Annotated in this window: 52 protein-coding genes, 3 pseudogenes and 1 riboswitch (2 of these 56 only partly in view); of the genes and pseudogenes, 32 read left to right on the forward strand and 23 right to left on the reverse strand. The window is 66.1% G+C overall.

All coding sequences use genetic code 11. The features are described 5' to 3' along the window. Nucleotides 1–188, forward strand: the final stretch of a protein-coding gene (locus RHOSA_RS0118175) for a mannose-1-phosphate guanylyltransferase/mannose-6-phosphate isomerase (RefSeq protein WP_027289791.1). It extends 1,258 nt beyond the left edge of the window; the window shows 188 of its 1,446 coding nt (coding positions 1,259–1,446); its start codon lies beyond the left edge, outside the window; it ends in the stop codon at nt 186–188. Between the two features lie 99 nt (nt 189–287). Here the strand turns inward: RHOSA_RS0118175 and cysN are convergent, their stop codons facing one another. The 4 genes from cysN to xylB form a co-directional block, all read right to left on the reverse strand. Beyond that, nucleotides 288–2,264 carry a sulfate adenylyltransferase subunit CysN gene (gene cysN / locus RHOSA_RS0118180; RefSeq protein WP_081728829.1) on the reverse strand — a complete coding sequence of 659 codons (1,977 nt, stop codon included), beginning with the start codon at nt 2,262–2,264 and terminating at the stop codon, nt 288–290. After that, nucleotides 2,264–3,205 carry a sulfate adenylyltransferase subunit CysD gene (gene cysD / locus RHOSA_RS0118185; protein WP_280513704.1) on the reverse strand — a complete coding sequence of 314 codons (942 nt, stop codon included), beginning with the start codon at nt 3,203–3,205 and terminating at the stop codon, nt 2,264–2,266. The genes cysN and cysD overlap by 1 nt, the downstream gene beginning before the upstream one ends. A 177-nt stretch (nt 3,206–3,382) precedes the next feature. Then, the gene (locus RHOSA_RS0118190; protein ID WP_027289794.1) at nt 3,383–4,402 is read right to left on the reverse strand and encodes a zinc-dependent alcohol dehydrogenase; all 1,020 of its coding nucleotides are present in this window, start codon (nt 4,400–4,402) and stop codon (nt 3,383–3,385) included. Between the two features lie 66 nt (nt 4,403–4,468). Continuing rightward, nucleotides 4,469–5,944, reverse strand: coding sequence for a xylulokinase (gene xylB, locus RHOSA_RS0118195; RefSeq protein ID WP_027289795.1), 1,476 nt, complete (start codon nt 5,942–5,944; stop codon nt 4,469–4,471). 190 nt (nt 5,945–6,134) lie between these two features. On the opposite strand from xylB, the gene RHOSA_RS23520 reads away from it, so the two are divergent. The 10 genes from RHOSA_RS23520 to RHOSA_RS0118245 all read left to right on the forward strand — a co-directional run bounded on the left by RHOSA_RS23520 (nt 6,135) and on the right by RHOSA_RS0118245 (nt 17,158). Beyond that, nucleotides 6,135–6,611: an RpiB/LacA/LacB family sugar-phosphate isomerase gene (locus RHOSA_RS23520; protein WP_037256620.1), complete on the forward strand. Its 477-nt coding sequence runs from the start codon at nt 6,135–6,137 to the stop codon at nt 6,609–6,611. Between the two features lie 40 nt (nt 6,612–6,651). Then, on the forward strand, nt 6,652–7,602 hold the full coding sequence (locus RHOSA_RS0118205; RefSeq protein ID WP_051432315.1) for a carbohydrate ABC transporter permease: 951 nt from the start codon (nt 6,652–6,654) through the stop codon (nt 7,600–7,602). Nucleotides 7,603–7,604: 2 nt separating this feature from the next. Further along, entirely contained in the window at nt 7,605–8,489 is an 885-nt protein-coding gene (locus tag RHOSA_RS0118210) for a carbohydrate ABC transporter permease (RefSeq protein ID WP_027289797.1), read from the forward strand. Between the two features lie 111 nt (nt 8,490–8,600). Continuing rightward, a complete protein-coding gene (locus tag RHOSA_RS0118215; protein ID WP_027289798.1) occupies nt 8,601–10,112 on the forward strand; it encodes an ABC transporter substrate-binding protein in 1,512 nt (503 codons plus the stop codon). Nucleotides 10,113–10,242: 130 nt separating this feature from the next. Beyond that, on the forward strand, nt 10,243–11,778 hold the full coding sequence (locus RHOSA_RS0118220) for a xylulokinase (protein ID WP_037256622.1): 1,536 nt from the start codon (nt 10,243–10,245) through the stop codon (nt 11,776–11,778). A gap of 3 nt (nt 11,779–11,781) precedes the next feature. Next, complete coding sequence (locus RHOSA_RS0118225; RefSeq protein ID WP_027289800.1) at nt 11,782–13,092, forward strand: sn-glycerol-1-phosphate dehydrogenase; 1,311 nt, start codon at nt 11,782–11,784, stop codon at nt 13,090–13,092. A gap of 73 nt (nt 13,093–13,165) precedes the next feature. Then, nucleotides 13,166–14,233 carry an ABC transporter ATP-binding protein gene (locus RHOSA_RS0118230; RefSeq protein ID WP_027289801.1) on the forward strand — a complete coding sequence of 356 codons (1,068 nt, stop codon included), beginning with the start codon at nt 13,166–13,168 and terminating at the stop codon, nt 14,231–14,233. A 47-nt stretch (nt 14,234–14,280) separates the two neighbouring features. Further along, nucleotides 14,281–15,336, forward strand: coding sequence for a hypothetical protein (locus RHOSA_RS0118235; RefSeq protein WP_051432316.1), 1,056 nt, complete (start codon nt 14,281–14,283; stop codon nt 15,334–15,336). Nucleotides 15,337–15,409: 73 nt separating this feature from the next. Continuing rightward, a complete protein-coding gene (locus RHOSA_RS23525) occupies nt 15,410–16,417 on the forward strand; it encodes a sugar-binding transcriptional regulator (RefSeq protein WP_156092814.1) in 1,008 nt (335 codons plus the stop codon). Nucleotides 16,418–16,567: 150 nt separating this feature from the next. Then, complete coding sequence (locus tag RHOSA_RS0118245) at nt 16,568–17,158, forward strand: exopolysaccharide biosynthesis protein (RefSeq protein ID WP_027289803.1); 591 nt, start codon at nt 16,568–16,570, stop codon at nt 17,156–17,158. Nucleotides 17,159–17,198: 40 nt separating this feature from the next. Here RHOSA_RS0118245 and RHOSA_RS0118250 read toward each other — a convergent pair whose 3' ends face one another. Continuing rightward, nucleotides 17,199–17,819 carry a LysE family translocator gene (locus tag RHOSA_RS0118250; protein WP_027289804.1) on the reverse strand — a complete coding sequence of 207 codons (621 nt, stop codon included), beginning with the start codon at nt 17,817–17,819 and terminating at the stop codon, nt 17,199–17,201. Between the two features lie 4 nt (nt 17,820–17,823). Further along, nucleotides 17,824–19,047, reverse strand: coding sequence for an MFS transporter (locus tag RHOSA_RS0118255; RefSeq protein ID WP_027289805.1), 1,224 nt, complete (start codon nt 19,045–19,047; stop codon nt 17,824–17,826). Nucleotides 19,048–19,190: 143 nt separating this feature from the next. On the opposite strand from RHOSA_RS0118255, the gene RHOSA_RS23530 reads away from it, so the two are divergent. The 3 genes from RHOSA_RS23530 (at nt 19,191) to thiD (ending at nt 21,548) form a co-directional block, all read left to right on the forward strand. Continuing rightward, nucleotides 19,191–20,090, forward strand: a complete 900-nt coding sequence (locus RHOSA_RS23530; RefSeq protein WP_037256624.1) for a LysR substrate-binding domain-containing protein — start codon at nt 19,191–19,193, stop codon at nt 20,088–20,090. A gap of 25 nt (nt 20,091–20,115) precedes the next feature. Continuing rightward, a riboswitch (TPP riboswitch) is annotated at nt 20,116–20,248 on the forward strand. A gap of 32 nt (nt 20,249–20,280) precedes the next feature. Further along, nucleotides 20,281–20,739: an NUDIX hydrolase gene (locus tag RHOSA_RS0118265; protein WP_027289806.1), complete on the forward strand. Its 459-nt coding sequence runs from the start codon at nt 20,281–20,283 to the stop codon at nt 20,737–20,739. Beyond that, the gene (gene thiD / locus RHOSA_RS0118270; RefSeq protein ID WP_027289807.1) at nt 20,736–21,548 is read left to right on the forward strand and encodes a bifunctional hydroxymethylpyrimidine kinase/phosphomethylpyrimidine kinase; all 813 of its coding nucleotides are present in this window, start codon (nt 20,736–20,738) and stop codon (nt 21,546–21,548) included. The genes RHOSA_RS0118265 and thiD overlap by 4 nt, the downstream gene beginning before the upstream one ends. 85 nt (nt 21,549–21,633) lie before the next feature. On the opposite strand, the gene RHOSA_RS0118275 is transcribed toward thiD, so the two are convergent. Continuing rightward, nucleotides 21,634–22,668: an AI-2E family transporter gene (locus tag RHOSA_RS0118275; protein WP_027289808.1), complete on the reverse strand. Its 1,035-nt coding sequence runs from the start codon at nt 22,666–22,668 to the stop codon at nt 21,634–21,636. Nucleotides 22,669–22,791: 123 nt separating this feature from the next. On the opposite strand from RHOSA_RS0118275, the gene RHOSA_RS0118280 reads away from it, so the two are divergent. Then, on the forward strand, nt 22,792–24,174 hold the full coding sequence (locus RHOSA_RS0118280; RefSeq protein WP_027289740.1) for an IS1380 family transposase: 1,383 nt from the start codon (nt 22,792–22,794) through the stop codon (nt 24,172–24,174). Nucleotides 24,175–24,717: 543 nt separating this feature from the next. Here the strand turns inward: RHOSA_RS0118280 and RHOSA_RS0118290 are convergent. Both RHOSA_RS0118290 and RHOSA_RS0118295 read right to left on the reverse strand, forming a co-directional pair. Then, nucleotides 24,718–24,897, reverse strand: coding sequence for a DUF1328 domain-containing protein (locus tag RHOSA_RS0118290; RefSeq protein ID WP_027289809.1), 180 nt, complete (start codon nt 24,895–24,897; stop codon nt 24,718–24,720). An 18-nt stretch (nt 24,898–24,915) separates the two neighbouring features. Further along, nucleotides 24,916–25,176: a hypothetical protein gene (locus tag RHOSA_RS0118295; RefSeq protein WP_027289810.1), complete on the reverse strand. Its 261-nt coding sequence runs from the start codon at nt 25,174–25,176 to the stop codon at nt 24,916–24,918. A gap of 263 nt (nt 25,177–25,439) precedes the next feature. Here RHOSA_RS0118295 and deoC point away from each other — a divergent pair, with 263 nt between their 5' ends. The 10 genes from deoC to RHOSA_RS0118345 all read left to right on the forward strand — a co-directional run bounded on the left by deoC (nt 25,440) and on the right by RHOSA_RS0118345 (nt 37,153). After that, a complete protein-coding gene (gene deoC / locus RHOSA_RS0118300; protein WP_051432318.1) occupies nt 25,440–26,429 on the forward strand; it encodes a deoxyribose-phosphate aldolase in 990 nt (329 codons plus the stop codon). 47 nt (nt 26,430–26,476) lie between these two features. Beyond that, the gene (locus RHOSA_RS0118305) at nt 26,477–28,873 is read left to right on the forward strand and encodes an aldehyde dehydrogenase family protein (protein WP_027289812.1); all 2,397 of its coding nucleotides are present in this window, start codon (nt 26,477–26,479) and stop codon (nt 28,871–28,873) included. Nucleotides 28,874–28,891: 18 nt separating this feature from the next. Beyond that, the gene (locus tag RHOSA_RS25450) at nt 28,892–30,133 is read left to right on the forward strand and encodes a carbohydrate kinase family protein (protein ID WP_051432319.1); all 1,242 of its coding nucleotides are present in this window, start codon (nt 28,892–28,894) and stop codon (nt 30,131–30,133) included. A gap of 3 nt (nt 30,134–30,136) precedes the next feature. Continuing rightward, nucleotides 30,137–30,943: an ATP-binding cassette domain-containing protein gene (locus RHOSA_RS23540; RefSeq protein WP_037256626.1), complete on the forward strand. Its 807-nt coding sequence runs from the start codon at nt 30,137–30,139 to the stop codon at nt 30,941–30,943. A gap of 90 nt (nt 30,944–31,033) precedes the next feature. Beyond that, nucleotides 31,034–32,020: an autoinducer 2 ABC transporter substrate-binding protein gene (locus tag RHOSA_RS0118320; protein ID WP_037256628.1), complete on the forward strand. Its 987-nt coding sequence runs from the start codon at nt 31,034–31,036 to the stop codon at nt 32,018–32,020. A 70-nt stretch (nt 32,021–32,090) separates the two neighbouring features. After that, entirely contained in the window at nt 32,091–33,071 is a 981-nt protein-coding gene (locus RHOSA_RS0118325) for an ABC transporter permease (RefSeq protein WP_051432320.1), read from the forward strand. Between the two features lie 2 nt (nt 33,072–33,073). Further along, the gene (locus RHOSA_RS0118330; protein ID WP_051432321.1) at nt 33,074–34,084 is read left to right on the forward strand and encodes an ABC transporter permease; all 1,011 of its coding nucleotides are present in this window, start codon (nt 33,074–33,076) and stop codon (nt 34,082–34,084) included. Further along, nucleotides 34,081–34,995, forward strand: a complete 915-nt coding sequence (locus tag RHOSA_RS0118335; RefSeq protein ID WP_027289816.1) for a carbohydrate kinase family protein — start codon at nt 34,081–34,083, stop codon at nt 34,993–34,995. The genes RHOSA_RS0118330 and RHOSA_RS0118335 overlap by 4 nt, the downstream gene beginning before the upstream one ends. 21 nt (nt 34,996–35,016) lie before the next feature. Then, the gene (locus RHOSA_RS0118340; RefSeq protein ID WP_027289817.1) at nt 35,017–36,030 is read left to right on the forward strand and encodes an eIF2B alpha/beta/delta subunit family protein; all 1,014 of its coding nucleotides are present in this window, start codon (nt 35,017–35,019) and stop codon (nt 36,028–36,030) included. A gap of 37 nt (nt 36,031–36,067) precedes the next feature. Then, entirely contained in the window at nt 36,068–37,153 is a 1,086-nt protein-coding gene (locus RHOSA_RS0118345; RefSeq protein WP_027289818.1) for an SIS domain-containing protein, read from the forward strand. A gap of 101 nt (nt 37,154–37,254) precedes the next feature. Here RHOSA_RS0118345 and RHOSA_RS0118350 read toward each other — a convergent pair whose 3' ends face one another. Together RHOSA_RS0118350 and RHOSA_RS0118355 are read right to left on the reverse strand one after the other, a co-directional pair. After that, nucleotides 37,255–38,688: an alkaline phosphatase D family protein gene (locus RHOSA_RS0118350; RefSeq protein ID WP_027289819.1), complete on the reverse strand. Its 1,434-nt coding sequence runs from the start codon at nt 38,686–38,688 to the stop codon at nt 37,255–37,257. Nucleotides 38,689–38,872: 184 nt separating this feature from the next. Then, nucleotides 38,873–40,018, reverse strand: a complete 1,146-nt coding sequence (locus tag RHOSA_RS0118355) for an HAD-IIIA family hydrolase (RefSeq protein WP_169816653.1) — start codon at nt 40,016–40,018, stop codon at nt 38,873–38,875. A gap of 266 nt (nt 40,019–40,284) precedes the next feature. On the opposite strand from RHOSA_RS0118355, the gene RHOSA_RS23545 reads away from it, so the two are divergent. Next, a complete protein-coding gene (locus tag RHOSA_RS23545; protein WP_037259086.1) occupies nt 40,285–41,253 on the forward strand; it encodes a GDP-L-fucose synthase family protein in 969 nt (322 codons plus the stop codon). Between the two features lie 345 nt (nt 41,254–41,598). Here RHOSA_RS23545 and RHOSA_RS26075 read toward each other — a convergent pair whose 3' ends face one another. From RHOSA_RS26075 to istA, 7 genes and pseudogenes are all read right to left on the reverse strand, one after another. Continuing rightward, nucleotides 41,599–41,874, reverse strand: coding sequence for an IS66 family transposase (locus tag RHOSA_RS26075; protein WP_027289821.1), 276 nt, complete (start codon nt 41,872–41,874; stop codon nt 41,599–41,601). A 277-nt stretch (nt 41,875–42,151) separates the two neighbouring features. Continuing rightward, complete coding sequence (locus RHOSA_RS26000) at nt 42,152–42,718, reverse strand: HipA domain-containing protein (protein ID WP_051432322.1); 567 nt, start codon at nt 42,716–42,718, stop codon at nt 42,152–42,154. A 22-nt stretch (nt 42,719–42,740) separates the two neighbouring features. Beyond that, a complete protein-coding gene (locus RHOSA_RS26005) occupies nt 42,741–43,400 on the reverse strand; it encodes a HipA N-terminal domain-containing protein (protein ID WP_051432323.1) in 660 nt (219 codons plus the stop codon). Continuing rightward, nucleotides 43,397–43,684 carry a helix-turn-helix domain-containing protein gene (locus RHOSA_RS0118375; protein ID WP_037256632.1) on the reverse strand — a complete coding sequence of 96 codons (288 nt, stop codon included), beginning with the start codon at nt 43,682–43,684 and terminating at the stop codon, nt 43,397–43,399. Before RHOSA_RS0118375 ends, RHOSA_RS26005 begins: the two co-directional genes overlap by 4 nt. Before the next feature lie 547 nt (nt 43,685–44,231). Beyond that, a pseudogene (locus RHOSA_RS26080) lies at nt 44,232–44,624 on the reverse strand (ATP-binding protein). Between the two features lie 122 nt (nt 44,625–44,746). Then, entirely contained in the window at nt 44,747–44,992 is a 246-nt protein-coding gene (locus RHOSA_RS26085; RefSeq protein ID WP_027289823.1) for an ATP-binding protein, read from the reverse strand. Continuing rightward, nucleotides 44,989–46,253: pseudogene (istA, locus tag RHOSA_RS23560) on the reverse strand (IS21 family transposase). The gene RHOSA_RS26085 and the pseudogene istA overlap by 4 nt, the downstream one beginning before the upstream one ends. 94 nt (nt 46,254–46,347) lie before the next feature. On the opposite strand from istA, the gene RHOSA_RS23565 reads away from it, so the two are divergent. Continuing rightward, entirely contained in the window at nt 46,348–46,641 is a 294-nt protein-coding gene (locus tag RHOSA_RS23565; protein WP_051432324.1) for an OB-fold nucleic acid binding domain-containing protein, read from the forward strand. Between the two features lie 423 nt (nt 46,642–47,064). Here the strand turns inward: RHOSA_RS23565 and RHOSA_RS0118400 are convergent, their stop codons facing one another. Both RHOSA_RS0118400 and RHOSA_RS0118405 read right to left on the reverse strand, forming a co-directional pair. Beyond that, the gene (locus RHOSA_RS0118400; RefSeq protein WP_027289824.1) at nt 47,065–47,979 is read right to left on the reverse strand and encodes a LysR family transcriptional regulator; all 915 of its coding nucleotides are present in this window, start codon (nt 47,977–47,979) and stop codon (nt 47,065–47,067) included. 7 nt (nt 47,980–47,986) lie between these two features. Then, nucleotides 47,987–48,931 (reverse strand): DMT family transporter, encoded by a 945-nt coding sequence (locus RHOSA_RS0118405; RefSeq protein WP_081728834.1) that lies wholly within the window; start codon nt 48,929–48,931, stop codon nt 47,987–47,989. 282 nt (nt 48,932–49,213) lie between these two features. Between RHOSA_RS0118405 and RHOSA_RS0118410 the strand changes: the two genes are divergently transcribed. After that, nucleotides 49,214–50,680, forward strand: a complete 1,467-nt coding sequence (locus RHOSA_RS0118410) for a zinc ribbon domain-containing protein (RefSeq protein WP_027289826.1) — start codon at nt 49,214–49,216, stop codon at nt 50,678–50,680. 49 nt (nt 50,681–50,729) lie between these two features. Here RHOSA_RS0118410 and RHOSA_RS23570 read toward each other — a convergent pair whose 3' ends face one another. Then, entirely contained in the window at nt 50,730–51,710 is a 981-nt protein-coding gene (locus RHOSA_RS23570; RefSeq protein WP_051432325.1) for a PLP-dependent cysteine synthase family protein, read from the reverse strand. A gap of 212 nt (nt 51,711–51,922) precedes the next feature. Between RHOSA_RS23570 and RHOSA_RS0118420 the strand changes: the two genes are divergently transcribed. The 4 genes from RHOSA_RS0118420 (at nt 51,923) to RHOSA_RS0118440 (ending at nt 55,660) form a co-directional block, all read left to right on the forward strand. Beyond that, entirely contained in the window at nt 51,923–52,885 is a 963-nt protein-coding gene (locus RHOSA_RS0118420; RefSeq protein ID WP_156092822.1) for a hypothetical protein, read from the forward strand. Nucleotides 52,886–52,939: 54 nt separating this feature from the next. Beyond that, nucleotides 52,940–53,950, forward strand: coding sequence for a 1-aminocyclopropane-1-carboxylate deaminase/D-cysteine desulfhydrase (locus RHOSA_RS0118425; RefSeq protein WP_027289828.1), 1,011 nt, complete (start codon nt 52,940–52,942; stop codon nt 53,948–53,950). A 1-nt stretch (nt 53,951) separates the two neighbouring features. After that, on the forward strand, nt 53,952–54,611 hold the full coding sequence (locus tag RHOSA_RS0118430; RefSeq protein ID WP_037256634.1) for a LysE family translocator: 660 nt from the start codon (nt 53,952–53,954) through the stop codon (nt 54,609–54,611). An 851-nt stretch (nt 54,612–55,462) separates the two neighbouring features. After that, nucleotides 55,463–55,660 (forward strand): hypothetical protein, encoded by a 198-nt coding sequence (locus tag RHOSA_RS0118440; RefSeq protein WP_027289831.1) that lies wholly within the window; start codon nt 55,463–55,465, stop codon nt 55,658–55,660. 227 nt (nt 55,661–55,887) lie between these two features. On the opposite strand, the pseudogene RHOSA_RS24900 reads toward RHOSA_RS0118440, so the two are convergent. Next, nucleotides 55,888–56,100, reverse strand: a pseudogene (locus tag RHOSA_RS24900) (IS3 family transposase); the annotation flags it as partial. Nucleotides 56,101–56,130: 30 nt separating this feature from the next. Further along, on the reverse strand, nt 56,131–56,511 hold the end of the coding sequence (locus tag RHOSA_RS0118445; protein ID WP_027289832.1) for a Y-family DNA polymerase. The gene runs 996 nt beyond the window's last position; 381 of the gene's 1,377 nt are visible here — the last part of the coding sequence; its start codon lies beyond the right edge, outside the window; it ends in the stop codon at nt 56,131–56,133.

Consider the following 56,511-nt stretch of genomic DNA (forward strand, 5'->3'; position numbering starts at 1 on the left):
CGGAGGTCACCTGCGACGACGCGGTTTTCCAGCTCTACCCCGACCAGTCGACCTACATCCCGCTGGGCGCGGTCCACCGGCTCGCCAACCCGGGCGACCAGCCGCTGCACGTGATCGAGGTGCAGTCCGGCGACTACCTGGGCGAGGACGATATCGAGCGCTACGAGGACATCTACGGACGCTCCTAAGCGTCCCATCCAGCGCCCAAAGCGTAGGGCCCGGCCATTGTGTAGCGGCCGGGCCCTTGTGGTGTCCGTCGGCTGGGTGGTGCTGCCGGGGGCGTCGGGTCAGAGCATGCCGCGGGCTTCGAGCAGGGCGATGACTTGCTGGGCGAGCGCGTCGGGGCTGGCCTGGTCGGAGCGCAGGTGCAGCTCCGGGGCCTCGGGCGGCTCGTAGCTGGAGCCGATGCCGGTGAAGTTCGGGATCTCCCCGGCCCGCGCCTTCTTGTACAGCCCCTTGGGATCGCGCTGCTCGCACACATCCAGCGGCGCGTCGACGAACACCTCCAGGAACTCGCCCTCGGGCAGCATCTCGCGCGCCATCCGCCGCTCGCTGCGGAACGGCGAGATGAACGACACCAGCGTNATCAGACCGGCNTCGGTCAGCAGCNNNGACACCTCCGCCACCCGGCGGATGTTCTCCACCCGGTCCTCGTCGGTAAAGCCCAGGTCCCGGTTCAGCCCGTGCCGGACGTTGTCGCCGTCCAGCATCATCGTGTGCTTGCCCATGCCCGCCAGGCGCTGCTCCACCAGGTCGGAGACCACCGACTTGCCCGCCCCCGACAGCCCGGTGAACCAGAGCACGCACGGCCGCTGCGCCTTCGCCTGCGCGCGCACCGCCTTGTCCACCTTGGTGTCGTGCCAGTGCACGTTGGTCGCCCGCCTGAGCGCGTAGTCGATCATCCCCGCGCCCACGGTGGCGTTGGTCATCCGGTCGATCACGATGAACGACCCGGTCGCCGGGTTCTCCGCGTACGGGTCGAACGGCACCGGCCGGTCGAACGCCAGGTCGACCACCGCCACGTCGTTCAGCGCCAGATGGCTGGCCGCCGTCTCCTCCAGCGTGTTGACGTTCACCGTGTGCTTGATCCGGCTGATCTGACCGCCGACGAAACTGGTCCCCAGATGGATCAGGTACGACCGCCCCGGCAGCATCTCCTGCTCGTCCATCCAGATCAGGTGGGCGTGCACCTGGTCGGTCACCGTCGGCCGCTCCTGCGCCGGCGCGATCACGTCGCCGCGCGAGATGTCGATCTCGTGCTCAAGCGTCAGCGTCACCGCCTGCCCGGCGTGCGCCACCTCCAGATCGCCGTCCATCGTCACGATCCGCTTGACCCGCGAGCCCTTGCCCGACGGCAGCACCGCGACCTCCTCGCCGACGCGCACCTGGCCGCCCTGCACCGTCCCGGCATAGCCCCGGAAGTCCAGGTTCGGCCGGTTGACCCACTGCACCGGCAACCGGAACGGACGCCCGCGCGCCGCGTCCTCGAGCTGCACCGTCTCCAGCTTCTCCAGCAGGCTCGGCCCCTGGAACCAGTCCATGCTCCNGGACCGCTTGGAGATGTTGTCGCCCTTCAGCGCCGAAACCGGAATGCAGGTCACCTGCTGGATCCCGACCTCGTGCGCAAAGGTCCGGTACTCCGCCGCGATCCGCTCGAAGGTCGCCTCGTCCCAGTCGACCAGGTCCATCTTGTTGACCGCCAGCACCACCTGGCGGATGCCCAAGAGCGAGACGATGTAGGAGTGCCGACGGGTCTGCGTCAGCACGCCGTGGCGCGCGTCCACCAGCAGCACCGCCAGCTCCGAGTGCGANGCCCCGGTCGCCATGTTGCGGGTGTACTGCTCGTGCCCCGGCGTGTCGGCGACCACGAACTTGCGCTTGTCCGTGGTAAAGAACCGGTAGGCGACGTCGATCGTGATCCCCTGCTCGCGCTCCGCCTGCAGGCCGTCCACCAACAGCGCCATGTCCGGCTCTTCCCCGGTGGTGCCGAACTTGCTGCTGTCGGCGTCCAGCTGCGCCAGCTGGTCCTCGAACAGCAGCTGGCAGTCGTACAGCAGCCGGCCGATCAGGGTCGACTTGCCGTCGTCCACCGAGCCGCAGGTGATGAACCGCAGCAGGTCCTTGTCCTGCTGGCTCTGCAGATACGCCGCAACCTCCGCCGGCGTCGCCTTGCCGGTCCCGCTTTCCGCCTCGGACACCGTCACCTCGCCCTGGGTCACATCGCCCTGGGCCACCTTGCCCAGCTCATGTTCGTTCGGGGCCATCAGAAGTAGCCCTCCTGCTTCTTGGCTTCCATCGAGGCGCCGGCGTCGCGGTCGATCACCCGCCCCTGGCGCTCGCTGGTCTTGGCCAGCAGCATCTCCCGGATCACCTCGGGCAGCGTGGTGGCGTCGCTCTCGATCCCGCCGGTCAGCGGATAGCAGCCCAGCGTGCGGAAGCGCACCTGGCGCATCTCCGGCGTCTCCCCGGGCTCCAGCGGCATCCGCGCGTCGTCGACCATGATCCAGGTGCCGTCACGCCACACCACCGGGCGCTGCTTGGCGAAATACAGCGGCACTACCGGGATCCCCTCCAGGTAGATGTATTGCCAGATGTCCAGCTCGGTCCAGTTCGACAGCGGAAACACCCGGATGCTCTCGCCCTTGTTGATCCGCCCGTTGTACAGGCTCCACAGCTCCGGGCGCTGGTTCTTCGGGTCCCAGCGGTGCGAGGACGTCCGGAACGAGAACACCCGCTCCTTGGCCCGGCTCTTCTCCTCGTCCCGCCGCGCCCCGCCGAACGCCGCGTCGAACTTGTAGCTGTCCAGCGCCTGCTTGAGCGCCTGGGTTTTCATCACCTCCGTGTGCACCGCAGACCCGTGGTCGAACGGGTTGATCCCCTGACGCACCCCCTCCGGGTTCTGGTGCACCAGCAGCTCCAGCCCCAGCTCCGCCGCCCGCCGGTCGCGGAACTGCGTCATCTCCTTGAACTTCCACGTCGTGTCCACGTGCAGCAACGGAAACGGCGGCTTCGACGGGTAAAACGCCTTCAGCGCCAGGTGCAGCAGCACACTCGAATCCTTGCCGATCGAATACAGCATCACAGGATTGCGAAACTGCGCCGCCACCTCCCGGAAGATGTGAAGACTCTCCGCCTCCAGACGCTCCAAATGCGTCATCTGCGCCGATGTCATCTCGGCGGCAGCGGAGCTGTCACCGCGTCCCATGCTCTCGGTCAAGAAGCGCTCCAACGATCCCGGGTGTGCAAACTTTCAACACCGGACAATACGGAGGTGACAGCCCGGTCATCAAGGCTGCTTACCAGATCACCGCCCAGCCTACGTGTAAAAACTGCCGCTGGGATATCGTGCCTGAGCGAGCCTCTCCCAAAGCTGCGCCCAGCCCTACCGGTTCGGCATCACCACCGCCTTGATCGCACCGTCCGCATGGTCCGCCATCAGGCGGAAGGCGTCGGCCGTCTCCTGCAGGGCGACCTCGTGCGTGACCATGCGGGTGACGTCCACGCGTCCCTCCGCCACGAGTTGGATGGCGCGGGGATAGACATGACCCATCCGCCGGGCGAACTTGATCTCCAGGCCTTTCCGACGCGCCGACGCCGCCGTCAGGTTGTATCGGTCTCCGTCCGGAATCCCGACCAGGAGGATACGCCCGCCGATCCGCGCGGCGTCCACCGCGTGCTGGGCACCATCCGGACTGTTGGTTGCTTCCAGTACCAGGTCGGTACCGCGTCCATCGGTCAGATCGGCGATCGCGTCGACGTGCGCGGCGACGGCATCGGCGCCATGCTGACGGGCCGCTTCCGCGCGGTAGTCGACCGGGTCGACCGCGTAAATTCGTCCGACGCCGGCATGCCGGGCCAGCTGCAGCAGCATCAGCCCGATCGGTCCGCACCCGACGACCGTCACCGTCTCCAGCAGCTGCGGCTTGGCGAGGTCCATGGCGTGCACCCCCACACCGAGCGGCTCCAGCATCGCCGCCTCGACCGCCCCGAAACCATCAGGCAGCGGGTAGAGCTGCTCAACGCCGGCGTAGACCGTCTGCGCCAGGCCACCGGGGTTCGGCGGGGCGCCCATGAACACGACGTGGGGACACAGGTTCACGTGAGCGCGCAAGCAGTGTTCGCACACCCCGCAAGGCCGCGCGGGATCGACCGCGACCAGTTGGCCCGCTTTCAGTCCGGCCTGGGGAACGTCCTGCTCCAGATGACCGGCGAACTCGTGGCCCATGATGAACGGCTCGGTAACCCGGGCCGCGCCGATCCCGCCTTCCTTATAATAATGCAGATCACTGCCGCACACACCGACACACGCAACCGCGATGGGCACGTCGCCGGCATGACGCGGCGCGGGTTCCCAGGTGCCCAGACGGATATCCCTGGCGCCGTGGAGATAGGCTGCTTGCATTCGCGAGTCTCCCAGCAGTGGCGGATGATCGCCGACACCGATTTCGGGCCGGCAGTGGATCAGGGCTCAGTCAGAAACCTGCCGGAACAGCGGGCGCAGGGTCTGGTACAGCTCCGCAAAGCGCGCGCGCCGGGCGCGGTAGCGGACCGTGAGTGCCGGGTCCGGACGCACTGTCTCCTCTACCGGCAGCGCGGTGCAGACCGCAGCCGGGTCCTCGCCGCTTTCGGCCAGGCGGCCCAACCGGGCGGCGCCGTAGGCCGGCCCCAGTTCGCCGCCGAGCGGATAGGTCAGCGGCAGGTCCAGCGCCGCGGCCAGGATCCGCCCCCAATAGCGCGAACGCGCCCCGCCCCCCACGACCTGCGTCGTCTCGAACGAAGTGCCGGTCGCCGCAAGCGCGTCGCGTCCTTCGGCGATCGCGAACGCGACGCCTTCCAGGACCGCCTGCGCCAAGGCGGCACGGTCGTGCGAAGGCGTCAGGCCGAAGAACACCCCCTTGGCATGGGGATCGTTGTGCGGTGTGCGCTCGCCCGACAGATAGGGCAGGAACAGCGGCCCCTCCGGCCGGTCGGCGTCCGCCGACGCGCGCTCGGCTTCCGCGAGCAGCGTCGCCTCGTCGCCGCCAGTCACCTGCGCAATCCACGTCAGGCAGCTCGCCGCCGAAAGATGCACCGCCATCTGATGCCAGGTATCGGGCAGCGCGTGGCAGAAGGTGTGGACGCCGTTGTCCGGATCCGGCTGGCAAGCGTCGCTGGCAGCGAACAACACGCCGGACGTGCCGAGCGACAGAAAGCCCTGCCCGCGCGCGATCGCGCCCACGCCGACCGCCGCGGCGGCGTTGTCGCCGCCGCCCCCGGCGACCGGCACCGGTGGCAGCCCCCATTGGCGCGCGATATCCGCATCCAGCCTGCCGCTTGGCTCGGACCCCTCAACCAGCTCCGGCATATGACGGCGGGAGAGGCCGGTTGCCGCCAGCATGCGATCCGACCAGCCGCGCCGCGCGACATCCAGCCAGTACGTGCCCGCGCTGTCGGACGGGTCGCTGACCAGCTCGCCGGTCATGCGATAGCGCAGATAGTCCTTGGGCAACAGGACGTGGACGACCTGCGCGAACAGTTCGGGCTCGTGCTCCGCAACCCACAGCAGCTTCGGCGCCGTAAAGCCCGCCATCGCGAGGTTGCCGGTAATGGTGCGCGCCTCGGGCTCCCGACGCTCCAGTTCCGCACACTGCGGACCGCTGCGTCCGTCGTTCCACAGGATCGCGGGGCGTAGCGGCTGGCCTCGGGCATCCAGCAAGACCGCCCCATGCATCTGCCCGGACAGGCCGATTCCGCGCACGGCGGCGAGCGCTTCCGGATGGCGTGCTTGCAGATCGGCGATCGCACCTTGGCAGGCCTGCCACCAAGCCTCGGGATCCTGCTCGGACCACAGCGGCCGAGGCCGCGACACCTCGAGCGGGCGGCTGGCCTGGCCGCAGACCCGACCCTCGACGTCGACCAGCACGGCCTTCAACGCCGACGTTCCGAGATCGATCCCGAGATACATACGTGCTTTTTCCCAAGCCGAATCCGGGCTGCGATGATGCGCGCACCAGGTCGCCACGACAACAGCCTCCTGATCATCTGTATAGCGGCGTAGACATTTGTAACGCTATCGCCCATACTGGTGCGACACGGGGCCGCGGGTTTTTGTTCGCCCGGCCAAAAGAGCCCCGAACAGATGGGGAGGCCTGACGATGACCGACAAGCCGCGAGTCGTGCTTGGCGCCGACCATTTGGGCCGCGTTCTGAAGGACACGCTGCGCGACCACCTGATCGCCAAGGGCTATCAAGTCGAAGACATGGGGGTCGCGAGCGACGACGCGGTCGATTACCCCGATATCGGCTTCGCCCTTGCCGAACGCGTGGCCAAGGGGGAGTTCCCGCGCGGCATATTGGTGTGCGGAACCGGCGCCGGCATGGCGATCTGCGCCAATAAGGTCGCAGGCGTACGGGCCGCCTGCGTGATGGACCCGCATTCCGCGGAACGGGCGATCGCGTCGAACGACGCGCACGTGATCACCTTCGGCAGCCAGATCACCGGCCCGGAAGTTGCCAAAAAGCTCACCGACATCTGGCTCGCCAGCGATTTCCAGGGCGGTCGATCCGCCCCGAAGGTGGGCAAGATCACCGCGGGCGAGCGCCGGCTGCTGAGCCAGCCGGCTTCGGAGTGACGGCGCCCTTCCCAACGGCCAACGACCGGGACCACCTGGCATGAACGCTTCATCTACAGCGGCCAGCACGCGTCCGCACAACCAGGGCCCGCAGCGGAGCCCCTTCGGCCTGCGCCTGCCGCGCTTCCTGACCAGCGAGTCGCCGGTTCCCTGGGTGGCGCCGCTGGCGGCCTTCTTCCTCGTGTTCGCCTTGTTTCCGCTGCTCTACAACATCTGGCTCAGCTTCCACGAATATTCGGCGATAACCCGAGCGCTGGAGCCGGTTGGCTGGGCCAACTGGGAACGATTGGTTTCCGAGGCACGGACGACCAACGCGATCGTCGTCACGCTGGTCTACGTTGGGGTCTGCCTGGCCGCGCAGCTCGTCCTGGGCCTGGCGATCGCGCTGCTGCTGGACAGCGACGACCGCGGCTACGGCACACTGCGCGCGCTGATCACCCTGCCGCTCGTGGTGCCGCCGGCGATCACCGCACTGCTGTTCCTGTTCATGGAGGACCCACAGTTCGGCATCCTGTCCTACGTCTTCGACCAGCTCGGCCTGATCTCGCGCTCGGAACCGATCCTGTCGAACGCCGACACGGCCCTGTTCGGCGTCATCCTGGCCGATGTCTGGCAATGGACGCCGTTCATGGTGCTGATCTTCCTGGCGGGGCTGCGCGCCTTGCCGCGCGAGCCGTTCGAGGCCGCCGCCATCGACGGCGCCAGCCGACTACAAATCTTCTGGCGGATCACCCTGCCGATGCTCTCCAAGGTGATGGCGGTGGCGATCCTGGTGCGCGGGATCGATCTGTTCCGCTTCTCCTTCGCCTATATCTACACAATGACCTCGGGCGGGCCGGGAACCGTCACCGAAACGATCATCTACTACGCGTGGAAGCAGACCTTCACCTTCATCAAGTGGGGCTACGGCGCGACGCTCAGCCTGCTGACGCTGATCGCGCTGATCGTGATCTGCAACCTGTTCATCTACTTCGCCCGGGTGAGGTGGTAGCCATGGACCTCACGCCAGCCCAAAAGATCCTGCGCGCCACGGCCGCGTGGCTGGTCACCTTGACCTTCGTGTTCCCGATCTTCTGGTGGGCGCTGACATCGATCAAACCCTATCAGGCGACCTTTAACGACACGCCGGTGTTCTTCGACTTCGAGCCGGTGTGGAACTTCTACGAAGTCGTGCTGCTGGGGATGAGCCGGCAGGAGGCCACCGGTCAGGGCGGCGGCGCGGCCGGCTCCGGGTCCGGCTACTATTCGCTGCCGGCGATCTTCGACAGCCTGATCGTCGCGGGCGCGAGCACGGCGCTCTGCGTGCTGCTGGCAACCGGCGCCGCCTATGCGATGTCGCGCATGCGCTTCAAGGGGCAACACCACTTCGTCTTCACCGTGCTGTCGACCCGCATGCTGCCGCCGGTCGCCGTGGTGATTCCGCTCTTCCTGGTCTATCGGCAACTCGGCCTCTACGACAGCTACACCGGCGTCGTGCTGGCGCACACGCTGGCAAACCTGCCGCTGGCCACGCTGCTGCTGAAGAGTTTCTTCGACGATCTGCCCAAGGAGGTCGACGAGTCCGCGCTGATCGATGGCGCGAGCCGCTGGAAGACGTTCTGGCTGATCGCCTTTCCGATGGTGAAAGGCGGCGTGGCTGCCGCGGCGGTGCTTTGCTTCGTGTTCTCCTGGACGGAATTCCTGATGGCCCTGTCGCTGACGCAAACGGGCGTCCGCACCGTGCCGGTTGCCGCGTCCAGCTTCGTTACCTCCACGGGCACGGAATGGGGCTTCCTCTCCGCGCTCGGGACAGCCGCGACGATCCCGGCGTTCATCTTCATCGTCCTGGTCCAGCGTCACCTGGTGCGCGGCCTGACCTTGGGCGCGGTCAAGGAATAGCGAGCCGACAAGGACAAGACCCGGGGAAACAACCGGGCACAAGACCGTCGCTTCCCGGGTGATCGGTAAAGCGGCGCCAAACGAGAAAAACATATCGGGAGGAGAGACGTCATGAAGGAAGAGGATCGCAAGAAAGCCCTTGCGGACCTGACCGGACGCTATGTCAAAGGCAAGGTCAGTCGACGCAAGTTCCTTACCGACTGTGGCAAGCTGGGGCTCGGCTTCTCTGCCGCCGGGCTTGCCGGCATGTCCGGGCTGCGTCCCTGGAACGGCTTTGTGAACACCGCGTTCGCCCAGAGCCAGATGGCCCAGGAGACGCGCGACTGGCTCAAGGAAGTCTCCAAACCGTTTCGCGGCCAGACCGTGCGCATGGCCACCGAAGCCACCCCGCCGAGCCGCGTGATCAGCCAGCTGGTGGGCGAAGAGTTCACCAAGCTTACCGGCATCAACGTTGAGATCGAGCTGTTGCCCCTGGAGCAGGTGCTCCAGAAGCTGTCGCTGGACGTTTCCGGCCAGATGGGCAATTACGACGTCTACTACATGGATCAGTCGTGGATGGCCCAGTTCTCGCGCGACACCATCGACCCGCGGGAGAAATACGAGTCCAACAAAGAACTGGCGATGCCGAACTACAACTTCGACGATTTCCTGGGCCCGCTCGTCGACGGCATCTCCATGTACAAGGATAAGATGGTCGGGGTTCCCTACGACATCCCGATCTTCATCATGATGTACCGCCAGGACATTCTGGACGACCTCGGCCTCGAGGTGCCGCGCACGATGGACGACTACATGGCCGTCGTGCAGGCGATCAACGAAGAGAAAGCCCCAGATACCTATGGTACCACCGGCCAGCTTAAGTCCGGTCACTATTCCCTGGAGTGCGACTGGACCTGCTGGCTGTGGTCCCACGGCGGCAGCATCTTCGGGCCGGACGGCATGTTCACCGGCGGCGACGCGCGCGGCATGGACGCCCTCAACTACATGCTGGAGCTGACCGACTACATGCCGCCCGGCGTCAACGGCTGGACCTGGGACGGCCAGGGCCGTTCGGTGCAGCAGGGCAAGGCCGGCATCTACATCTCCTGGGGCGAGTTCTTCCCGTCATACGACGATCCGGAAAAGTCCAAGGTGGTCGGCAAGATGCAAGCGACCACGCCGCCCCAACCCAAGGCGCTGCGCACGCCCGAGGAATGCGGGTTCAACGAGATTCCGCAGATCGGCCACCAAGGAGGCAGCGCGGCCGGACTGTCGAAGTACTCCAAGGTGCCGGATGCCGCGTGGATCTTCCTGCAATGGGCCACCAGCTCCGACGTCCAGACCCGCGCCTCGCTCATGGGTGGCGGTTCCAGCCCTGTCCGAACCTCTACCTTCGAGGACCCGCGCATCAAGGAGGCCGCGACCGTGAGCGCGGGCACCACCCGGCACTTCCCGGCGATCCGCGAGACCATCAATACAATGATGGGCTCCGAGCCGGACATGGAGGCTTGGCCGCAGATTTCCAATGACATCATTCCGGTGGAATTGGGCCGTCTGCTCGCCGGGCAATACGACGGCCCCAAGGAGGCAATGGACACCATCACCAGCAAGGTGAACGCGGTCACCAAGCCGTTCCGCGGCTAGCGTTCCGGTGTCCACAGGGACCGCGCCCCGCTGGGCTGCGCGCCCGCGGGGCGCATCTCCCATCCCTGCGGAGTCTGACAGGACACGCCCGTCAGCACGTCCGAATCCTTGAGGAGCCCACGCCCCCATCATGGCCACTGGCAGTCCGGCCGACCTGATCGTCGGCCTCGATAGCAGCACCACCGCCACCAAGGCGATTGCCTGGACCCCGCAGGGCGAGGCGGTCGCCGAAGGCCGCAGCCGCCTGCCTCTCGACACCCCGGCGCCGGGCCGCTTCGAGCAGTCGGCGGCCAGTTGGTGGGACGCGGCGTGCGCAGCGCTGCAGCAAGTCGCACAGCAGGTGGAGCCAGCGCGGATCGTCGCGCTCGCGATCGCCAACCAGCGCGAAACCTTCGTGCCACTGGACGCCGAGGGCACACCGCTCCGCCCGGCAATCGTGTGGGTCGACGAGCGGTGCCGCGCGGATGTGGCAACGCTGGCCGAGGCGGTTGGCCGCGAGACGATCCACCGCCTCAGTGGCAAGCCACCCGACATGACACCGGTCTGCTACCGCCTGGCCTGGATGCGCCGGGCGGAGCCGGAGCTGTACCGGCAGATCGGCATGGTCGCGGACGTCCAGACCTATCTGGTCAGGCAACTGACCGGCCACTTCCGCACCAGCGCCGCCAGCGCCGATCCGCTCGGTCTCTACGACATGGATGCCGGCGGCTGGTCGACGACGATCCTGTCGGCCTTGGAGCTCGACACCAGCCAAACGCCGGAAGCCCGGGTCTCCGGCACGGTCCTGGGCCACCTAACCCCGAACGCGGCAGCGGCGACCGGTCTCGCCGCCGGCACGCCCGTGGTGGCCGGTGGCGGCGATGGCCAGGCGGCCGGTCTCGGCGTCAACGCCCTACGCGCCGAACGCGCCTATCTGAACCTTGGCACGGCCACGGTGTCCGGCATCTATTCCGCCGATTACCGGGCGGATACGGCTTGGCGCACGATGGGCAGCATGACCGGGCACGGTTGTTATCTGGAGACCTGCCTGCGCACCGGCACCTTCCTGATCGACTGGTTCGTTACCCACGTCTGCGGCATCGACCCGACCAAGACCCCTGGCATTTACAGCCAGTTGGAAGCGCAGGCGTCGGAGCTGCCGATCGGGGCGGACGGCCTGTTGCTCGTCCCGTACTGGAGCGGGGTGATGTCGCCCCACTGGAACCTGGATGCGCGCGGGGCGATCGTCGGGCTGGGGCCGACCCACACGCGCGGCCACATCTACCGCGCCCTGATGGAGGGGGTGGCCCTGGAACAGGCACTGGCCACGCACGCCGTCGAACAGCAGGCCAACATGGAACTGAAGGAATACGTCGCCATCGGCGGCGGCGCGCAGAGCGATCTGTGGTGCCGCATGGTCGCCGCCGCAAGCGGCAAGCGCGTTCTACGCTCCGCCACGGTCGAAGCGTCCAGCCTCGGGGCGGCGATGGCCGCGGCGGTCGGCGCGGGTATCTACAACAGCGTTGAGGAAGCGGCCACGCAGATGGAAGGCCGCATCGTCTCGACGTTCGATCCGGAGCCCGAATGGGCAGGGCGTTACGGCGAACTGCTGGCGCTTTACCGTCAAGTCTATCCCCAGCTGACCCATATCTACGACGGCCTGGCCCGTTTCGCGGAGGGCACGTAAAGCATGGCGACCTCGCACACGCTGGAGGACGTGCTCGCCGGGCGCTGGCTGACGCCAGCGACCGGCACCGCGCCCACGATCCCCATCGACAGCCTCGTGCTGGAGCGCAGCCTGGACGGGGCCGAGGCGGACCTGCTGGCGCCGCTCGACCTGGGCCGCCGGTTGGCGATCGTGTGCGATCCGAACACCTACACCGCCCTTGGCCAGCGGGTCGAACGGGCGCTGACCGGCCGATGGCATGTCGACCTGGTGCTGCTGGACGATCCGCATGCCGACCAGGCCACCGTCGAAACGCTCCGCCATCGCACGGCCGAAGCGGACGCCCTCGTCGCCGTCGGCTCGGGCACGATCAACGACCTGTGCAAATACGCAACCCTGCGCGACGGCCGTCCCTTCGTGGTCTTCGCCACGGCCGCCTCGATGAACGGCTACACCTCGACGACCGCCGCGATCACCGACGGCCGCGGGGTCAAGCGGTCCCTGCCCGCCCACGCCCCGCGCGGTCTGTTCATGGATCTGGAGGTGATGGCCGCGGCACCATCCTTCCTGACCCGCAGTGGGCTGGGCGACTGCCTGTGCCGGTCGACCGCGCAGGTCGACTGGCTGATGTCGCATCTGCTGCGCGACACCCATTACGACGACAGTCCCTTCGTCCTCCAAGCCGCGGACGAGGCGGTGTTGCTGGAGCGCGCGGATCGGCTCGAAACCGGCGACCTGGAGGCCGTCGACGCCTTGGTGCGCGTGCTCACGCTGTGCGGGCTTGGCGTGCTCTATACCGGCACCAGCCACCACGGCTCGATGTCCGAGCACCTGATCAGCCATTTCATCGACATGTTCGCCGGCGACGCCCATCCCGGCACGCTGCACGGCCACCAGGTAGGCGTCGCCGCGGTCAGCATGGCCCGGCTGCAACGCCGGATCCTGATGCGCGCGACGCCGCCCGAGGTCGCCCCCACGGCGATCGACGCGGAGGCGCTAACCCAACGCTACGGCGCGGAGATCAGCGCAAGCTGCCTGGAGCAGTGGCGGTCGAAAGCGCTGGATGCCGAGGGGGCGCAAGAGGTTAACCGCCGGCTGCGGGCCGACTGGGATGCCCTGCGCGAACGCCTGCTGGCGCACAGCCTGCCGGGCGAGCGCCTCGAAGCAACCCTGCGCAGCTGCGGCGCGCCGGTGCGTGGAACCGAGCTGGGCCTGGAGCCCGATTTCTACGAACGTGCCATACGCCATGCCCGCGAAATCCGCGACCGCTGGTCGATCCTCGACCTTGCCGGGGATGCAGGCGAGCTCGACGCGTTCGCGATGGAGGAGAGATGAGTGCCCTGACCCTCAGGGCGGCGACGCCCACCGGCGTGCGGCCCCGCGCCGCCGCCAGTCACCGGGAGCAGATATGGGTTCCGTAACGCTGGAGAACGTGCGCAAACGCTTCGGCGAGGTCGAAGTGATTCATGGTGTCGATCTGGACATCAAGGACGAGGAGTTCGTCGTCCTGGTCGGGCCATCCGGCTGCGGCAAGTCCACGCTGCTGCGCATGATCGCCGGCCTTGAGAGCGTGTCGGACGGCGAGATCCGGATCGACGGCACACGGGTCAACGAACTGCACCCGAAGCTGCGCAACATCGCCATGGTGTTTCAGAACTACGCGCTTTACGCGCACATGAGCGTGCGCGACAACATCTGCTTTCCGCTGAAGATGCGCGGCACGCCGAAACACGAGATCGACGAACGCGTGCGCGTCGCCGCCGAGACGCTGGGCCTGACCAGCTATCTGGATCGTCACCCCAAACACCTGTCCGGCGGGCAGCGCCAGCGCGTGGCCATGGGCCGGGCGATCGTGCGCGATCCCACGGTGTTCCTGTTCGACGAGCCGCTGTCCAACCTGGACGCCAAGCTGCGCGTGCAGATGCGCACCGAGATCCGCACCCTGCAGCAGCGGCTGAAGACCACCACCGTCTACGTCACGCACGACCAGATCGAGGCGATGACCATGGCGGACAAGATCGTCGCCATGAACGACGGCCACGTCGAGCAGGTCGGCTCGCCGCTGGAGCTGTACGACAACCCGCGCAACCTGTTCGTGGCGGGCTTCATCGGGTCCCCCGCGATGAACATGATGGAAGGCCGTGTCGTGAATGGCGCGGGCACCCGGCAGATCGACCTCGGCGGGGGCGTGCAGGTGCCCGTCCCCGATAAATCGCGCGCCCAACCCAATCAGGAGGTCGTGCTGGGCGTGCGTCCGGAAGCCCTGCGCCTGGACCCGGACGACGGCCTGCCCGCGCAGGTCGAGGTGGTCGAGCCGACCGGCCCGGACATCCAGGTCTACGCCACGATCCACGAGCATCGCGTGTGCGCCGTTTTCCAGGACCGCCATCCCTTGCAGGCGGGCGAGCGGATCGGCCTCAAACCCATGCCGGAACGTCTGCATGTCTTCGACAAGCAAACCGGCGATCAAGTCTGAAGCCACACGCACACCTTAGCGACAGGGGAGCCGACACCTTGGCTAAGATGACCATCCTGGGCGCTGGCGTCATGGGCAGCGCGTTCGCCGTGCCCGCTGTCGACAACGGCCACACCGTCCATCTCGTGGGCACGCACCTGGACGACGACTGGGTCGATAGTGTCGCCGAAACGGGCTGGCATCCGAAACTGCGATGCCATCTGCCTGACGGCATCAAGGCTTTCCGCAACGACCAGCTGGCGGAAGCCTTGGGCGACGATACCGATCTCGTTTGCCTGGGCGTGAATTCCGCGGGGATCGAATGGGGCGCGGACCGGCTGTGCGAAGTGCTCCAGCGCAATCACCCGGTGATCATGATCACCAAGGGCCTGCGCGCCCACGCGACAGGGTTCGAGAACTTCCCCACCCTGGTCGCCCGCAAGCTCGACGCCGCCGGCCTGGATGCCAGTCGGGTGGCGGCCGTGGCCGGCCCATGCATCGCCGGAGAACTGGCCGCGCGGCGAGAAAGCGGCGTCGTCTTCACCCACCAGGACCAGGGCTATCTGGACTGGCTGCGCCAGTTGCTGGCGAATGACAGCTACTATTTCGTGCGCACCAGTACCGACGTCGACGGCGTCGAAGCCTGTGCGGCCTGGAAGAACTTCTATGCGCTCGCGATTGGCGTGCCGTCGGGGTATCTTGACGTTCGCGCGCCGGCGGAGAATGGGGCCGCCATGCACAACCCGGCGGCCAACCTCTTCGCCCAGGCGATCTCGGAAATGCGGCTGCTAACCACGTTCATGGGCGGCTCGATCGAGAATGTCCTGGCCATGCCGGGGACCGGCGACCTATATGTCACCTGCCAAGGGGGCCGGAACAGCCGGCTCGGGCGGCGGCTGGGCGCGGGCAAACTGTACCGCGATATCATGGCCGGCCCGATGCACGGCGAAACGGTAGAGGGCGCGGAACTCGCCCTCGCCGTGGGGCCGGCCCTGGAGCGCCTGTGCGGCGAAGGTCGGCTGCCGGCCGAGCGGCTGGCGCTGGCGCGGGCGGTGTGCCATGCGATCGCGCAGAACGCGCCACTCGACCTGCCTTGGTCACATTTTCATCCACCCCCCGCCTAAACGCACGCCCCTTGACGCTGCTGGCGTCCAGGTGTTCGGCCCCTGATCCGGCCCGCATCGCGAGGATCCCTGCTTGCCTGACGATATGGACCCCAAGTTCCCGGTCGACCCCGACGAGCAGGTCCGCACGCGGATTGCCTGGTACTACTACTTCGAGGGGCAAACCCAGGCCGCGATCGCCCAGCGGCTGCGCATGAGCCGGGTGCGGGTCAACCGCATCCTGGCCCAGTGCCGCGAGGAGGGGCTGGTCCAGATCCGGATCAATTCGAAACTGACGTCCTGCGTCGCGCTGGAGCGTGCGCTGGAACGCCGGTTCGACCTGCACGAAGCGGTGGTCATCCCCAGCCCGCGCGCGGAAGCGGACATTCCCGCCGTCCTGGGTGCCGCCGCCGGCGCCTACATGTCGGATATCCTGAACGACAACCAATCGGTCGGCGTCGGCTGGGGCCGGACGCTCTACCACAGCCTGCGCTCGGTGCGTCGACGCCCGCTCACCGGCCTGTCCGTCGTCTCCTTGCTGGGCGGCCTGACGCGCGCCTCGGCGATGAACACCTACGAAACCGCCGCACGCTTCGCCGATCTGTTCGGCGCCGAGTGTTATTATATCGCGGCCCCCGCGTTTACCGACACCGAGGCCTCACGCGACATGCTGATGCAGCAGGAGGTGCTGCAGGAGGTCTTCGACAAGGCCCGTCAGGTGGACATCGCTTTGGTCAGCGTCGGTAAAGCGACCACCGACAGCACGATCTACCGCCTGGGTCTGGTGAGCGAAAAGGAGATCGCCGAACTGCAGGCCCTGGAGTCCGTCGGTGACCTACTGGGCCACTATCTGGATGCCGAGGGCAGGCTGGTCGACCATTCGCTGAACAATCGCGTGATGGCCCTGTCGCCGCTGCATCTGGACCAGGTCGGCCAGGTCGTCCTGGTCTCCGGCGGCCCGTCGAAGGTGCCGGCCGTGCGGGCCTCTCTGCTGGGGGGCTACGTCAACACGCTGATCACCGACGAAGTGGCCGCGAACGCCCTACTTGGCGACGGGCAGGATATCGACCCGACCGCCGCACGGGACAGTACTCCCCGCTGAGCCGGTGCAGCCGGGCACAGCCGCATGGTCTGACCCGCGCAATGTGCGCGCTTACGGGAACAAAACCGCGCCAACACCCGTCACTTGTGTACAGCCGCGTATCGAAGACTCGTCGCGGTGGCATCAAGACTGGTGGTTGGGAGCGAGAGAATGACGGCAGCGGCACAGGACGGTCCGGTCCAGGACGTGGTGACGGGCCTCAAGCGTGCGACGAACACGCAGAAGACGACCGTCGGCGACATCCTGGACGCATTCGGGCAGCGGGCGTACGGGCCGCTGTTCTTCGTGATCGGCCTGGTCGCCTTGTCGCCGGTCGGCGCCATCCCGGGCGCATCGATCATTTGCGGCACCCTGATCGTGCTCCTGGCCGCCCAGCTTGGCACCCGCAGCGGGGCACCGTGGGTTCCGGACGGGCTACGGCGGCTCGCGGTCGATGGGAGCAAGGCACGCCGATCCGTCGACCGGATGGAGCCGTACGTGCGTAAACTGAGCTATGTGACCCGACGTCGGTATGTGCAGTTGTTGGAGGGAAATGCCCTCTATCTCGTTATGGGCGCGCTCTGCATCCTGGCGATATCGATGTATCCGTTGGCGCTCGTACCCTGGGGCGTGATCCCCTCGGCGGCCGGCATCACCGTGATCGGGCTGGGCCTGCTCGCCCGGGACGGGGTCATGATCTGCATCGGACTGGCCCTGGCGGTTGCAGCGGCCGGCCTGGGCCTGGTGCTGGTCATGCCGTAGCGCTCCCCCTGACCCGGTGCGATCAGTAAAGCAGGGCTGATCAGTTCCATGTCATCAGGAGCGACATGCCAACGGACCCGAGCAGCAAGACGGCAAAGACGATATTGATCGCACGACCGAGCACCGGGTTGGTCAGAACACGTGAAAAGGTCGATCCGAACAGCAACCACGCCGTGTTCACGATGACGATCACCCCGGTCAAAGCGATCACCTTCACCACCGCATCCAGCCCGGGTTGGCTTGGCACGATGCTATGCCCGGAATAGACCGCGCCGATGGCGGCAAAGGCCTTGGGGTTGGCGATCGCCAGCCCCAGACCGGGCAGAAACGACGCCACGACGGCGTTCGGCCGCACCTCTGCATTGTCCACGGATGACCGCACCGGCGCCGTGGCGATCTTCCAGGCGAGATACACGATATAGACCGCCGCCGCGATCTGAAGCCCCAGCAGCATGACCGGTTCGGCGGTCACGATGGCGGTGACGCCCGTAGCCACGATCAACAGCACGGTAGTCGTCCCGGCGATAATCCCGAGCAGATAGCCCCGACAGCTACGGAACCCGAAAGCAGCCCCCAGGCTGGCCAGGCTGAGCGTCGCCGGTCCCGGGCTCCCCATCAGGGAAAAGGCGGCCAGCAGGAGGAAGACGAGCTTGCTGATCATGGGCTCACACCGTAGCCAAGGCGGCGCGTTCGCGCACCGTAAGATGGATCAGGGCGGACAGCAGACCCAGCACGACGGCAATGAGCCAGACCCCTTCGTAGCTGTCGAACTGGTCGAACCACACGCCGCCCAGCCAGACCCCGGCGAACCCCCCGAGCTGATGGCTGAGAAAAACGAAGCCGAACAGCGTCCCCATGGCCCGCGGGCCGAACATGACCAGCACCAGCGCGCTGGTTAAGGGGACGGTCGACAGCCAAAGCCCGCCCACCAACAGCCCGAAGATCATCACCGAGGTCGGCGTGACCGGCAACGAGATGAACCCGAGAATGATCGCCGCGCGCAGGGCATAGATCGCGGCCAACACATAAGGCTTGGGGAAGAGGCTGCCCAGCCGCGCGGCGAGCAATGTTCCGAAGATATTGGCGAACCCGGCCAGCGCGAGCGCGCGCAGCCCCAACGCCCGCAGTTCGTCCGGCGACAAAGAGGTGCCGACACAGAAGTTCTGCACGTAGGTCGGCAGATGCGCGGTTATGAACGCGAGATGGAAGCCGCACACGAAAAATCCGGCGCTCAGCATCACGAAGCTGCCGTGCCCGAAAGCGTGGCGAACAGTCTGGCGCAGGTCGATGAGACCCGCCGTCGGCGCTGTCTGCGCCCCCACCCGGAGAAAAGGGATGCAAAGCGCCATCGGCGCCAGCATCACCGTGACGACGACCAGCGTCATCCGCCAGTCCAGGGAAGCGATCAGCCACGACGCCAGTAACGGCACCAGCGCCTGTCCCGCCGACCCCATGGCAGAGGCGATCCCCAGGTAGAAGCCCCGCTTTTCCGGCGGCGCCGCGCGTCCGACCACCGCCAGCACCGTGCCGAAGGCGGTGCCCGAGATGCCCATGCCGACAAGGACGCCCGCCCCCATATGCTGCGCAAACGGCGTGCTCCCGGTGATGCAGACCGCCATGCCAAACAGGTAGCAGAAGAACCCCAGCCAGAGCGCGCGCCGGTCCCCGAACCTGTCCGCAATCATCCCGAAGCCGGGCTGCGCCAGGCCCCAGACGAGATTCTGGATCGCGATGGATAGCGAGAAGATCTCGATCCTACCCATGAACAGGTCATCGGAAAGCGGCTGGACGACACCGCCGAAGACCGCACGCACCCCGAAGGAAAGCGCGAGCACAATGCCCCCGGCTGTCACAATCGTGACGGTCTCGCCTCCTTCCCGGCCAGTCATCCGAGAGCTCATACCCCCCTTCATTGCAGGCGTTCCGACGCAGACATCACCGACGGGCGCGCGCCCAGTTGCCCGAAACCATAACGAGCGCTAAAACTTAATAATAACGAATATATCGAAACTCTTAGTTTTGGATTCTTGAAGTGAAGCCCGCTTTCGATATCGACGCGCTGCGCGCGGTCGTCGCTGGTACGGATCTCGGCAGCTTTGCCCGGGCTGCCGTTCATCTCGGCCGTTCGCAATCGGCCGTAAGCATGCAGCTCAAGAAGCTCGAACAGCAGGCCGGCACCCAGCTCTTTGCGCGCAAAGGACGTGGACTGGTGCCGACCGAGGCCGGGGAAGCCTTCGTCGCCTATGCACGGCGGATCGTTGCGCTGAATGACGAGGCGGCGCTCGCGTTGGATGCCGCGACCACGACGGTTTCGGTACGGCTTGGCCTCCCCCAAGATTTCTTCGACGACGTCATGCCCGCGACACTGACGTCTTTCGGACAAAAAAACGACACCGTGCACGTCGAGGTTCGTGCCGGCGAAAACCACCGCCTCGCGGAGGACGTTCGCGCCGGACGGCTCGACGTGGCCATCGCCTTTGCCAAGCCCGGCAGCCCGGCCGAGGGCGAACGTCTCTGCGCATTGCCGATGCGGTGGCTGGCGCAGCCCGAGATGGTTGGCAGAATCGACCGCCAAACCGTGCCGCTCGTGCTGTTCAACTACCCTTGCCTCTTCCGTCAGGCGACCCTGACCGCGCTCGAACAGTCGGGCACGCGCTGGCGCGCGGCCCTCACCACGCCCAGCCTACCGGGCATCTGGGCGGCACTGCGCTCCGGGCTTGGCATCGCGGTGCGCACCGAGCACGGCACCCCCGCCGACATTGCCTGTGTCGGACCGGACCTCGGCTTGCCCGAATTGCCGGCGATCGAACTCCGCCTGCTCCGCGCACCGAACATCTCGCCCCGTGCCGAGGCTTTGGCCGAGATCCTGCGCCGCGAGACGCTGGAGCGGGTGGCACCTGGCAATCAACGCCCGCCGGACGGGGCGCGTTGATTGCCCGCGCCAGGCTGATACCATGCCCTCGACCGAGGGGAGCCTCGACAAGAGGCTGAGATTCTGCTGGCCCCGCATCCTCAAATGCCCGGGCAGCGCAGTGACCCTTTGAACCTGATCCGGATCATGCCGGCGAAGGGACGGGGACGCCGCGCCCTCCTCCTTGCCGGCCTCAACAGACGAGGCCGCCATGCTGAACCAACCTGAATTTCCTTCGCCAGAGCGCCCCATCGCGGCAACCATCGCCGTGGTCATTCGGGAAGCGCAGGTCTTGCTGGTCCGCCGGGCCAATCCGCCGGATGCGGGGCGATGGGGCTTTCCCGGCGGCAAGATCGAGCCGGGTGAACCGCTGGCACAAGCCGCCGTTCGCGAACTGATGGAGGAAACCGGCGTATCGGCCGAGGCGCTTCGTGTTGCCACCGCGGTGGACGCCTTTGACCGGGACACGGACGGCAGCGTACGCCGGCATTTCGTCCTGATCGCGGTGGTGTGCCGCTGGACGCATGGCGAACCGGTCGCGGCCGACGACGCGCTGGACGCCCGCTGGTTTCCGATCCGGGATCTCGATACATCCGAACTCGCGCTCAGCCTCGACGTCGCCGAGGTCGCACGCCAGGCCGCGGATTTGCTGACGGAGGCGCAACCATGATCGCCAACGTACTGACCATCGCCGGCACGGACCCGTCCGGCGGCGCGGGCATCCAGGCGGACATCAAGACCTTCTCGGCGCTCGGCGCCTATGCCACCTCGGCGATCACCGCCGTGGTGGCGCAGAACACCCAGGGGGTCCGTTCCTACGTCGCGCTAGAGCCCAGCTTCGTCGCCGATCAGATCGATGCCGTCCTCGACGACGTGCGGATCGACGCGGTCAAGATCGGCATGATCGCCAACGCGCAGGTCGCCGAGGCCGTCGCGGACCGCCTACGCCATCACGCGGCCCGCAACATCGTGCTCGATCCGGTCATGGTGGCCAAAAGCGGGCATGCGCTGCTCGCCCCGGATGCGGTCGCAGCCGTCCGCGACCTGCTGGTGCCAATGGCGACCCTGATCACGCCGAACCTTCCAGAAGCCGCTGTTCTTCTGGGGCGCGAGGACGACTGGACGGCCGAGGACATGCGCGCACACCTGCCCGACCTGCTGGCCTTGGGTCCCGAATGGGTGCTGTTGAAAGGCGGGCACCTGCAGGACAGCACCGAAAGCACCGACCTCCTGACGGGAGCGGCGGGCACGGAAACGTTCGCGGCCCCGCGGATCACAACCCGCAACGATCACGGCACGGGCTGTACGCTGTCCTCCGCCATCGCCGCGCTGCTGCCATCGCGAAGCGTTACGCAGAGCGTGCGGGAGGCCAAGACGTTTCTGCACGACGCGCTCGCGGCGAGCGACGCGCTCGATGTCGGACACGGGCACGGGCCGGTGCACCATTTTCACCGCCTCTGGCCCCGCGAACCGCGCTAAGGGCAGACCCGCAGCGTTTTAGTCGGGGACGTTGGCGTATCGTGGCGACCGGCGGTTCAGGCGCCGTCAAAGACGCGACCGCGCCTCATTGCAGGATCGGAAGCAGCCGGCGCATGGGCGGCACGTATTCGGCCACGATCCGGATCACCGCAAGAACCGGAACCGCAAGGATCGCGCCGATCGCGCCCCACGCCCAGGTCCAGAAGAGGACCGACACGAAGATCACCACGGGGTTCAACGTCAGTTGCCGACCCAACAGGTGCGGCGTGACCAGGTTGCCCTCGATCACGTTCAGGCCCGCGTAGACAACCGGCGGCAGAATGATCCCGGTCCAGGTATAAGACTCCAGCAGCGCGGCGGTCCCGATCAGGATCACCATGATCAGGGGGCCGATGTAGGGCAGGAAGTTCAGGAGCGCCGCCATCACGCCCCACAGAATGGCGTCGGGCAGGCCCAGCACCGTCATCGACAGCCAGACCAGCACGCCGAACCCGATGTTGATCAGCGTGAAGGTCCGCAGATAGACGGCGATCTGCTGACGCAGGTCGAGCAGCATCTCGTTGCCCGATTCCCGATGCCATGCGTCCGGCAGAATCTCAACGAAACGCTTGCTCAGATGCGTTCCCTGCGACAGCAGGAAGAACAGTAGCACCAGCATGGTCAGCAGGGTCACGAATGCCGAGCGGGTCCGGTCGATGACAATTCCCACAAGGTCGGGCGCGCCGCTGCCACTGGCCTGTATCTGGCTAGTCTTTCCTCCGCCATCCTGGGTCATTTCTTCGATCTGCTGCGCGATGTCGCGCATCTGCTCGATCGATTGCTGCACAGCCGCGAAACGGAATTTCAGCTCCGCGGTCAAACGCGGCAGCCGGTCCGCCCACTCCTGCAACGGCGCAGCCAGGGAATAGAGCGCACCGAACATCATGCCGAGAAAGGCCAGCACGATCAAAGCAGCGGCCAGCGTCTCGGGCACCCGCAAGGCATGCAGACGCGTCACCGCAGGCCGAAGCACGATGGCAAGGAAACCAGCCAGGAAGATCGGCAGTAGAAACCCACGGGCGAAGTAAATCGCAGCCGCGGAAGCCAGCACCGCCAGCCAGATCGTCGCTTTGTCACGCATTGTCGCGGGTCCATGAGGCAGTGGCTAGCCCGGATCTCTCACGAAGGAAGGTGCATCGGGGTCTGAAATCGGCGAAAGTGTAAGCGCCAACAGACACTTAACCCGATCTCAGCGGAGCCCCCGATGCCGACACAGTGTAACCCGGACTCTATGCTTTTCGCACGCCTCGATCGCCGCGAGTTGGTGGCGGATTTTGGCGGTGGGGCGATCACCTCGGACGCCGGCGCGCTGCTGCTGGGCGCGACCGACAAGGCGATCAACCTGGTTGACCGGTTCGCCGCCTGCTTCACGGATGGCCGGACAGCAGGTCGCGTCGTTCATGATGTCCGCACCCTGGTCGGCCAGCGCGTGTTCGGCATCGCGCTCGGCTACGAGGATCTGAACGATCACGACGACCTGCGCCGTGACCCGGTGCTCGGGCCCGTTCTCGGCAGGCTGGAGGCGCGCCGGGCCCGCTGCGCGCCGCTGGCCGGCAAAAGCACGCTGAACCGGCTGGAGCACGCCCCGGTCGACGGCGACCGGTACCGCAAGATCGCCCACGATCCGGACGCGATCGAACACCTGTTCGTCGATCTCTTCCTGGACGCGCACGCCAAGCCTCCGGCACGCATCACGCTCGACCTGGACGCCACGGACGACCCGATCCACGGCCGCCAGGAAGGACGGTTCTTTCACGGCTACTACGACTGTTACTGCTACCTGCCGCTCTACGTGTTCTGCGGCGAGCACCTCATAGCGGCGAAGCTGCGCCGGTCCAACATCGACGCCAGCGCGGGTTCGGTCGAGGAGATGTCGCGTATCGTCAGCCGCATCCGCCAGCGCTGGCCTAAGGTCAAGATCCTGCTGCGCGGTGACAGCGGGTTTACGCGCGAGGCGCTGATGGCGTGGTGCGAAACAAACAAGGTCGACTTCCTGTTCGGTCTCGCACGCAACGCCAGGCTGGTCGACCAGATCCACATCGATCTGGCCTGGGCCGAGGATGAGGCGGAGCGGACCGGTAAGCCGGCCCGCCGGTTTGCCGACTTCCGCTGGACCACGCTGAACAGCTGGACCCGGCGCCGGCGAGTGGTAGCCAAGGCCGAGTGGATGCCGAACCGCGACGAGAACGGCGCCAACCCGCGGTTCGTCGTGACGTCCCTGCCGGCGAAAGAGGTCGATGCCCGGACGCTCTACGAGCGGGTCTACTGTGCGCGCGGCGAGATGGAGAACCGGATCAAGGAATGTCAGCTGGATATGTTCGCCGACCGCACCAGCGCGGCGACCATGAAGGCCAACCAGCTCCGCCTATGGTTCGCGTCGATCGCCTACGTCCTGCTCGCGGCCCTGCGCCGGATCGCACTCGCGCACACCCAGCTGGAGAAGGCGACCTGCGGGTCGCTGCGCCTGAAGCTCATGAAGATCGGCGCGCAGGTAACGGTCACCGTTCGTCGCATCCGCGTCGCCATGGCCTCCGCCTGCCCCTATGCTGAGGAGTTCGCCCTGGCGCACGCCCGATTGTGCCGTTGATCCGCGCGACCCGCGCTACCGTCACCCGCCAATCAACAACGCTGGACCCGAACTGACCTGGTAGCGCCCACGCGGCGCAAGGATCAGGCATGCCTGCGTCGCTCTGGATCACACAGCAACCGTCGACTGCACCCCACGACGACGGCTCAGAAGCCCTGGTGAGAAAAGCGGGCTAGGCGGGTTGGCGCATGTCAAATCAAACAAACCGACCGCGCGATACCACGCGACCGGTCATGGCGACAGCGTTTCTTTTCAAAACTTTAGGGCATGAGCCGCTTCGACGGACACCCCCGTCCAATCGGGTCAGTAGCCGATCCGGCCAGCGCACTGCAACGCATTCCACCTCCTGTCCCGCGCGGCCGCCATCGGGACAGGAGGCGGTAGATTAAGATGGGCTCTAGTCCTGTGGGCGCTGGACACGCGGCACTTAGCCGACCCGCTCATCTGCCAGGGCACGGTGGAGATTCTCTTCCTGCGCGTCCGACAAGGAGGTCCGCAGGATGGTTCCCTCGAACTGCTCCATTGGCACCCCATAGGGGGTCGCTACGGGGTTGGAGGGCGTCCACCACGCACCAGCGAGACCACCAGGGAGATGGCAAACAGCACCAAGAACACCACGAACAGAACCTGGGCGATCCAGGCGGCTGTGCCCGCAATCCCGCCGAAGCCGAAAGCTGCGGCGACCAGGGCAATGATCAAAAAGAAGACGGCCCAACCAAGCATCCTGACCTCCCTAGAATGTTAGCCGTTGCGATAGCTGTTCAGGATCCGTTGGAAGCGCTCGCGGGCATCCTGGAAACCCGACTGAACCTCCGACGGAGCGGTATCGCCGGCGGCCTGCAGCTTCTGCCAGTGCTCCTGCAAATCGTTCCACGCGGTTTCCAGGGTCTGCGAAACCCCGCTCGCCCCGTTGTTCTGGACGTTCTGACGGACTTCTTCGAATTCACTTTGCAGCTTGTCGATATCCGCGCGGGCGGCTTCCAGGTAGCGGTTCTGCGACATGACTTGAGACCTCTATCTTCTAACTTTGGCGCTCGAAGACGACCGAGGGCACGGTGGGTTTATTCCCGCCACCGGCTGATCGGCGATCGTGGAACGCTGAGGCCCTGCGATTTGCAGACCTTCTCAGGGGCATCAAAATGAGTATTGAAACGTTTCACCAAGTGAGTCACCTTTCACCGTCTCATGCTTTCCGAGCGATCCGTGCGCCCGACGCGGGCATCCTGGAGAGCCACCGCACGCCTCCAGATGGGCAGGCAAAGGCGATGACATTAGCGAAGCTGGCACACGCGGAGAGAGAGGCGGCGCAGGCCCGTAATCCGGGATGTGCGCTTCACCTGGACTGGCTCGCCGAAATCCGCGTGAACCGCGCCGCAGCGGAGCGCCGCGCGGCAACCGTGACGACCCGGCGCAGCGTCAAGGGCGCGGCCCAGGCCGCTTGGCTGGTCAAGGCTCTTACCTGCACCGACCTGACCACGCTCAACAGCGACGACACGCCCGGCCGCGTTCGCCGGCTTTGCAGCAAGGCCCGCCGCCCCCTCGATCCCGCGTTGCTGGACGCATTGGGGCTGGGCGACCGATCGATCCAGGTGGGCGCGGTCTGCGTCTATCACGCCATGGTGCCCACTGCCGTCGCTGCCTTGGAGGGCACAAGCATTCCGGTCGCGGCGGTGGCGGCAGGTTTCCCGCACGGCCTGAGCCCGATGCGCGCACGCCGCGCGGAAGTCGAGGAGTCCGTGGCCGCCGGCGCCAGCGAGATCGACATCGTGATCTCCCGCCAACACGTCCTGCGCCGGGACTGGCAGGCGCTTTACGAGGAGGTGGCCGCATTCCGGGAAGTCTGCGGGCCCGCGCATCTGAAAGCGATCCTGGGAACCGGCGACCTGAAGACGCTGCGCGACGTCGCGCGCGCTTCGCTGGTGGCGATGATGGCCGGCGCGGACTTCGTGAAGACCTCGACCGGCAAGGAAGCGGTGAACGCCACCCTGCCGGTCGCCCTGGTGATGGCCCGCACGGTGCGCGCCTACGCCGAAGCGACCGGCTACCGCGTCGGCTTCAAGCCCGCCGGCGGCATTTCCACCGCCAAGGACGCACTCGCCTACCAGACCCTGATGCGCGAGGAACTCGGGCGGCCCTGGCTTGAACCGGACTTGTTCCGGATCGGGGCATCCGGATTGGTCGGAGATATCGAGCGCCAGCTGACCCACTTCACCACCGGGGCCTACGCCGCCGGCCATCGACACGCCCTGGCATGACGCGGGGGTAACGTGACCCGAGGTTCGACCATCAGAGGCCCGGCCCGATGAGCGTTGCGGACTATTTCGACATGATGGACTACGCGCCGGCCCCGGAATCCCAGAAGGAGGCGGAAGCCTGGCTGCAGCGCCACGCGGCGGGCTTCGGTCTGTTCGTGGATGGCGCCTGGTGCGCGCCCGCAGACGGCGGCTACCTCGACAGCCTGAACCCGGCCAGCGGCGCGCCTCTGGGACGGATCGCCCGCGCCACCGTTCAGGATGTCGATAAAGCCGTCGACGCGGCCGTGCGCGCGCAGCCAGAGTGGCAGGCGCTGGGCGGGCACGGCCGCGCCCGCGTGCTGTACGCGCTGGCGCGGCTGGTGCAGCGGCACAGCCGGCTGCTGGCCGTTCTCGAAAGCCTGGACAACGGCAAGCCGATCCGGGAAAGCCGCGACATCGATGTCCCGCTGGTCGCCCGGCATTTCTACCATCACGCGGGCTGGGCGCAGCTGCTCGACCAAGATGCAGAGCTGGCGCAACACGCCCCGGTCGGCGTGTGCGGCCAGATCGTGCCGTGGAACTTCCCGCTCCTGATGCTTGCCTGGAAGATCGCGCCTGCGCTTGCGTGCGGCAACACCGTGGTGCTGAAGCCATCGGAGCTAACCAGCCTGAGTGCGCTGAAGTTCGCGGAGCTCGCCGAACAGGCCGGCCTGCCAGCGGGCGTGCTGAACCTCGTCACCGGCGATGGACAGACCGGCGAGGCCCTGGTCGACCACCCACAGATCGACAAGATCGCCTTCACGGGCTCGACCGCCGTGGGTCGGCGGATCCGCGAACGCACCGCCGGCAGCGGCAAGGCGCTCACCCTCGAACTGGGCGGCAAGTCGCCGTTCATCGTGTTCGACGACGCTGACCTCGACGCCGCAGTCGAAGGCGTGGTGGACGCCATCTGGTTCAATCAGGGCGAGGTCTGCTGCGCGGGGTCGCGCTTGCTGGTGCAGGAAAGCATCGCGGAAGACTTCTATAGCCGCCTGCGTCGGCGCATGGCGACGCTGCGCGTGGGGTCACCGCTCGACAAGAGCGTCGACGTCGGCGCCCTGGTCGACGCACGCCAGCGTCAACGCATCGCGGCGATGGTCTCGGCCGGACGGGAAGCCGGCTGCACCGTCTGGCAGGCCGATGGCGAGGGACCCGAGACCGGCGCATTTTACCCGCCGACGCTGTGTACCGACCTCGGCACCGACAATCCGCTCTGGCAGGACGAGGTGTTCGGCCCGGTCCTGGCGGCGATGACCTTCCGCACGCCGGACGAGGCGGTGCAGCTCGCCAACAACACCCGCTACGGCTTGGCCGCGAGCGTGTGGAGCGAATCGATCAGTCTGGCGCTCGACATCGTGCCGCAACTTCAATGCGGGGTCGTGTGGGTCAACGCGACGAACATGCTGGACGCCGCCGCCCCGTTCGGCGGCTACCGCGAGTCCGGCTTCGGCCGGGAGGGCGGCCGCGAGGGGCTGTTCGAGTACCTTACGCCCCGCCTCGGCCCGTGCGTCGCGCAATCGTGGCAGGCGCCAGCGGCCTCAACTTCGGACGCAACGCCGACTGCCACCGCCCCAGCCGCCACGATCGACCGGACGGCCAAGCATTACATTGGCGGCAAGCAGGTGCGCCCGGACGGAGGCACAAGTCGCCCGGTGCAAGGCACCGGCAGGCAGATCATCGGCGATGTTGGCGAAGGCAACCGCAAGGATATCCGAAACGCCGTCGAAGCGGCGCGCAAGGCGGGCTCCTGGTCAACGACCCCGGCCCACGGCCGCGCCCAGATCCTGTACTACCTGGCGGAGAACCTGGAGACGCGGGCACCTGAATTCGCAGACCGGCTGCGCAGCCTCACAGGCTGTGACCAGAAGGCCGCGGAGGCGGAGGTCGGGGGTGCCGTCCACCGCCTGTTCACGGCGGCCGCCTGGGCGGACAAGTTCGCCGGTGGGGTCGATGCGGTCCCGATGCGCGCCCTGGCGGTGACGCTGCGCGAACCGCTCGGCGTGCTCGCGATCGCAGCACCTGCGGAAGCCCCGCTGCTCGGGTTTGTCAGCCTGCTCGCCCCGGCGATCGCGGCGGGCAACCGCGTGGTGATCGTGCCCGCGCAAACCGCGCCGCTGTCGGCGACGGACTTCTACCAGGTTCTGGAGACATCCGACGTCCCGGACGGGGTGGTGAATATCGTCACCGGCGACCGGGACGATCTCTCGGACGTCCTCGCCCGACATCTGGATGTGGACGGAATCTGGTACGTCGGCCCGGCCGACGGCTGCCGGCGGATCGAAGCCGCCAGCGCCGGGAACCTGAAGCAGGTCTGGACGAACCAGGGCAAGGCGGTCGACTGGCACGATCCGGCGCGGCTGGAGGGGCCGAGTTGGATGCGTCGGGCCAGCCAGACGAAGACCGTCTGGATTCCCTACGGCGCATGAGTGGGAAGCAACGGGACAATGGCACGTAAGACGATTCGCGACGTCGCTCAGCACGCCAGGGTCTCCGTCGGGACGGTGTCCAACGTCCTCAACGGTCACGGCCGCGTGGGCCCCGAGACGCGCCGCCGGGTCGAGGAGGCGATCGCCGAGCTCGGCTACCGGCCGGACACGATCGCCCAGTCCCTGATCGCGCGCCGGCGCGCTTCCAGTGCGCGCACGCTGCCGCCGAATGCTCCGCGCCTGTCCAGCGTCGGCTACCTGTCGGTCGATTTCATCACCCGCATCGATGTCCTGCCGCATCGGGACGACCGCATCACCGCCGAGAGCATCAACCGCGCCCTCGGCGGTCCGGCGGCGAACGTCGCCACCTATGCCGCCAGCCTGCACGACCGCTACCCGGTGCACAGCGAACTGATCACCGCCCTGGGCTTCGATGCCGACAGCGAATGGGCGGTCAGCGAACTGTACGCCCGTGGGGTCAACACGATCGGGATCGACCGGCGCGCCGGCCAGCGCTTGAGCCGCGCGATCGTGATGGTCGAGCCCAACGGCAGCCGAACCATCATCAACGAACCGCTGGAACTGGGGCGGGTCAACGTCGCCCGACACCTGGGCCGCACGGAAAGCCCCCAGCAGGCCGACCAGCGCCATGCAGTGCATGTCGAAGGCTACCAGGTCGATAGCTTGGCCGACGAGCTGAAGCAGGTGCACGACCTGGGAGTGACCACCAGCATGCACGCCGCCGGCCTGCCGTCGCATTGGGCCAATGCCGACGGCTTCCGCCGCCTGACCGAGATCTTCGGTCTCCTGTTCATCAACCGGGAGCTGGCGACGCGGATTGTCGGTATGCCCGGACGGCCCCGCGACGAGATCGTCGCCGCCATGCACGATCTGCTGACCCATTCGCCCGCCACGCAAACCAGCTGCCAGTTGATCCTGACCCTGGACCAGGAGGGCGCAAGCTACCTGCGGGCCGATGGCAGCGGCGTGCAGATGGCCGCGCCGCCCACGCAAGTGGTCGACCTCACCGGCGCCGGGGACACCTTGGCCGGCGTCTTCCTCGCGGTCTGGCTGAACGGCGAGGGTCCCGCGGTGGCCCTCCAAAACGCTGTCGCGGCGGCCTCAGAGGCGATCCGGCACCAGGGTGCCCAGGGCCTCGATCTGGATGCCGCGACACTTGCCACCCTAACGGCAGCCACCGAAGCGCCGGTCGCCTTCGGCGGGCGCGCCGCATCCAAAAACGCTCAGGCGGAGGCTTAACCCATGGCACTGCTGGAGATGACCGGCATCGAGAAGCATTTCGGCGGGGTTACCGCCCTCAACGGTGTCGACTTCGAAACGGACGCTGGCGAGGTCATGGCCCTGGTGGGCGACAACGGGGCGGGCAAGTCCACGCTGATCAAGACCATCGCGGGCGCACACCAGCCGGACGCCGGCACGATCCGCCTTCAGGGCAAGGACGTCTTCATGCGCTCGCCGCAGGACGCCTGGAAACTTGGCATCGCCACGATCTTTCAGGAACTGGCGCTCGCGGACAAAATGAACGTGCCGGACAACATCTTCCTTGGCCAGGAGCTGCGCCGGTCGATCCTCGGTATCCCGTTTCTCGACCGCAAGCGCATGCGTCAGCGCACCCGCGAGCTGCTCACCGACCTGGAGGTGCAGATCCAGGACCTCGACCTCACGGTCGAAGCCATGTCCGGCGGCCAACGCCAGGGGATCGCCATCGCCCGTGCGCTGAACCTCGACGCCGACCTGATTATCATGGACGAACCGACGGCCGCGCTGGCCGTGGCCGAGGTGCGCAAGGTACTCGACTTCATTCAACATCTGCGCGCCCAGGGCAAGGGCGTGATCCTGATCTCGCACAACATCCAGGACGTCTTCGCCGTGGCCGACCGGGTCACGGTGATGCGCCAGGGTCAGGTGGAAGCGGTGCGCCGGATCGACGCGACGACGCCGGAAGAGGTGATCGCCCTGATCACCGGGGCGCGCGCGGTCGACCTGTCCCACCGCCCCGCGCACAACACCGGTGGCGATGCCGCCGCTCAGCCGACGCCCGCCGGGTAACGCCCGGCCCGCGTACCGTCCGTGACCGGACGCAAAAACGCCGGCCGTAAAGGCCGTGCCCGACCCTCACGAAAGCAGGAAAGGCTCACGATGAAACGTTTCATTGCCGGCATTCTCGGCGCATCGGTCGCCCTCGGCGCGGCGGCCAGCATGGCGAGCGCGCAAGACGCCCCGCGCGTCGGCTTCGTCCCGCAGATCAAGGGTATCCCGTACTACGTCGCGATGCGCAAAGGCGCCGACCGCGCGGCCGAACGCTTCGGCGTCGACTACCAGCAGCAGGGGCCGACCAGCACCAACGCCTCGGACCAGCTCCGCGTCTTCCAGGGGTTCGTGAACCGCGGCTTTGATGTGGTCGCCGTCAGCCCGGTGGATGCCAGCAGCCTGAAGCCCGCGATCAAGCGCGCGGAGGCCCGCGGCACCCACGTGATCACCTCGGATGCCGATGCGCCGGACAGCGCCCGCACGTTTTTCGTCGCCCAGGCCCTTGACCGGGAACTCGGTGCCACGGTCGCCGACGAACTGATCGCGCGCACCGGCGAGGATGCCAAGATCGCGATCATTTCCGACGCGCCCACCATCCAATCGCTGAACAACTGGATCGCTGCGATCAAGCAGCGGGTGGAGGACGCCTACCCGTCGGTCGAAATCGTTTCGACCCAGCACACCAACGGCACCACCCAGCAGGCCTACCAGTACGCCACCGACGCGATGACGCGGCATCCAGACCTGGATGCGATTATCGGCATCGCCTCGACCACCTGCCCGGGCGTCGCCCAGGCGGTGAGCGACGCCGACAAGATCGGTGAGGTCATCACGACAGGCTACTGCTCGCCCAACACCGTGCGCGACTACATCAAGTCGGGCGCGATGCCCTTCTCGGTGCTCTGGAACCCGGCCGATCTCGGCTACCTGACGGTTTGGGCGTCCAAGCAGCTGGTCCAGGGCAAGGACTTCGAGGAGAGCATGAACGTGCCCGGACTTGAGAATCCCGTGCGCTGGCTGCCGGAGCGCCAAATCCTGCTGCTCGGCCCGCCGATGGTCTTCACCAAAGAGAACATCGACGCGTTCGACTTCTAGCCTCCACTGCCAAAGCGGGCGGGGACGGTCCCTCGGCGTCCCCGCCCACCCCCTGCAATAGGTTTGCGACATGGCCCTGACTGAGACGGCCACGCCCAGCTGGCTACAACGGCTGCTGCACGCCAAGCGCGAGCTCGTGCTGCTTGTAGCGATCGTGCTGATCGGCGGCTTCTTCGCGCTGAGTTCGCCGTACTTCCTCACGGTCGACAACCTCACGACGACGCTGCGCAACAGCGTCGACCTCGCGATCATCAGCGCCGGCATGACGCTCGTGATCATCTCCGGATCGATCGACGTCTCGGTCGGCGGGGTGCTCGCGGTCGCGGCGATCTTCGTCGGACGCGGGTTCCAGTGGGGCCTGCCCGCGCCGGCGGTGGTGCTGCTCGGCCTCGGCGTCGGCACCTTGCTGGGCCTGGTGAACGGGACCGTGGTCGCGAAGGCGAAGGTTCCGCCGATCATCGCAACCCTGGGCACGATGTACGTCTTCCTCGCCGTGCTGTTCCTGGTGATCGGTGGGGAATGGATCTCGGGCCTGCCGGACACGCTCTCGCCGCTTGTCTCCGGCGATTTTCTGGGTCTGCCGGTGCCTCTCTACCTGATCGCCGGGGTGTATGGCGTCTGCTACCTGCTGCTGCGCCATCACAGCTTCGGCCGGCACCTCTACGCCATCGGCAGTAACGAACACGCCGCCCGGCTCGCGGGCATCGCCGTCGACCGGGTGAAGATGCAGGTCTACGCCCTGCTCGGCTTCCTCGCCGGAAGCGGCGCGCTGATCTACGTCGCGCGCCTGCGCAACGTGGAGGTCAACATCGGCACGACGATCGCCCTGGAAGCGATCGCGGCCGTCATCCTGGGCGGCGCCAACATCCGTGGCGGCGTCGGCTCGCTTCTGGGCGCGCTTCTGGGCGTGCTGTTCATCAAGATGATTCAAAACGGGCTCGTTCTGATCGGCGTGTCCTCGCTTTGGGAAACGGTGGTGATCGGCGGTCTGTTGATCGTCGTCCTAACCGCCGACGCACTGAAACACGGCGGACCACAACGGGCGCAGTAGAGATGACCACAAGCTCGATTGATACCGCGCGCGGCGCCCGCCGGGCCGCCGGCGCCCTGCTGCGGCACCTGGAGAACCGCTTCGCCCTGCTGCTCGTTCTGTGGGGCGTGGCGATCTGCGTGATGTCGCTGCTATCGCCCTACTTCCTGCAGGTCAGCACCCTGCCCTACTTCCTACAGTACATCCCGGTGCTGGGTCTGCTGGGCATGGGACAAACGCTGGTCATGCTCGCTGGCGGCCCCGGCATCGACATCTCCGTCGGCTCGGCGATGTCGCTGTCCGGTGTTTTCCTGGGCTGGCTGCTCGGAAGCCTGGACGTCCCGATCCTGATCGCCTGCCTCGCCTGTTTGGCGTTCGGCGCCGGCCTCGGCTTTTTCAACGGGGTGCTGGTCAACGTCGTCGGCATCCCCTCGCTGATGGCGACACTGGCGACCTACTTCGCGTTCGGCGGGCTGGCGCTCGCGCTCACCGGCGGCCGGCCGCAAACCGGATTTCCGGACGCCTTTGCATGGCTCGGGGCGCCGGGATGGCTGGACATTCCCAACCACGTCTTCTTCGTCTTCGTGCCCGTGGCCGTGGTGCTGCACATCGGGCTGTCGCGCACGGTCGCGGGCCGACACGTTTACGCCTGCGGCAACAACGAGAAGGCCGCCCGGCTGCTCGGCATCAAGGTCGACGCCATCCGGCTCAGCCTCTACACGCTCTCCGGCGCGCTTGCCGGGCTCGCCGCGATCGTCAGCGCGTCCTGGTTGATGTCGGCAAGCCCGGATGCCGGCGAGGGACTGGAGCTGCTGTCGGTCACCATCGCCGTTTTGGGCGGCACCCACATCTTTGGCGGCGAAGGCGACATCCGGGGCACCGTCCTGGCGATCCTGATCGTCACCACGCTGCAGACCGGCCTGGAACTGGCGGGAATTTCCATGGCCTGGCAGCTCGGCGTGATCGGCGGCCTGATGATCCTCAGCGTCGCGGCCACCCAGGCGGTGCGCCGGCGACGGGCGGCGGGCCGATGAGCGATCCCGTGCTCTTGTGCATCGGCGACATCGACCGCGACGTGATGATTTCGGTGCCCAGCCTGCCGACCTTCGACGGCAAGGTCAGCGGTCGGCCACTGGGTGAGTGGCCAGGGGGAATGGCCGCCAACGTGGCGATGGCCGCCACCCGGCTGGACACCCGGACCCGCCTGCTTGGCGTGGTCGGTGAGGATGCGACCGGCGAACGGATCCTGGCCGGGCTCGACCGCGCGGGGATCGATGTCTCGCCCTGCCGCCTGCTCCCCGACAGCGAGACGTTCACCTCGCTCGTGTTCCTGACGGACAGCGGAGAGAAGGCGCTGGTGCGCGTCGAGACGCCCGCATTCATGCCGGACCCGGCGGATATCACGCCAGAGGTGATGGCCGGCGCCAGCTACGTCCACATCAGCTACGGCGCGCCCGCGTTGGCGAACGCGGTCGTCGAGGCCGCGGAACGCGTCGGTGTCCCGGTCTCCATGGACCTGGAGCTCGCCGACCTGCCGTCCGACCGCACGGATTTGGCGCGCCTGCTGCCGCGGCTCGACCTCCTGTTCGTCAACCGCGCCATGCGTGAGGCGCTCGACGACCTGCGCACGCCGCGGCCCGACGGGCCTGCGCTGGTCACCACGCTCGGCGCGCAGGGCGCGCGCTACGAGGACGCCGACGGCGCGGTCCATCAACGCGGCATCGCGACCACACCGAAAGACACCACAGGCGCCGGTGACTGTTTCGCCGGGGCCTTCCTGAGCGCACGGATGTCCGGCGAGTCGCCCAAGACGTGCCTGATGTTCGCGAATGCGGCCGCCGCGCTGTCCACTCAGGCCTACGGCGCGCAGGCCGCGTTGCCGACCCGAACGGATGTCGCGGCCGTACTTGCCCGCCAGCACGCCGACACGAACACGATCACCTGAGACCGACGAAGGACGCCCCCCGTGGAAGGCCGAAGCCAGCTTTACGACCGACTGCTCACCGACGCCGGCCTGGCGGCGCCGGATGACACCGAGCGCCACTACCTCTGGCAGATCGTCGACGAAGGCGTGCTCGGCGCCAGCAAACATGTCGCGCTGAGCCAGGAATTGATGCGCTACATCCTGGATACCGCCACGCCCGGCGATCTCGAGGCGCCGGACGACAGCCAGGATCCCCCCGCCCTTCGCCGCGCACGCCTGGCCGGGGAAACGATCGCCCGCACGCGCGGCGGTGACGCCCCCGTCGTCGCGAACGCGATCGCTTGGCTGACCACGGGGCTCGACAGCCAGCCGCCTGGCCAGCGGGTCGCGACCCTGCGCGCGCGGATGACACGATGGCAGGACGAGGCCGAGCAACGCACGCACCGCCTGACCGCGGTTGCGGGATATCTGCTGGCCGGCTGCCCGCGGCTGCTGTTGTTCGATTACTCCAGCACGGTGGCCAAGGTGGTGAAGGCCCTGGCCGAGCGGGGAACCGCACAGCGTCTGGTGATCCCGGAAAGCCGCTGCATCGCCGGCGGATGGAGCTACGTCGAAGAACTCGCAAGCCTTGGCCTGCCGATCGACTACGTCGTCGACGCGGCGATCGACCACGCCGTCGCCAACAGCGATGCCGTGCTGTTCGGTATCGAGAGCCTCTACTGCGACGGCAGTTTCCTGAACACGGTCGGCAGCCGCCCCTATGCCGAACGCGCCCGGGCCGCGGGCCGCACGGCCTACGCCTGCGGCGATCTGTTCAAGCTCGACCGGCGCAGCTACCGCGGCGCTTTCAAGGCGCCGCGGGTTCGGGACTTTGACGCCCGCCTGCTGACCGACCCCACCGGGGTTCACGCAGCGGACCTGTCCACGCGGAGCCCGGAACTGGAACGCGTGCCGCCGGACTCCTTCGACGGCCTGATCACCGATCAAGGGTTCGTCACGCCCCAGGCGGTCTGGGGTCTCGGCCGGGAGCTGTTCGGCCCGGCGCCCATCACCTGACCTGCCTGCGGTTCCCTCTACAGCCTGGAGTGCCCTCATGGCCAACGCGACGATGCGCGCAGACATCGAACGCCAGCCCGCCGTACTTGCAGAGATCCTGCCCAAGCTGCGCGCAGCCGCGCAGCAAGCGGTTCCGAAAACCCCCGGCGGGCGAATCTGGGCGGGCGGCTGCGGCGACAGCCTGTTCGCCGCGCAAGCCGCAGCCCCCTACTTCGCCGCCACGGGTCTGCCTTACCGCGCCGGCAGCGCGCTGGAACTCGGCTTCCAGCACGACGGGCCGCAAGAGGGCGATCATGCCGTCCTGATGTCGATCTCCGGCGGCACCATGCGCACAGTGGAGTGCGCGCGTCGCCTACAGGCGCGTGGCGTCCGGGTGATCGCGGTGACCTGTGCTCCGGGCTCGGCCCTGAACCAGGCTGCGGCTGCGAGCATGCAGCTCGATTACGAACCGATGCCCCGCACGACACCGCACACCACCGATTATACCGTGACGCTTTTGGCCCTCGCGGCCCTGGCCGAAGCCTTCGCCGGTCACGAGATCCCGGAACTGGAGACACTGCCCGCGCGCACCCGCATCGCCCTGCCGATCTGTTTCGAAGGGAGCCGCGACACGCTTCTGGGGCACTACGACCCGGACTTGCGGGCCCGCTACTTCTTCCTCGGCGGGCTGGATGCCTATGGCACCGCAGCGTACGCCGCCGCCAAGTTCCATGAGGCGGGTGGTCTCCCAGCACTCGCGGCTGAGAGCGAGAACTTCGTCCACGGCATGAACTTCATGCTTGAACAGACGGACCTCGTCGTCCCCATCGTCGATCCCGGACCGGCGGGCTTCCGGGCCGGCGAACTCGCCCGCGAACTCCCGGCCCTGGCGGAAACACGGGCCATTCTTGGCACAACGGAGGACTCTCCGGAGGTATTGGACCGTCCGCTGGTTGACCTGCGTGGCGAGGTCCCCCTGCATTTTCCGATCCTCTCCGCGCTGGCCGTCCAGGCCCTGGCCCTGACCGTGGCCGAGCTTGTCTGTCCCGACCTTGAAGAACCGCGCGCCGGCTTCGCCGATGGCGAGCGCCACGCGGCCGTTCAAAGCCGGCTGATGAAGCAAGGCCGCACGGTATTTCGGTAACGGCCGCCATACGACAACAAGTTCGGAACGCAGTTTAAGCGCTGCCCCAGATACACCGCTCACCGCCTCAACCAAGGCGGATTGGGAGCGACGGGCGCCCTCTAATCCAATGCCAGCGGGGGAGTCGCGCCATCGGTCTCCAGCTCCCACCACGCCCGCCATGTATCGGCGCGGCGTTCGAGCACCAGGTAGTTGCGTTGTGGCGTATAGATCATCGACTGACCGGGCAAAGGGTGCAGGCGGATCGGTTGGTCCGGCAGCGGCGACTCGCCAAGCCGTGCAAGAGCGCTGAGCATCCGGACGTACAGCTTGGGCGGCGGCGGATGCGCGATTCCAGAGGCCACGAGCTGGTGTAACGGACCATTCGGCGTGGCCAGCGTGCCCCGGGTCGCCAGATGGATCTCGCCGGACAGGACGGTGACCCGGCTGCCGTCCGTCTTGTGACGATCCGACAGCGTTTTCAGAAAGCGGCGCCACTCCGCCCGGTGGGCGCGGCTCTGCCACTGGTCGCGCAGATCGTCCTCGTACTTCTGGGCCTTCGGGAGCAGTTGCATGGCGGCCTCAACCCACGACAGACGCGGGCCGAGCGCGGGCACGCTCGACAACAGCAGGATACGACCGTCGCCGCAGCGCGCGAGCGCGTCCTGGAAGGCGGACCAGCCGGATTCGGCCATCACCCGCGTCGGCCGGCGCTGCGCGCGCAGATCGGGCGCGACGACGTCGAGCCCAGGCAGCCGCGCATGCCAGCTCAGGCTGTGGCCACTGGGATCCACGCACGTCGCCGGATGATCGTCCGGACCGGCCCCTAGCTGAAACAACCGGAACTGCTCGCGCGCCGCGTCGAACAGCGCCCAGCCAATGGGCGAGTCCAGCTTGGCCGGCGCAAGCGATCCCCAACCGTCGCAGATATCGTGGTCGTCCCACATCGCAAGCGACGGCACACGCGCCATCAGCCATCCGATCTCCGGCTGGCTGTAGAGCTCCAGGTAGCGGCGGAACAGCTTCGTCGCCAACGTCTCCCGCAGTTCCCACCGATCCCGGTTACAGACCGGCGGCTTGTTGCTGGCTTCGGACCAAGCGCGCACCTCGGGCTCGGACTCGACCACCTCGTCGGCGTAAAGCTGGTCGCCGCCATGGAGTAGCAGGTGGAAGGGCTGCTGCGCATGCTGCGCGGCCAGACGCGCCCACAGGGCGTTGCGCGCGACGCGCGGACGCTCGCGGTCGCCGTCCTCCTGACCGTTGCAGGAGACGAAGGCGATGCGAAGGTCCCCGCGCGGGTCCGCGGCGAGCGGGTAGTCGACACCGTCGAACCGGTAACTGGCCGTCGCGCCCGCCGGGACAGAAAAGTCATAGAGCCAGGCACGGCAGCCCGCACACTGCAGAGCGCACCTGGCCGCAACCGCCCCGTCGGGCCCAGACAGCTCCGGCGCGGGCGCGCCATCCGGTCGGACCGCCAGCACGCTTAGGGACAGGCGCTCGCCATCGTGATCCCGCAAGAACAGGATCGGGCCAGCGCTGGTTTCCACGTCAGTCATGGCGGGCGGGTTGGACACGTAAGGCTGCGCAATCTGTCTGGGAAAGCGATGGATGGTTTGACGGCCCCGGCCTGTCGACCGTCGCCGGAGCGGGAAGCTTCCCTATCGGATGAAATAAATCGCTCAACGCACGTCCGCCATCCCGAACCAAGTCGCTGTCTCCGGCACGAGACGTGATCCCCGATCAGGATCGGGCTGGGACGTGGCCTCCCTGCGCCCGCAATTCAGCATCCACAAGGTCGAGGAGGTTCCCCGAACCGAGGAGGTGACCGCGCACCCCCGCCGCCGCCGCCGCCTCGACGTCGCCCGGTCGGTCGCCAACCAAGAAACTCCGGTCGAGGTCGGTTGGCCAATCCCGCAGCGCCGCGGCGATCGACCCGGCGCCTGGCTTTCTGCAGGAACACGCGCAGGTGTAAGCTGGCACGTTGCCTTGCGGGTGGTGCGGACAATAGTAAATGGCGTCCACGTGCGCGCCGGTCGCGATCAGCTCCCGCTGCATCCAGGCGTGCAGCGCATCGACATGCGCGGTGTCGTAGTAGCCGCGCGCCACGCCGGCCTGGTTGGTCACCACGACGACCCGATAGCCGTGATCGTTCAGCCGCTTGATGGCTGTCTTCGCGCCAGGGAGCCAGTCGAACGCCTCGACCGTGTGCACGTAGCCGTGATCGACGTTCAACGTGCCATCGCGGTCCAGAAAGGCGGTCGGCCGCCGCAGCGCCGCCACCGCGCTCTGGGCGCGCGCGAGATTGTCGGACCCGCCAAGGTCGAGAAAGAAACCGTCATAGACGCGACCGGCCAACGCGCCTTCCTCGGCAAGGCGGGGAAACAGATCCTGCGCCAGCGCGCCCGCCCCTTCCGGCAATCGATCGAGTGCGCGATCTGATAGCAGATAGACCCCACCGTCACTCGCTCCGGGTCCGCCACCAAGCTGCGCCGCCCAGGCCGCCAGCCGGTCGCCTGTCAGTTCCATCCGGTCGTCGCGGCCAGTGGCGGCGCCCCGGCGCAACGCGACCGTCGCGAGCGCGCCGGCCGAGCGGTGCAAACTCGCCAGATCATGCAGGTTCACATCGAACAGGCTGTCGCCGTTGAGCACGAAGAAGCGTTCTGCCAGCGCGCCCTGCCGGCAGGCGAAGGCGAGCGCGTCGCCAGCCCCGAGCGCCTGCGGCGTGCACAGGCAACGCACCTGGGCACCGTTGATCCGGGTACCGTCATAGCGCGCCCAAACCGCCTGAGCGTGGGCGCCGCACAGCAACAGCAGGTCGGCAATCCCGTGACGGGCGATTTCGCCCAGCAGATGGTCGAGGAAGGGCCCCCCACCGATATCGGACAACGACGGCGGCGGGGTATCGTCAAGACGGTGCCCGTCGCCAACCCACACGACGGCCTGCCCGGGCGCGGGCGACGGCGCGGCGGGCTGGACCGGGCTGCGATGCGGACAGGACGACGCGGCGGGAGGCATGGGCGAAAGTGGCGGGCACCGTTTCCAGGGTCGGACGCACGCGACACGCTTGCTGCGCCCGCGCTAGGTGTAGCACAAGCAGACGACCACGCCAGCGCACGTGCGCTGGTGCCCGGGCGTAACCGATGGGGATCGGGATGGAAACGGGCGACAAGATTTATGTGGCCGGCGATCGGGGCCTGGTGGGATCGGCAATCACTCGGCGTCTGGCGGCGGCGGGCTACACCAATCTGATCGGGCGCAGCCGCCACGCGCTCGACTTGACGGATCAGCAAGCCGTGCGCGCCTTTTTCGAGGCTGAACGCCCCGACCACGTATTCATGTGCGCGGCCAAGGTCGGCGGTATCCGGGCCAACAACAGCTATCCGGCCGACTTCATCCATTTGAACCAGCAGATCCAAACCAACGTCATCGATGCGGCTTGGCGCAGCGGTGTCCGCAAATTCCTGTTCATGGGCTCAAGTTGCATCTACCCGCGCGACTGCCCGCAGCCGATCAAAGAAGAGTATCTGCTGACCGGACCACTCGAGGTCACGAACGAGGGATACGCCATCGCCAAGATCGCCGGCCTGAAGACCTGTATGGCGCTTCGCCAGCAGTATGGCTTCGACGCCATCAGCGTGCTGCCCGCGAACCTGTATGGACCCGGCGACAACTTCGACCTCGATCATGCCCACGTCATCCCAGCCCTGATCCGCCGCTTTCATACGGCGAAGGAAAACGGCGACCGGCACGTCACGGTGTGGGGAAGCGGCACGGCGCGGCGGGAGTTCCTGTTCGTCGACGACCTGGCCGACGCCTCGATCTTCGTCATGAACCACTACACGGGCGCGCAGCACCTCAATGTCGGCTCTGGAAAAGATCTACCGATTGCCGACCTCGCCCGTTTGATTGCGGAGATTGTCGGGTTCGAGGGTGAGATCGTGCAAGACCCCAGTATGCCCGACGGCACGCCACGCAAACGGCTGGATTCCAGCCGGCTCCGGGACCTAGGCTGGACACCATCGGTTGACCTGCGCACCGGACTGACACGAACCTACGCTTGGTTCCTCGACAACCGCACCCGGCTGCGCGAAGGCCGCGGGCACGCGCTATCGCATGGGTAGACCGACCTGTCGCAATGGCAATGCACCGATGGCTCCCCTCCCGACAACGAGGCCATGCTAACGGACGGGGGAGGTAAGGATGAGGTGCAGATTGTCAGATTTACAGCCGGCGAATTTTACGGGTGGTTTTGAGCGAGGCTTTACCCTTGCCGCCGCGATAACTCTCCAGCCGACCATCGCAAGGCCCTACCCCGGAGTTCCGCCGACTGTACCAGGAAACCGGCTGTAGGTGCGCCGCCGCGGCGGCCGCAGGCGCGCACTCGGCACCAGAGCGCCGCTGGCGTTACCGGAGGGTGTGGATAGGCATCGAAGTGTGACACCCAAGAATAACGTGAACTCCGACGGTTAGCGCGCCGATCGGCGTGCTTGACCCCAGCCGATCCACATCCGGGTGCAGTAGCCGTTTCGCGCCTGATGCTGGGCGCCGGTGTCATCGACGCTGACCCAGGATGCCGTGCCCAGCCCGGCGTGCAGCACGTCTTGCGCTTCGCCGAGCAGATCGGCGGCGCTGTTGTCCTGGAGCAGGCGTCGTATCTGCCGGCGATCGATGTCGATGCCCAGATCGCGCAGCTGCGTGGTGATCCGCGGGATCGTCATCTGCCCGCGATGGTACAGGGTCACGATCAGCCGGCGGAGATCGCCGTCGTAGTGGCCCTGGACGTGCCCCGGCAGGTCCGCCGTTAGCGCCTGCCCGCCGGGGATCAGCCAGCGCTCAGTGTCCGATGCGGGCGTGTGACGGTTTTGCCCGCCGAGCCGTGCTGGTAGGATCGACAGGTTCGAGCGGAACCGAGCGCGTCAGCGTCGACCCTCTGCGTTACCGGGCGCCCAATTCCAGAGCATCAGATCCGGCAGATCGCGGGTCTTGAGGCATCGGGCGAGCTGGCCTGGAGGCTAACACTTAAGCCGCGTTGTGATCGCGGACAGTCAGGGTCCGCTCCCGGATCTCGCGGCTGAATTCGGTCAGCATCCCGTGACTGCCACCGGGCATCGCGGCGACCTCGTTAATGGCCGCATCGACTTCCGTCGGAATCAGCTCACATATCTCGTCGACCCGCCGGCGCAGTTGTGTCGCGTTGATCCCGCTTTCCGCCGCCAGGCGCGCCCAGTGCCGGCCGTGGATGTGCCGTCCACGGTTCTGACCGCCGACATCCTGCGCGTGGTTTTCGGTTATCCCCGGCCACGCCAGTCCGCTCATGAGATCGTACAACGGTGCCAGCGCCGGTGGTCCACCGTCCAGCGGATACAGGACACTGTAGTTTTTGGCATGGCTGTCGACGTTGCCGATCGCGATGTTGAAGATGACCGCATCCAGAAACCGGGGTACTTGCCCCGGGGCCAGCCGGTCCCGGACCAGTCCGATCATCGTTCTCAGGTCCGGGCCGCGCCGTCCGGTCTGGCTATGCTCGTACTTGGCTCCGGGCGGGCGGCCCAGCGCTTGGCAGAAATCTTCCTGATGCCGGCGCAAAATGGTCCCGTCACCGCGCCGGTTACGGTCGTAACGGGTTACGAGGAGGTAAGTCCGCGCGCCCCGTCGTGACCGCGCAGGTGGTCAATCCCACGCGCCGCGCCAGCACCAGATACAGGGCCTCGTTAACGACACTTCCGTGCAGCCGGTTGTTGTCCGGCTTGAGGATGTGCGTCGACGGCGCACCGTGGACCGGAACGGCGATGCGGCCGTTGTCGTCGGCGTGGACTGGCAGCTTGTACTGCGCGCCGGCGAGCGACATCGAGACCCCCGCCTCGTCCACCAGGAACGGTTTGCTCGGCAGGTCGGCGAGGACCCGTTCCAGATCAGCCTCGGTCTCAACGGGGCGATACCCGGCCTGAGCGCGGTCGCGTGGCTCCCCGATGGACAGCGCCCCGGCAGTGTCACCGCCGATACGCTCTAGAAGCGCGATCACGTCCTCCTGGGCGATCCCGAGCGCGCTGCCCGTCGCCCGCAACGGGTCGCCCTCCGGCAGGAGGTTCATCAACCACGGCATCAACACGTCGCCCGAGTGCTTATCCGAGCTCAGTGGCATGCTCAGCGAAACCGGGAAAGCCTGGCGGGTACGTTGCCAGCGACGGTCGTAAGTGAACCATATATGGCCGGCATCGATCTCGATGCCGCCGACGCGGAAAGTCTCGTAATAGATGTCGAGTGTCATGAGGGATCGAACAGACTGCCGTAACCGTCTTCCTTATCGATGTCGGACGCCTCCACGTCGGCAAGATCGCCAAGACGCACGCCGACGGCCGCGGCCGTCTTCAGCGCCTTACCGAGCTGACATGACGGCTTGCCGCGCTCCAGTTCGACAATGAACCGCTCGCCAGCGTTGATGGTCAGAGCAAGATCGAGTTGCGTCATCCCCAGCGCCCGGCGTCGGCGGCGGATCAACTGGCCGAAGTCCTCGGCGCTCGCCAGTCTTCCCGTTCGGGCAGTTTTCGTCATCACGACCCCGGTTTTTGCTCAATTCTTACCGAACGGTAAGTTCGCACGTATCACCTCGGCAAACAAGCCGAGTTCTTACCGCTCGGGAAGCGCGCAAAATGAGCCGGTCCGCAGGTTCGATCACCGTCTGCGGACAGCGGTTCTTCGGGTTGATAGCTGTGCGCGACGGCAACAGACACTCGTCCACCTCCGGGCTCAGCCACAATACAAAAGAGCCGCTGCAGTTGAGCCGCAGCGGCTCTTTTAGGGATCCATGCGCCGAAAGGCCAGGCCTTCAGGCCCCACCAGAGGCGGCTTGGGACACGCTCGCGTGCCCATTGGTGACAAACCTCTCGAACATGAACAACAGCTGTCATGAGCGCCAAGGTTTGTCATCAAAGGTGACCGTAAGTTGCGGATCATGCCGGATCTCTGTTCATCTGTGTTCGCCGGATCCGGCATATATGTGCGCGGGAGCTTGCACCAAGCGTCTACCCTCGACATGGTTCAAGCAGCCTGGCTGGTCTGCTGACGGAAGATTGGACCGGTAGGGATGCGAGTTTTCCGGTTAGGCTATGTGGAATGGTGGTGAGAAGCCTGACCGATGAAGAAGAGCCGGTTTACGGATCAGCAGATCGCGTTTGCCTTGCAGCAGGCGGTCGAGCAGCGCGGTGGCGACGACCGGGTCGCCGAACACCTCACCCCACTCGGCGAACCCACGGTTGGAGGTGAGGATCATGGCGCCGCGTTCGTAGCGAGCGTTGACCAGCTGAAAGAACAGGTTGCCGCCACCGGGGATGACCGGCAGATAGCCGATCTCGTCGACGATCAGCAGCGCGAGCCGGCAGAGGAACCGCAGGCGCTCGCGCAGCGTGCCCTCGCGTTAGGCCTTGGCGAGCGAGGCGACGAGATCGGCGAGTGCGGTGAAGTACACGCTCCGGCCAGCCTTGACCGCCTCCACGCCCAGCGCCAGCGCCAGGTGGTCTTGCCCGTACCGGGCGGACCCTGCAGGTGGACGGCCTCGCGGCGGTCGATGAAGTCCAGCTGGGCGAGCGCGAGGACCCGCTGGCGGTCCAGCGACGGCTAGAAGGTGAAGTCGAAGCTGTCCAGGGTTTTGACTGGGGTCAGGTTGGCCATCTGCAGGGCGACCTTGATCCGCCGTCCCTCGCGCAGGGTGCGCTCCTCGGCGAGCAGCACCTCGATCGCCTCCAGGGCGGACAGCTCGCCGCGTTCGAGCTGGCGGACGAGGCCGTCCAGGGCCTCCAAGGCGCGCGGCATCTTGAGGCCGACCAGATGGCCCCGGATGCGCTCCAGGGTGGCCGCGCTCATGAGCGCACCTCCATGAGCGCGAGGGCGCGTCCGATCGCGTCGTAGATCGCCAGAGCCCGCGTGGGCACGGTCTCCCCGGCCCGCTGGAGGGGCTTAGCCGGCTCGCGAGCGAACCGGCTGTTGCCCGGCGCCGGCCCGGTCCGGTGGCCCTCGATCACCCGACGGCCGCCGCGCCCGGGCAGGACGGGATGGCTGGCGATCAGCCGGCCGTCCTCCAGGATGCGGATCTCCTCGGTCAGGCTGTGCACCTCGACGGTCCGCCGGCGGGTGCCGTCGGGCACGCTGTACTTGTTGCCGCCCACCGAGACCAGGCCGTCCTTGGTGACGCGCCGATCCAGCTTGAGGACGGCGGCGTGTGGGCCCGCGGGCAGCGTACCCAGGCTCGGTGCCTCCTCGGCGAAGTGCGCGTCAACGATCCGCTCGGTGGTGGCGTGCCGGCGGGCGTTGGCCACGTCCGCCAACCAGGCGCGGTACTGCGCGTTCAGGTCCGCGTGATTGCGGAAGGTGCGTGCGAGGAAGAAGTCCTGCCGGACGTAGCGGTAGGGGCGCTCGACCTTGCCTTTGGTCTTGGCGCGGTAGGGCCGGCACGCCTTGGGGAGAAAGCCGTAGTGTTCGGCAAAGGCGAGCAGGGTGGCGTTGTAGACGATCCCCGTCTCCTCGCTTTTGTCGCTCTGCACGGCGGTTTTCATCTGGTCGTACAGGATCTCGCCCGGCACGCCGCCGAGCTCGGTGAAGGCGGCGACGTGGCAGCGCAGCAGGGTCTGCAGGTCCTGGTGCAGGACGAACTGGCCGCACAGCTTGCGGCTATGACCCAGCACCATGGAGAACAGCCAGACGATGCGCTCCTGCGAGGGCTCGTCGGTGAACACCGTCTTGAAGAACGCGAAGTCGACCTGGGCCTGCTGGCCGGGCGGGGTTTCGAAGCGGCGCTCGAAGGCCGCCGGGTCATCGGGCCGGATCTCGCGCAGGAACTCGGTCACCTGGGCGTAGCAGCCGGCGTAGCCCTGGTCGCGGATCTCGCGGACCAGCGCCGGGCGCTCAGGCCGGGATAGGCCGTCACCCGCTCCCGGAGATAAGCCTTGTACGGGTCGACCACGGTCGGCCGCGGTGCCCGAGGGCCGTAGACGGGTACGACCAGGCCGCGGGCGATGTGCTTGCGCACCGTCTTGCGGTCCTGGCCGGTCTCCCGGGCGATGGCCGCGACCGTCAGGCCCTGGCGGTGAAGATCCAGGATCATCAGAAGTCCCCTCAACGGGATCACCAACGGCCTCCGCTGCATACTGTGCGACGGCGGCATCATCGGTGATCAGGTTTGGCCTAAGTGGGGACTTTTCAAACAGCACATCTGGGGAGAATTGCAGCAGCAGCGACAGCTGCTGCGGCAACGCCCGGGTAGCGCCAAGGGCGTGATCTTCGCGACGCTGGAGGACGAGACCGGCGTCACCAATGTCGTCCTGTGGCCGAAGGTCTTTGAGGGCTATCGCCGACCGTTCCTGCAGGGCCGCCTGCTCGGGGTAAGCGGCCGGGTCCAGCGCGAAGGGCTGGTGCTGCATCTGGTCGCCGAGCGCATCGACAATCTCGATGACCGGCTCGAGCGCTTGAACGACGGCACTGGCGGGCTCAAGCCAGAGTGCCGATCGTTTCATTAGAGCGGGACCCCATCAGTCTGGATCCTTTCCGGTGGCGACGAAGGAGGTGGCACATTCTTCAGGCGTGAAGGTGTCGACGACTCCGGCCAATGGTAGACCAGACAGCTTCGACAGTCCGTTCGGCGGCTTTGCGCACGAGGGCCTTGAGCGTGGCGGACACGTTTTCGGTCGGATTGAGCCCTGGCCTTTAGGGCGGCTGGAAGCGGAGGCTGACGCCAGATTGGCGATCTGCACGGCCGTGGGCGGCGCGTCGCCTCGACGGTCGGGTCGGGCGATCAGTCGCCTCGGGCGCCCAAGCTCATCGACCTCGACACGCGGCGCGTATCCGTCAGTAATAGCGGCTCAGGCCGGATCCGTATGCCAGAAATAGCTGCCGGTCATCCTCCTTCCCCAAGACAGGAGCCGGACCCGACACGAGCAGCCTTAGGCAGATTTGTAGAATCTGAGATCGACCCCGAGTTCACGGAGCATGCCGGGAATTGTGTGATGCTCCCGGCGGCGAACGACGCGGCTCATGCCCCACGCTAGCGTTTTGGCAGCCCACGCGAGTTGGTCGCCCCCGCCGTTGGCGACGAGCAGGTTGAGCGTGGCCTTGGGAAGAGGCGGCAAACCGGCGCCGTCGTGCCAACATCCAAGGGATGAAGACAGGTCGGCGGACATGATCGTGACCCCGCCGTTCTTCAGCTCGCAGAACACCTCGTCGATGCTGTCGTGCATGATGTGTCGCTCGATGGAGAGCTGCGCGCGCTCGATCGCATTTGTCGCGACACCGGTGTAAAGACAGCCGTGCGGCAACGATACGATCCGAATATCCCGTCGTCGTTCGGGCGCTGGTTCGCAACCGGCCCAGCGCAGGCCCAGGCGCCAGGTTCGTGTCGATGCCTCGAGGGGACGCGATGTCGCGGCGATTCCGACATCGATATCGCCCGCATTGAACGCCCGGATAACCGCTTGCGATGTCATCGATTTAATCTCGATGCTGTCAGCTGTAAGCGGGGCCAGACACGTTTTACAGGCGACCCAGAGGTCTTCAGGTATGCCCACCCGGATGCGTTCGTCCGGCATCTGTGCGATCCTGTCGACGCTGCATTCGAACGCGTGAAAAAACGCGGTTGCCTCATGGACGAGACGCTCGCCGCGTGCGGTAAAATGCACACCGCCACGGCGATGGTGAAGAACCGCGAACCCGACGGCATCCTCGACCGCATCAACCTGCTGGCTGATCGCGGGTTGCGTTCGCCCAACTTCAGTTGCCGTATCAGACATGCTGCGGGTGCGGTGGAGGGCTTCGAGCGTCAGCAGATGCCGGAAGGACAGCTTTCCCAGATAGGACACCATACCCGCCTCAATCATTGGGCTTATTCGCGAACGATACCATTACTTTCAGGCTAATTGAAGCCATCAACACAACCACACCGATTATCTTTGACGTGGTCATAAGCTCGCCGAAAAACAGAGCGCCGAGGCCCATGCCCATGATCGGCGTCATCAGGAAAAACGAGGCGGCTTGGTTCGCCGTCATGAGGGATAGCAGCTTGAACCAGAGGGCCATGCCGACGATCGATCCGAGCAACACCAGGTAGCCGAGCTCGGGCAACGCACGGGCCAGCGCGTCCCAGCCCGGTGTCGTCTCCAGGATCAAAGACACAACGAGCAGAACCACGCCAGACGTCAGGAACTGCGGACCGCAGATATCGATGTAGTTGCGCGCCGTCACGATGCGCTTGACCAGCGTGTTCCCGAGCGCCAGCGCCGCGACCGCTACCAGTAGCAGCATCGCGGCCGCCGTATAGGCGCCCTCGTTCACCATGCGCATGCTTTGCGTGTCGAAGACGGCGATGGCGACCCCGGTAACCCCCAGAACGACGGCGAATGTTTCGATGAGAGACGCGCGTTCACGCAGGACGAGAAAGGCCGCTGGAATCGTGAGCAGCGGCAACGCGGAGACGACGATGTTGACCACCGATGTTGGGATCGCCGTCAGCGCCCAGTATGCAGCGCCCAGGTAGACGGCCTGGGCCAGGAGACCGGCGAGAATGATCGTGCGACGCGTCGCGGGCGACGCAGCGCGCCAGGTCGCCAGCGTCGTGCGCGCGCGAAAGGCGACGAGCAGGGCCCCTGAAGCGATCAGCCGGATCGCCGCAAGGAGGACGGGCGGTATGTCAGGCAGGGCCAGCCGGGTCACCACGAAGGAGAGCGACCAGATCAGGGCGAACAACGTACCGCCAAGTGCCGCCCATAGCGCGATTTGCGACGGGAAGCCGTCAGCACGGATGGAAGAACGCATCATGACCTCATTGGAAATTTCAAGACACCGTAGGCCGGTCCCCGCACCGCAGACGTAACGATCAGATACGGCGACGCGACCTCATAGCGGCGTGAACCCTGCGGGCGTCACGCTCGAACGTGAAATTGATTATTCTTATTTGGACCTATTGCGTTGTGCTTCGGCCTACCAAATGTTGACGTTCATGGTTCGTCCCGGTCAAGCTGATCGGTGATGAGCATCCCTCGGACCATCCACCGCACTGACCGTTTGCCGGTCTTTCCTAACGCTGGGAAAGAACAAGCGGTGCGTGAACTGCTGTTTGCCTGGCGCGACACGGCCGAGACGGTTGCTGCCGACCAATGGCGGCGGTTTTTCGAAACAGGTCGGTTCGAGAAGAACCTATCGGCCAACCAAGAAGCCGCTGTTGCGCCGATCCGCGAGGCAAAACGCCGGATCGGCGCGGCGCGTGTGCAAATGGTGCGCTACCAGGTCGTTGGAACGCTGCAGAGCTTCATGGCCAACCGGCAGAACGACTTCCGGCGGATCGTTGAAGCGTCCAGCCTGGACGACACGACGAAGCACCAGCTCCACACCATCAACAAGCGCCAAGCCTGGTTCCGGCGCGACGCCGTCGCCATGAAAGACGGGACGGTCGTTCCGGCCGAGACGCAGAAGCTCGCCCGGCGGATCATGCGGCACGTGCTGAGCCAGCACCGACGGCCGTTGTTCGCCCGTTGCAATATGGTCATGGATCAGCGTCAGGCGGTTCTGGGCCGAGCGACGCAGGCCGGCGCGTTCGACTACTGGTTCAGGCTCGGGACGCTGGACCGGCGCAAGATCGACGTGCCGCTGCGCTCCTACCCGTACCATGACGCGCGACAGGGTGACCGTTGCAAAACCGTCCAGATCAACGCCGATCGGGACGGTGCGTTGAGCGTTGGTGTGGTCACCGATGTCACTGAGTCGTTCCGGCAGAGCCGCACCACGTACCAGCCGCTCCGTGATGCGATCGCCGTGGACTTTGGTCTCTCCACCCTCGTCGCTACGGACGAGGGCGACCTGATGGGCCGGAACTTCATCGACCATCTGGCCAAGCTCGACCGGCGCATCGACAAGATCGCCCGCGTCCGCCAGCGGGCGGGTTTTAGAGTCAGGTCGGAGCGGTACGACAAGGCGGTCCAGCAACTACGGGGCTACATCAAAACCGAGATTAACCGGGTGCTAAAGCGGCTCGCTCGGTTGAAGCGCCCCGAAACGCTAATCGTCGAGCGCCTGGACTTTTCCCACCCGGACCTGTCGAAGCGGATGAATCGTATCATCCGTCGCTGCGGCCGCGCCGTCTTCCGCCAGAAGCTCCAAGATCTGGAAGAGCGCTTCGGCGTCGAGACGGTCGAGGTCAACGCGGCGTACAGCTCACAGCAGTGCAGCAGCTGCGGCTTTACATCCAGAGACAACCGTCCGGGCCGCGCGACGTTCCGCTGCGGCCGGTGTGGGCACACGAGTCACGCCGACGTGGACGCGGCGCGGTCCTTACGGGTCAGACGTTCTGATTCCGGTCTGAGGGATCCGCGTCGGTCACGCCGGCAGGTCCTGGCCGAGCTTCAGCGGCGTGGCTTGTACGCCGCGAGCTCTGGCCAGCGACGGGCGGGCCAAGTCCGTCGATCCGCTCAGCAGGGCTGGAGCGGCAAACCGCCGACAGCCGGGTTCCATCCGCCCGGTCCGGCGGAGAGCGCGTTGCGGGACGCTACGGCTACATCTGGACGGGCGTAGCAGAACGCAATAGTGCCCTTCTTATTCATGAAACGCTGTGGCCGGCTCGCTACACGGCAGCGACGCTTCCCGCCGCTGCGGACTGGGCTGTATCCGTATAGATCTTCGAGAGGTATTTGACACCGAGGTCGGGCAGGATGGTCGCGATCGATGCCCCCGGATATTGCTCGGCCAGCTTCATCGCGCCCCACACGTTGGCCCCGGAGCTGCCGCCGCAGAGCAGTCCCTCGCGTGCCGCCAACAGACGGGCTGTCGCGAAGGCGTCGTCATCGGTAACCCGGATCACATCGTCGATGACGGAGAAATCCATACAGTCAGCGAGATGATCCTCGCCAACCCCCTCAACTGCATAGGGTGTGATGTCGTTTTCATCCACGGCCCCGCTGTGGAAGTAGGTATAATAGACGGATCCGACCGGGTCGACGAGCACCACCTTGATGTTCGGGTCGCATTTCTTGAGGTAGCGCCCGACGCCGGAGATGGTTCCGCCGGTGCTGCCAGCCGTCACGAAGATGTCGATATCTTCCCCGCAATCGCGCCAAAGTTCCGGCCCGGTTGTTAGATAGTGCGCCTCCGAATTGAGGGGGTTGTCGTACTGGTTCACCATGAATGCGCCAGGCTCACGTGCGAAAATGTCCCGAGCGCGCTGCACGTAGTGATCCGGCGTTCCAGGGCGCGCCGCGGTTGGGCAAACCACGATTTCGGCCCCGAGTGCGCGAAGCACGGCCTGCTTCTCCGAACTCACCTTGTCGGGCATTGTCAGGATTGCCCTGTAGCCTTTCTGCGCAGCGATCATCGCGATCGCGGCTCCGGTGTTTCCCGAGGTGTTCTCCACAATCGTCCCGCCTGGACGCAGATGACCGCGGCGTTCCGCATCGGCCACGATGTAGTGCACGATGCGATCCTTAATGCTTCCGCCCGGGTTGGCGAACTCGAGCTTGGCCCATAGTGACGCGTCGACTGGCCCCGGCAGGTTATCCAACTTGACGCACGGTGTATTTCCGATTGCCGCCAGCACCGATCCCTTCATCGCACACCTCCCTTTATCGGATTATGAAGCGATGATGCTAGCCGGCGCGCTCTCTGTTCTAATAATAAATTCTTCTTATTTGGCAATGTGTGTGCGTTTCCCTCAATGTCGTCGAACGAAAAACGTGCGGTCTGGGCCAAGTTCTGCGCAAATCCGCACGAGCGCTGAAAGAAGATTGGTTTTTATTTTCGGGAGGGGATGCCATGACGGATTTGTATGTGACGATCCGGCCGCTCTTAGAACTGCACGGCCTGGCCTCGAGGACGAAAGAAGACCGTATTCATCTAACGGCGAAAATGTCCGGTATCGAAAAGGATGCGGCGAACGACTGGCTACACGTCGCGCTCAATGAGCTGCGGCGGTTCAAACAGCGTAACGGGGACCACATCGGCCGCGCGGCCTTCATCGGCAGCGCCAATGGGGTCGATGCGATCGCCGCGCTTCGGCTGTTTCAGATCGAGTCCATGGTGATCACTGACATCTTGCCGGACATCCTGGCACCCATCGAACAGAACATCCGTCACAACACGACAGCTCAGGAGATGCCGGAGGCGATCGACTTCGTGGCCGGCCGGGATTGCGAGCCGGTCCCAGACGGATGCGATCTGATCTATGCAAACCTTCCGCTGATCATGACGTCGCCGGACGATCTCGGAACCGATCTCGCGACGACGACGCTTACCGACGCGAGCGCCTACGAGCGCCTCGCCGAGGGCGAAGACGATCCGTTGGTAAAATGGTCGCTGTTGTCGCAACTCGGCTTTCTATTCTCCGCGAAACGTAAGCTCAAGCCAACCGGCTCGGTGATCACGTTGATCGGCGGCCGCATCCCAGACGACGCGATCGCGGCGTGCTTTCGACGCGCCGGCATGACCTTTGAACGCGGGACCGTTGCCATGATGCGTCAAAGCGACGAGGAATACGTCGAACACTACGCCCGTTACGAGGCGACGTTCACCCACGACGCATTCCTGTTCTACGACGAGGCTAAGGCGGCCCGGATCCTCCAAGACCATTCCTACGCCTATCCGGCGATCGTCGACATGTCCGCGGAGTGGGTACGCGACACCCTCGCACCGGCTGCGCTCACGGCAGCAGAAGCCTGGGACCACGTCCGGGCCGGGAAGCATGTCGCGCACCTGTCTTACGGTTTCCGGGCCACGCCGGGGACCTGATCGCACCCGCGGTTCCGCCGTTGCGTGAAGAGGTCAGGAAACCAGGAGGCGTCTATGTCCCTGTCTTATTTGCGATCGGGCATCATCAAACCGACCCTGGCGCCGACGCCGATCGACCACTGCCCTGTGTTATCCGACGAGCTGGGCGCGGAAATCTGGGTCAAACGGGAGGACCGTCAGGACGATATCGGCTCCGGTGTCAAACGTCGCGCGATCGAGGCCACGCTGAGATACCTCGCCGCGACGGGAAAGAACGCTCTGGTCGCCGATGGTGTTGCCCAGTCGAACTGTTTGCGCGCCCTCGCACACTACGCCTCCCGGGCCCGAATCCCGGTTTACCTGGTCGTGCGGGGGCATGTCCCGGATCCCCCGCACGGCAATTACCTGGGCTTACTGCGGTCGGGGGCGCGGATCGTTCACATTGCGGACCCGGCGGGCCTGGATGACACAATCCAGGCAATCGTGCGTGATCTCACGCACCATGGGTACGATCCGCTCGTCGTTCCGGCGGGTGCCGCCGCATCATTCTCCGTCGGCGGGCCGATGGGCCTCGGATGCGAGATATCGGATCAGGAACAGAGCCTCGGCGTCACGTTTGACTACGTCGTTCTGCCCGTGGGAACCGCCGGCACCGCGACCGGCCTGCACTTTAGCAAGAAAAGGCACGGTGCGCGCTGGTCGGTCATCGGGGTGCGTATCGATGAGTACACAGCCCGCGTCTATCACCGGCTAACCCAGACATTTGCGTCAGCCCTGGGTGTGACCGACACGGACGCAAGCGGGCCGCAAGGACTCCCTTTTCATCTCCACCAGGCCGCTCTGGCCGGCGGCTATGGCCAGTTCAGCTGGGAAGACGTTCAGGAAAGCGAACGATTGCTAAGCCTTACGAACCTGTACTTTGGACCCACCTACATGCTGAAAGCGCTGACCGGACTGCGCCAGATGCTCTCGCAAGGAAGCCTGCGGCGGGACGCCCGGATTCTGCTTGTCCACACTGGCGGTACGGATGAACGTGCGGTCCTAAGACCGGACACGACGGCGGACTACGTCGCCGCGCACAACTAAGGTGGCCGAAGGTCTTGCCCTCGTTTCGGGGTTGGGTCTCTTCGCTGTGGCCGCCCTGACGCCGGGGCCCAGCAACATCCTGATTGTCGAGACCACGATCCATCGGGGCCAAACCGCTGCGCTATTCCTCGCTTTCGGGGTCTCGGTCGGCACCTGCATCTGGGCGACCGCGACAGCCGCCGGCACTGCAGCCCTGCTCGCGGCAAGTTCGGTCTATCCCGTGCTTGTCGTTGTCGGTGCCACCTATCTGGCGAAGCTCGCCTACGATAGTTTCGCGCGGGCGATCGCGAGTCAGCCCGTCACTTGGCGCGTGCCCGAGATCTCCGGGCAGTTGGACCGGGGCGGAGATCGCCGGCGCCCCGTACGCACGCGCATGCTACTCAAAGGTGTAATGACCTCCCTCTCGAATCCCAAGTCGGCCCTTTTCTGGATCTCTGTGATGTCCGTTGCCGCGAAACCGGATGCGGCGCCCTGGGCCCTTACGGTTTTTGTTGGCGTCTGCACGGTTTCGGCGCTTGCGATCTACGGCGGGTTCGCCGTGGTTTTCCGGACCGAGACGGTACACACGTTTCTCGATCGCCATCGTCGGGTCGTCTTCGGAGTTGTGGGCGGACTTTATCTGGTCTTCGCCGGCAAGGTGCTCACAAGCGGTCTTTTCTGATCGGACTTATTACCCAAACAAAGGTTCGACCGAGGAACCGAGACAACCGCCACACAACATGTTGTGCATTGGGGTGCGGCGGTTTTACGTTTTGGTTCGTTGAAACCTTCAAGCGTGTTGCGTCTCGTGGTCGATGATGGTCGCTGGGGACGTGGCTTGCCGACAACGGTTCACGCGCGAGAAGCGCGAGTTTATCTGTCAGCAGGTCCTGTTAATGGGCCGGAGCCGAAAAAGCGCTCCCATATCGCAGGTGAGCCGACCTACGGTCTGGGGACGAGTCACGTGCCGCGAAATTCACAATACGAAGAGGCTTTGCGTCGGTACGATGAGTTGCGCAGAGTCTCGTACGAGCTGACGCTGGAAGTTTACAGCGCGACCTACCCAGGGTTGGTTTTAACCCCAATCACCAGCGCGGCAGCAGGGTCCGTCGATAGGCTTCCTGCTGGAGAGCGCCACCCTGAAAGCCGAGAGTGGTCATGGTCCCATTTGCGCTTCGGCCGCCCGGGTGTCAGGACAAACCCGGCGCGGTTTGAGATCGCGCTTTGGAACCGCGCGGAGATGACATCACTCCACGCTCTCGCAGTGGGGAGGGTCAGCCACAACCGGCATGAGGTGCGCCTTGATCATATCGAGAGCTTTCCGCCGGACGCTCGGCACCCGTTTCGCGGGGACGTGATCCCTATTGTGGTCAGAAACCTCGTGGACTGGGGTTATCTGCTGGGCGCCAGTTACGCGGTCGCGTTGGATGCCATCGAACCGACTGTCCCGTGCTACGAGGAACAAGGCTTCTCTGTTGTAGGCCATTCCTCGAACCTATATACTCTCAGGCGACCTCTGGAAGGAGATGAGCCGTGAACACCGCAACCGCAGAAAAGCGCCAGACCGAGCTATCCAGCTCCGCGCGGCGTGGAATCGGACTTCCGCAATCCCAGGAAGAGCTGGCGTTGCGCATCAAGCGCGCCCGGGCGGATCGGCTCGTCAACGGGCCTAAGAACATCGGCCAGAACGCTGGGAAATACACGAAAGAGATCGCAGGCTGCGGGAAATAAGCGTGGCCAAATGATTTTTGAAAGGCCGGGATGCAACCCGGCCTTTCTGATTCTATAGACGTTGTTAATGGGTAATCACGCGTCGCCCGCCGCCGATTCTTACGACTTGTCGCAACGCGGCTTCACCCATCCCCAGTAGAGGGCGCGCTTCCCGCCGGGCCTTCTCGGCCCGCAGGCGTTGATAGCGCAGCCGCCGCGGCAGCGGCTCCGGATCCCCGGCCCGACGGTCCGTAGACGACGAACAGTGCCAGGACGTCGTCCGATTTGATTAAGCGCGCCACCAGGATGCCCAGGCATTCCCGGCTGAACTCGTCGACCACCGTGAGCATTCGGAACGGTCGTCCGTCGTGCGTGCGATCCTGCACGAAGTCGTAGGCCCAGACATGATGCTGCCACCCGGGTCGCAGGCGGATGCAGGACCCGTCGTTGAGCCACAGGCGCCATCAGCAGCAGCGTCCAGCCCATGAACTCTACGCGTAGAGTCCGTGCAGGTACCAACGCCCTTTGGCGTGAACGATCCAGTAGCGCCGGCCCGCTTCGGTCTCGATGCGGAAATAGTCGCGCGTGGCCCGCTGGCGGTTGGTGCGCCACCATTCGGATGTCAGCCGCTCGGGGGCCTCGGACCGGACGACGGCAAGCCGTTGGCGGTTGAGCCAGAGTTCTGTCGGCGGGTCACCGGGGCGCGGCGTAGCCGCCTCGATCGGCCGCAGCCGGGTCAGCAGACGCAACGGACGGTGGGCCGTTGTCGGCCAAGCCAGAGACGTCGTTTCGAACGGCCCGAGACGGCGGACGCTGCGCTCCGGCAGATGGCTCGCCCACGGGGCCGGGCGGCTGATCGCATCGGATCCAAG

It is taken from the genome of Rhodovibrio salinarum DSM 9154, assembly GCF_000515255.1.
GTDB lineage: Bacteria > Pseudomonadota > Alphaproteobacteria > Kiloniellales > Rhodovibrionaceae > Rhodovibrio > Rhodovibrio salinarum.

Excerpts from the sequence above, each read along its gene's own strand:
- cysD (WP_280513704.1), bottom strand. The coding sequence starts at position 3,205 with ATGGGACGCGGTGACAGCTCCGCTGCCGCCGAGATGACATCGGCGCAG.
- RHOSA_RS0118190 (WP_027289794.1), bottom strand. The coding sequence starts at position 4,402 with ATGCAAGCAGCCTATCTCCACGGCGCCAGGGATATCCGTCTGGGCACC.
- xylB (WP_027289795.1), bottom strand. The coding sequence starts at position 5,944 with ATGTATCTCGGGATCGATCTCGGAACGTCGGCGTTGAAGGCCGTGCTG.
- RHOSA_RS23520 (WP_037256620.1), top strand. The coding sequence starts at position 6,135 with ATGACCGACAAGCCGCGAGTCGTGCTTGGCGCCGACCATTTGGGCCGC.
- RHOSA_RS0118205 (WP_051432315.1), top strand. The coding sequence starts at position 6,652 with ATGAACGCTTCATCTACAGCGGCCAGCACGCGTCCGCACAACCAGGGC.
- RHOSA_RS0118210 (WP_027289797.1), top strand. The coding sequence starts at position 7,605 with ATGGACCTCACGCCAGCCCAAAAGATCCTGCGCGCCACGGCCGCGTGG.
- RHOSA_RS0118215 (WP_027289798.1), top strand. The coding sequence starts at position 8,601 with ATGAAGGAAGAGGATCGCAAGAAAGCCCTTGCGGACCTGACCGGACGC.
- RHOSA_RS0118220 (WP_037256622.1), top strand. The coding sequence starts at position 10,243 with ATGGCCACTGGCAGTCCGGCCGACCTGATCGTCGGCCTCGATAGCAGC.
- RHOSA_RS0118225 (WP_027289800.1), top strand. The coding sequence starts at position 11,782 with ATGGCGACCTCGCACACGCTGGAGGACGTGCTCGCCGGGCGCTGGCTG.
- RHOSA_RS0118230 (WP_027289801.1), top strand. The coding sequence starts at position 13,166 with ATGGGTTCCGTAACGCTGGAGAACGTGCGCAAACGCTTCGGCGAGGTC.
- RHOSA_RS0118235 (WP_051432316.1), top strand. The coding sequence starts at position 14,281 with ATGACCATCCTGGGCGCTGGCGTCATGGGCAGCGCGTTCGCCGTGCCC.
- RHOSA_RS0118245 (WP_027289803.1), top strand. The coding sequence starts at position 16,568 with ATGACGGCAGCGGCACAGGACGGTCCGGTCCAGGACGTGGTGACGGGC.
- RHOSA_RS0118250 (WP_027289804.1), bottom strand. The coding sequence starts at position 17,819 with ATGATCAGCAAGCTCGTCTTCCTCCTGCTGGCCGCCTTTTCCCTGATG.
- RHOSA_RS0118255 (WP_027289805.1), bottom strand. The coding sequence starts at position 19,047 with ATGACTGGCCGGGAAGGAGGCGAGACCGTCACGATTGTGACAGCCGGG.
- RHOSA_RS0118265 (WP_027289806.1), top strand. The coding sequence starts at position 20,281 with ATGCTGAACCAACCTGAATTTCCTTCGCCAGAGCGCCCCATCGCGGCA.
- thiD (WP_027289807.1), top strand. The coding sequence starts at position 20,736 with ATGATCGCCAACGTACTGACCATCGCCGGCACGGACCCGTCCGGCGGC.
- RHOSA_RS0118275 (WP_027289808.1), bottom strand. The coding sequence starts at position 22,668 with ATGCGTGACAAAGCGACGATCTGGCTGGCGGTGCTGGCTTCCGCGGCT.
- RHOSA_RS0118280 (WP_027289740.1), top strand. The coding sequence starts at position 22,792 with ATGCCGACACAGTGTAACCCGGACTCTATGCTTTTCGCACGCCTCGAT.
- RHOSA_RS0118290 (WP_027289809.1), bottom strand. The coding sequence starts at position 24,897 with ATGCTTGGTTGGGCCGTCTTCTTTTTGATCATTGCCCTGGTCGCCGCA.
- RHOSA_RS0118295 (WP_027289810.1), bottom strand. The coding sequence starts at position 25,176 with ATGTCGCAGAACCGCTACCTGGAAGCCGCCCGCGCGGATATCGACAAG.
- deoC (WP_051432318.1), top strand. The coding sequence starts at position 25,440 with ATGACATTAGCGAAGCTGGCACACGCGGAGAGAGAGGCGGCGCAGGCC.
- RHOSA_RS0118305 (WP_027289812.1), top strand. The coding sequence starts at position 26,477 with ATGAGCGTTGCGGACTATTTCGACATGATGGACTACGCGCCGGCCCCG.
- RHOSA_RS25450 (WP_051432319.1), top strand. The coding sequence starts at position 28,892 with ATGGCACGTAAGACGATTCGCGACGTCGCTCAGCACGCCAGGGTCTCC.
- RHOSA_RS23540 (WP_037256626.1), top strand. The coding sequence starts at position 30,137 with ATGGCACTGCTGGAGATGACCGGCATCGAGAAGCATTTCGGCGGGGTT.
- RHOSA_RS0118320 (WP_037256628.1), top strand. The coding sequence starts at position 31,034 with ATGAAACGTTTCATTGCCGGCATTCTCGGCGCATCGGTCGCCCTCGGC.
- RHOSA_RS0118325 (WP_051432320.1), top strand. The coding sequence starts at position 32,091 with ATGGCCCTGACTGAGACGGCCACGCCCAGCTGGCTACAACGGCTGCTG.
- RHOSA_RS0118330 (WP_051432321.1), top strand. The coding sequence starts at position 33,074 with ATGACCACAAGCTCGATTGATACCGCGCGCGGCGCCCGCCGGGCCGCC.
- RHOSA_RS0118335 (WP_027289816.1), top strand. The coding sequence starts at position 34,081 with ATGAGCGATCCCGTGCTCTTGTGCATCGGCGACATCGACCGCGACGTG.
- RHOSA_RS0118345 (WP_027289818.1), top strand. The coding sequence starts at position 36,068 with ATGGCCAACGCGACGATGCGCGCAGACATCGAACGCCAGCCCGCCGTA.
- RHOSA_RS0118350 (WP_027289819.1), bottom strand. The coding sequence starts at position 38,688 with ATGACTGACGTGGAAACCAGCGCTGGCCCGATCCTGTTCTTGCGGGAT.
- RHOSA_RS23545 (WP_037259086.1), top strand. The coding sequence starts at position 40,285 with ATGGAAACGGGCGACAAGATTTATGTGGCCGGCGATCGGGGCCTGGTG.
- RHOSA_RS26005 (WP_051432323.1), bottom strand. The coding sequence starts at position 43,400 with ATGACACTCGACATCTATTACGAGACTTTCCGCGTCGGCGGCATCGAG.
- RHOSA_RS0118375 (WP_037256632.1), bottom strand. The coding sequence starts at position 43,684 with ATGACGAAAACTGCCCGAACGGGAAGACTGGCGAGCGCCGAGGACTTC.
- RHOSA_RS26085 (WP_027289823.1), bottom strand. The coding sequence starts at position 44,992 with ATGAGCGCGGCCACCCTGGAGCGCATCCGGGGCCATCTGGTCGGCCTC.
- RHOSA_RS0118400 (WP_027289824.1), bottom strand. The coding sequence starts at position 47,979 with ATGGTGTCCTATCTGGGAAAGCTGTCCTTCCGGCATCTGCTGACGCTC.
- RHOSA_RS0118405 (WP_081728834.1), bottom strand. The coding sequence starts at position 48,931 with ATGATGCGTTCTTCCATCCGTGCTGACGGCTTCCCGTCGCAAATCGCG.
- RHOSA_RS23570 (WP_051432325.1), bottom strand. The coding sequence starts at position 51,710 with ATGAAGGGATCGGTGCTGGCGGCAATCGGAAATACACCGTGCGTCAAG.
- RHOSA_RS0118425 (WP_027289828.1), top strand. The coding sequence starts at position 52,940 with ATGTCCCTGTCTTATTTGCGATCGGGCATCATCAAACCGACCCTGGCG.